This is a genomic window from Macrococcus lamae (assembly GCF_004359545.1).
GTDB lineage: Bacteria > Bacillota > Bacilli > Staphylococcales > Staphylococcaceae > Macrococcus > Macrococcus lamae.
Genome location: NZ_SCWB01000012.1, coordinates 1 through 54,659, shown reverse-complemented (window position 1 = coordinate 54,659; position 54,659 = coordinate 1). Strand labels below are relative to the sequence as shown.

The 54,659-nt window shown below is 40.5% G+C and carries 71 protein-coding genes and 1 pseudogene (1 of these 72 running past the window's edge); 52 read left to right on the top strand and 20 right to left on the bottom strand.

What is annotated here, in order from left to right; translation table 11 throughout:
* Positions 1-257, top strand: partial view of a manganese catalase gene (locus ERX29_RS07705; RefSeq protein ID WP_133444125.1) — the 3' portion only. The gene continues 583 nt to the left of window position 1, outside the view; the window shows 257 of its 840 coding nt (coding positions 584-840); the start codon falls outside the window, past its left edge; its stop codon occupies positions 255-257.
* A 32-nt stretch (positions 258-289) separates the two neighbouring features.
* Here the strand turns inward: ERX29_RS07705 and ERX29_RS07700 are convergent, their stop codons facing one another.
* A complete protein-coding gene (locus ERX29_RS07700) occupies positions 290-1,195 on the bottom strand; it encodes a DMT family transporter (RefSeq protein WP_133444124.1) in 906 nt (301 codons plus the stop codon).
* A gap of 138 nt (positions 1,196-1,333) precedes the next feature.
* Here ERX29_RS07700 and ERX29_RS07695 point away from each other — a divergent pair, with 138 nt between their 5' ends.
* From ERX29_RS07695 to ERX29_RS07680, 4 genes are all read left to right on the top strand, one after another.
* A complete protein-coding gene (locus ERX29_RS07695) occupies positions 1,334-1,783 on the top strand; it encodes a DUF4825 domain-containing protein (protein WP_133444122.1) in 450 nt (149 codons plus the stop codon).
* Positions 1,784-1,931: 148 nt separating this feature from the next.
* A complete protein-coding gene (locus ERX29_RS07690) occupies positions 1,932-2,396 on the top strand; it encodes a DUF4188 domain-containing protein (RefSeq protein ID WP_133444121.1) in 465 nt (154 codons plus the stop codon).
* A gap of 13 nt (positions 2,397-2,409) precedes the next feature.
* Positions 2,410-2,853, top strand: coding sequence for a LytTR family DNA-binding domain-containing protein (locus tag ERX29_RS07685; protein ID WP_133444120.1), 444 nt, complete (start codon positions 2,410-2,412; stop codon positions 2,851-2,853).
* Positions 2,850-3,302 (top strand): DUF3021 domain-containing protein, encoded by a 453-nt coding sequence (locus tag ERX29_RS07680; RefSeq protein ID WP_133444119.1) that lies wholly within the window; start codon positions 2,850-2,852, stop codon positions 3,300-3,302. The genes ERX29_RS07685 and ERX29_RS07680 overlap by 4 nt, the downstream gene beginning before the upstream one ends.
* A gap of 28 nt (positions 3,303-3,330) precedes the next feature.
* Here the strand turns inward: ERX29_RS07680 and ERX29_RS07675 are convergent, their stop codons facing one another.
* The 6 genes from ERX29_RS07675 to ERX29_RS07655 all read right to left on the bottom strand — a co-directional run bounded on the left by ERX29_RS07675 (position 3,331) and on the right by ERX29_RS07655 (position 5,917).
* On the bottom strand, positions 3,331-3,678 hold the full coding sequence (locus tag ERX29_RS07675; RefSeq protein ID WP_133444118.1) for a DUF4870 domain-containing protein: 348 nt from the start codon (positions 3,676-3,678) through the stop codon (positions 3,331-3,333).
* Between the two features lie 66 nt (positions 3,679-3,744).
* Entirely contained in the window at positions 3,745-4,458 is a 714-nt protein-coding gene (locus ERX29_RS11120; protein WP_207999177.1) for a DMT family transporter, read from the bottom strand.
* Positions 4,437-4,682, bottom strand: a complete 246-nt coding sequence (locus ERX29_RS11150) for a DMT family transporter (RefSeq protein ID WP_207999175.1) — start codon at positions 4,680-4,682, stop codon at positions 4,437-4,439. Before ERX29_RS11150 ends, ERX29_RS11120 begins: the two co-directional genes overlap by 22 nt.
* A gap of 26 nt (positions 4,683-4,708) precedes the next feature.
* Entirely contained in the window at positions 4,709-5,080 is a 372-nt protein-coding gene (locus ERX29_RS07665) for a VOC family protein (protein ID WP_133444117.1), read from the bottom strand.
* A 188-nt stretch (positions 5,081-5,268) separates the two neighbouring features.
* Positions 5,269-5,544 (bottom strand): helix-turn-helix domain-containing protein, encoded by a 276-nt coding sequence (locus tag ERX29_RS07660; protein ID WP_133444116.1) that lies wholly within the window; start codon positions 5,542-5,544, stop codon positions 5,269-5,271.
* Positions 5,537-5,917, bottom strand: a complete 381-nt coding sequence (locus tag ERX29_RS07655) for a type II toxin-antitoxin system RelE/ParE family toxin (protein ID WP_133444115.1) — start codon at positions 5,915-5,917, stop codon at positions 5,537-5,539. The genes ERX29_RS07660 and ERX29_RS07655 overlap by 8 nt, the downstream gene beginning before the upstream one ends.
* Positions 5,918-6,094: 177 nt before the next feature.
* Here ERX29_RS07655 and ERX29_RS07650 point away from each other — a divergent pair, with 177 nt between their 5' ends.
* Together ERX29_RS07650 and ERX29_RS07645 are read left to right on the top strand one after the other, a co-directional pair.
* Positions 6,095-6,532, top strand: a complete 438-nt coding sequence (locus ERX29_RS07650) for a VOC family protein (RefSeq protein ID WP_133444114.1) — start codon at positions 6,095-6,097, stop codon at positions 6,530-6,532.
* A gap of 12 nt (positions 6,533-6,544) precedes the next feature.
* Entirely contained in the window at positions 6,545-6,922 is a 378-nt protein-coding gene (locus tag ERX29_RS07645) for a VOC family protein (protein WP_133444113.1), read from the top strand.
* A gap of 33 nt (positions 6,923-6,955) precedes the next feature.
* On the opposite strand, the gene ERX29_RS07640 is transcribed toward ERX29_RS07645, so the two are convergent.
* A complete protein-coding gene (locus tag ERX29_RS07640) occupies positions 6,956-7,339 on the bottom strand; it encodes a VOC family protein (protein WP_133444112.1) in 384 nt (127 codons plus the stop codon).
* Between the two features lie 151 nt (positions 7,340-7,490).
* Between ERX29_RS07640 and ERX29_RS07635 the strand changes: the two genes are divergently transcribed.
* The 9 genes from ERX29_RS07635 to ERX29_RS07595 all read left to right on the top strand — a co-directional run bounded on the left by ERX29_RS07635 (position 7,491) and on the right by ERX29_RS07595 (position 14,678).
* The gene (locus ERX29_RS07635; protein ID WP_165981108.1) at positions 7,491-8,369 is read left to right on the top strand and encodes an ABC transporter ATP-binding protein; all 879 of its coding nucleotides are present in this window, start codon (positions 7,491-7,493) and stop codon (positions 8,367-8,369) included.
* The gene (locus ERX29_RS07630) at positions 8,356-9,093 is read left to right on the top strand and encodes an ABC transporter permease (RefSeq protein WP_133444110.1); all 738 of its coding nucleotides are present in this window, start codon (positions 8,356-8,358) and stop codon (positions 9,091-9,093) included. Before ERX29_RS07635 ends, ERX29_RS07630 begins: the two co-directional genes overlap by 14 nt.
* Positions 9,093-10,160 (top strand): sensor histidine kinase, encoded by a 1,068-nt coding sequence (locus ERX29_RS07625; RefSeq protein WP_133444109.1) that lies wholly within the window; start codon positions 9,093-9,095, stop codon positions 10,158-10,160. Before ERX29_RS07630 ends, ERX29_RS07625 begins: the two co-directional genes overlap by 1 nt.
* Positions 10,161-10,164: 4 nt before the next feature.
* Positions 10,165-10,764 carry a response regulator transcription factor gene (locus tag ERX29_RS07620; protein ID WP_133444108.1) on the top strand — a complete coding sequence of 200 codons (600 nt, stop codon included), beginning with the start codon at positions 10,165-10,167 and terminating at the stop codon, positions 10,762-10,764.
* 115 nt (positions 10,765-10,879) lie between these two features.
* A complete protein-coding gene (locus tag ERX29_RS07615) occupies positions 10,880-11,200 on the top strand; it encodes an ArsR/SmtB family transcription factor (protein WP_133444107.1) in 321 nt (106 codons plus the stop codon).
* A complete protein-coding gene (locus ERX29_RS07610; RefSeq protein ID WP_165981113.1) occupies positions 11,200-12,492 on the top strand; it encodes an arsenic transporter in 1,293 nt (430 codons plus the stop codon). The genes ERX29_RS07615 and ERX29_RS07610 overlap by 1 nt, the downstream gene beginning before the upstream one ends.
* Before the next feature lie 13 nt (positions 12,493-12,505).
* Positions 12,506-12,910: an arsenate reductase (thioredoxin) gene (arsC, locus tag ERX29_RS07605; RefSeq protein ID WP_133444105.1), complete on the top strand. Its 405-nt coding sequence runs from the start codon at positions 12,506-12,508 to the stop codon at positions 12,908-12,910.
* A gap of 26 nt (positions 12,911-12,936) precedes the next feature.
* The gene (locus tag ERX29_RS07600; RefSeq protein ID WP_165981107.1) at positions 12,937-13,473 is read left to right on the top strand and encodes a GNAT family N-acetyltransferase; all 537 of its coding nucleotides are present in this window, start codon (positions 12,937-12,939) and stop codon (positions 13,471-13,473) included.
* Positions 13,474-13,550: 77 nt separating this feature from the next.
* The gene (locus ERX29_RS07595) at positions 13,551-14,678 is read left to right on the top strand and encodes an MFS transporter (protein WP_133444103.1); all 1,128 of its coding nucleotides are present in this window, start codon (positions 13,551-13,553) and stop codon (positions 14,676-14,678) included.
* A gap of 44 nt (positions 14,679-14,722) precedes the next feature.
* Here the strand turns inward: ERX29_RS07595 and ERX29_RS07590 are convergent, their stop codons facing one another.
* The 3 genes from ERX29_RS07590 to ERX29_RS07580 form a co-directional block, all read right to left on the bottom strand.
* Positions 14,723-14,923: a cold-shock protein gene (locus ERX29_RS07590; protein ID WP_133444102.1), complete on the bottom strand. Its 201-nt coding sequence runs from the start codon at positions 14,921-14,923 to the stop codon at positions 14,723-14,725.
* 232 nt (positions 14,924-15,155) lie between these two features.
* Entirely contained in the window at positions 15,156-16,283 is a 1,128-nt protein-coding gene (locus tag ERX29_RS07585) for an ABC transporter permease (protein ID WP_133444101.1), read from the bottom strand.
* Positions 16,280-17,005, bottom strand: coding sequence for an ABC transporter ATP-binding protein (locus tag ERX29_RS07580; RefSeq protein ID WP_133444100.1), 726 nt, complete (start codon positions 17,003-17,005; stop codon positions 16,280-16,282). The genes ERX29_RS07585 and ERX29_RS07580 overlap by 4 nt, the downstream gene beginning before the upstream one ends.
* A gap of 135 nt (positions 17,006-17,140) precedes the next feature.
* Between ERX29_RS07580 and ERX29_RS07575 the strand changes: the two genes are divergently transcribed.
* The 7 genes from ERX29_RS07575 to ERX29_RS07550 all read left to right on the top strand — a co-directional run bounded on the left by ERX29_RS07575 (position 17,141) and on the right by ERX29_RS07550 (position 23,052).
* Positions 17,141-17,635 (top strand): GyrI-like domain-containing protein, encoded by a 495-nt coding sequence (locus ERX29_RS07575; RefSeq protein WP_133444099.1) that lies wholly within the window; start codon positions 17,141-17,143, stop codon positions 17,633-17,635.
* Positions 17,636-17,900: 265 nt separating this feature from the next.
* Entirely contained in the window at positions 17,901-18,209 is a 309-nt protein-coding gene (locus tag ERX29_RS07570) for a PadR family transcriptional regulator (protein ID WP_133444098.1), read from the top strand.
* Between the two features lie 5 nt (positions 18,210-18,214).
* On the top strand, positions 18,215-18,793 hold the full coding sequence (locus tag ERX29_RS07565; protein ID WP_165981106.1) for a DUF2812 domain-containing protein: 579 nt from the start codon (positions 18,215-18,217) through the stop codon (positions 18,791-18,793).
* A gap of 127 nt (positions 18,794-18,920) precedes the next feature.
* Positions 18,921-19,229 (top strand): metal-sensitive transcriptional regulator, encoded by a 309-nt coding sequence (locus ERX29_RS07560; RefSeq protein WP_133444096.1) that lies wholly within the window; start codon positions 18,921-18,923, stop codon positions 19,227-19,229.
* A 26-nt stretch (positions 19,230-19,255) separates the two neighbouring features.
* Positions 19,256-19,474 carry a copper chaperone CopZ gene (gene copZ / locus ERX29_RS10995; RefSeq protein WP_165981105.1) on the top strand — a complete coding sequence of 73 codons (219 nt, stop codon included), beginning with the start codon at positions 19,256-19,258 and terminating at the stop codon, positions 19,472-19,474.
* Between the two features lie 76 nt (positions 19,475-19,550).
* Complete coding sequence (locus ERX29_RS07555; RefSeq protein WP_165981104.1) at positions 19,551-21,734, top strand: heavy metal translocating P-type ATPase; 2,184 nt, start codon at positions 19,551-19,553, stop codon at positions 21,732-21,734.
* 85 nt (positions 21,735-21,819) lie between these two features.
* Complete coding sequence (locus tag ERX29_RS07550) at positions 21,820-23,052, top strand: aminopeptidase (RefSeq protein WP_133444095.1); 1,233 nt, start codon at positions 21,820-21,822, stop codon at positions 23,050-23,052.
* A 45-nt stretch (positions 23,053-23,097) separates the two neighbouring features.
* Here the strand turns inward: ERX29_RS07550 and ERX29_RS07545 are convergent, their stop codons facing one another.
* Positions 23,098-23,532, bottom strand: a complete 435-nt coding sequence (locus ERX29_RS07545; protein WP_133444094.1) for an organic hydroperoxide resistance protein — start codon at positions 23,530-23,532, stop codon at positions 23,098-23,100.
* Between the two features lie 102 nt (positions 23,533-23,634).
* On the opposite strand from ERX29_RS07545, the gene ERX29_RS07540 reads away from it, so the two are divergent.
* The 3 genes from ERX29_RS07540 (at position 23,635) to ERX29_RS07530 (ending at position 25,496) form a co-directional block, all read left to right on the top strand.
* Positions 23,635-23,973, top strand: coding sequence for a thiol-disulfide oxidoreductase DCC family protein (locus ERX29_RS07540; protein WP_133444093.1), 339 nt, complete (start codon positions 23,635-23,637; stop codon positions 23,971-23,973).
* A gap of 81 nt (positions 23,974-24,054) precedes the next feature.
* Positions 24,055-24,462, top strand: coding sequence for a hypothetical protein (locus tag ERX29_RS07535; RefSeq protein WP_133444092.1), 408 nt, complete (start codon positions 24,055-24,057; stop codon positions 24,460-24,462).
* Positions 24,463-24,554: 92 nt separating this feature from the next.
* Positions 24,555-25,496, top strand: a complete 942-nt coding sequence (locus ERX29_RS07530; protein WP_133444091.1) for a cation diffusion facilitator family transporter — start codon at positions 24,555-24,557, stop codon at positions 25,494-25,496.
* Positions 25,497-25,510: 14 nt separating this feature from the next.
* Here the strand turns inward: ERX29_RS07530 and ERX29_RS07525 are convergent, their stop codons facing one another.
* A complete protein-coding gene (locus tag ERX29_RS07525) occupies positions 25,511-26,023 on the bottom strand; it encodes a DUF402 domain-containing protein (protein ID WP_165981103.1) in 513 nt (170 codons plus the stop codon).
* Positions 26,024-26,390: 367 nt separating this feature from the next.
* On the opposite strand from ERX29_RS07525, the gene ERX29_RS07520 reads away from it, so the two are divergent.
* The 11 genes from ERX29_RS07520 to ERX29_RS07480 all read left to right on the top strand — a co-directional run bounded on the left by ERX29_RS07520 (position 26,391) and on the right by ERX29_RS07480 (position 33,345).
* Positions 26,391-26,825, top strand: coding sequence for a hypothetical protein (locus tag ERX29_RS07520; RefSeq protein WP_133444089.1), 435 nt, complete (start codon positions 26,391-26,393; stop codon positions 26,823-26,825).
* Positions 26,826-26,891: 66 nt separating this feature from the next.
* Positions 26,892-28,049 (top strand): chromate efflux transporter, encoded by a 1,158-nt coding sequence (chrA, locus tag ERX29_RS07515; RefSeq protein WP_133444088.1) that lies wholly within the window; start codon positions 26,892-26,894, stop codon positions 28,047-28,049.
* Between the two features lie 28 nt (positions 28,050-28,077).
* On the top strand, positions 28,078-28,671 hold the full coding sequence (locus tag ERX29_RS07510; RefSeq protein WP_133444087.1) for an NUDIX hydrolase: 594 nt from the start codon (positions 28,078-28,080) through the stop codon (positions 28,669-28,671).
* Positions 28,672-28,752: 81 nt separating this feature from the next.
* Complete coding sequence (locus ERX29_RS10990) at positions 28,753-29,070, top strand: hypothetical protein (protein ID WP_165981102.1); 318 nt, start codon at positions 28,753-28,755, stop codon at positions 29,068-29,070.
* A gap of 13 nt (positions 29,071-29,083) precedes the next feature.
* Complete coding sequence (locus ERX29_RS07505; RefSeq protein ID WP_165981101.1) at positions 29,084-29,623, top strand: ABC transporter permease subunit; 540 nt, start codon at positions 29,084-29,086, stop codon at positions 29,621-29,623.
* Positions 29,620-29,847, top strand: a complete 228-nt coding sequence (locus ERX29_RS10985) for a hypothetical protein (protein ID WP_165981100.1) — start codon at positions 29,620-29,622, stop codon at positions 29,845-29,847. The genes ERX29_RS07505 and ERX29_RS10985 overlap by 4 nt, the downstream gene beginning before the upstream one ends.
* A gap of 32 nt (positions 29,848-29,879) precedes the next feature.
* Positions 29,880-30,530: an ABC transporter permease subunit gene (locus ERX29_RS07500; RefSeq protein WP_165981099.1), complete on the top strand. Its 651-nt coding sequence runs from the start codon at positions 29,880-29,882 to the stop codon at positions 30,528-30,530.
* Between the two features lie 3 nt (positions 30,531-30,533).
* Entirely contained in the window at positions 30,534-31,067 is a 534-nt protein-coding gene (locus ERX29_RS07495) for a DNA-3-methyladenine glycosylase I (RefSeq protein WP_133444084.1), read from the top strand.
* Positions 31,068-31,072: 5 nt separating this feature from the next.
* Positions 31,073-32,107, top strand: coding sequence for a S66 family peptidase (locus ERX29_RS07490; RefSeq protein WP_243720007.1), 1,035 nt, complete (start codon positions 31,073-31,075; stop codon positions 32,105-32,107).
* A 23-nt stretch (positions 32,108-32,130) separates the two neighbouring features.
* The gene (locus ERX29_RS07485; protein ID WP_133444083.1) at positions 32,131-32,880 is read left to right on the top strand and encodes a class I SAM-dependent methyltransferase; all 750 of its coding nucleotides are present in this window, start codon (positions 32,131-32,133) and stop codon (positions 32,878-32,880) included.
* A gap of 66 nt (positions 32,881-32,946) precedes the next feature.
* Entirely contained in the window at positions 32,947-33,345 is a 399-nt protein-coding gene (locus ERX29_RS07480; protein ID WP_133444082.1) for an NUDIX hydrolase, read from the top strand.
* A gap of 123 nt (positions 33,346-33,468) precedes the next feature.
* Here the strand turns inward: ERX29_RS07480 and ERX29_RS07475 are convergent, their stop codons facing one another.
* Positions 33,469-34,605: an MFS transporter gene (locus tag ERX29_RS07475; protein ID WP_133444081.1), complete on the bottom strand. Its 1,137-nt coding sequence runs from the start codon at positions 34,603-34,605 to the stop codon at positions 33,469-33,471.
* A 156-nt stretch (positions 34,606-34,761) separates the two neighbouring features.
* On the opposite strand from ERX29_RS07475, the gene ERX29_RS07470 reads away from it, so the two are divergent.
* The 4 genes and pseudogenes from ERX29_RS07470 to ERX29_RS07455 all read left to right on the top strand — a co-directional run bounded on the left by ERX29_RS07470 (position 34,762) and on the right by ERX29_RS07455 (position 39,115).
* On the top strand, positions 34,762-35,400 hold the full coding sequence (locus tag ERX29_RS07470) for a tetratricopeptide repeat protein (RefSeq protein ID WP_133444080.1): 639 nt from the start codon (positions 34,762-34,764) through the stop codon (positions 35,398-35,400).
* A gap of 12 nt (positions 35,401-35,412) precedes the next feature.
* Complete coding sequence (locus ERX29_RS07465; RefSeq protein WP_165981098.1) at positions 35,413-35,946, top strand: GNAT family N-acetyltransferase; 534 nt, start codon at positions 35,413-35,415, stop codon at positions 35,944-35,946.
* A 98-nt stretch (positions 35,947-36,044) separates the two neighbouring features.
* Positions 36,045-37,523 (top strand): annotated as a pseudogene (locus ERX29_RS07460) (BCCT family transporter).
* Positions 37,524-37,768: 245 nt separating this feature from the next.
* Positions 37,769-39,115 carry a YjiH family protein gene (locus tag ERX29_RS07455; protein WP_133444078.1) on the top strand — a complete coding sequence of 449 codons (1,347 nt, stop codon included), beginning with the start codon at positions 37,769-37,771 and terminating at the stop codon, positions 39,113-39,115.
* Positions 39,116-39,193: 78 nt separating this feature from the next.
* Here the strand turns inward: ERX29_RS07455 and ERX29_RS07450 are convergent, their stop codons facing one another.
* The 4 genes from ERX29_RS07450 to rarD all read right to left on the bottom strand — a co-directional run bounded on the left by ERX29_RS07450 (position 39,194) and on the right by rarD (position 41,674).
* Positions 39,194-39,514, bottom strand: coding sequence for a heme oxygenase (locus ERX29_RS07450; protein WP_133444077.1), 321 nt, complete (start codon positions 39,512-39,514; stop codon positions 39,194-39,196).
* Positions 39,515-39,541: 27 nt separating this feature from the next.
* Positions 39,542-40,258, bottom strand: coding sequence for an SDR family NAD(P)-dependent oxidoreductase (locus ERX29_RS07445; RefSeq protein WP_133444076.1), 717 nt, complete (start codon positions 40,256-40,258; stop codon positions 39,542-39,544).
* 105 nt (positions 40,259-40,363) lie between these two features.
* A complete protein-coding gene (locus tag ERX29_RS07440; RefSeq protein ID WP_133444075.1) occupies positions 40,364-40,624 on the bottom strand; it encodes a SunI/YnzG family protein in 261 nt (86 codons plus the stop codon).
* 144 nt (positions 40,625-40,768) lie between these two features.
* On the bottom strand, positions 40,769-41,674 hold the full coding sequence (rarD, locus tag ERX29_RS07435; RefSeq protein WP_165981112.1) for an EamA family transporter RarD: 906 nt from the start codon (positions 41,672-41,674) through the stop codon (positions 40,769-40,771).
* 119 nt (positions 41,675-41,793) lie between these two features.
* On the opposite strand from rarD, the gene ERX29_RS07430 reads away from it, so the two are divergent.
* From ERX29_RS07430 to ERX29_RS07395, 8 genes are all read left to right on the top strand, one after another.
* Complete coding sequence (locus ERX29_RS07430; RefSeq protein WP_133444073.1) at positions 41,794-42,345, top strand: hypothetical protein; 552 nt, start codon at positions 41,794-41,796, stop codon at positions 42,343-42,345.
* Between the two features lie 80 nt (positions 42,346-42,425).
* Positions 42,426-42,932 (top strand): metal-dependent hydrolase, encoded by a 507-nt coding sequence (locus ERX29_RS07425; RefSeq protein ID WP_133444072.1) that lies wholly within the window; start codon positions 42,426-42,428, stop codon positions 42,930-42,932.
* Between the two features lie 65 nt (positions 42,933-42,997).
* Positions 42,998-44,185: a UTP--glucose-1-phosphate uridylyltransferase gene (locus tag ERX29_RS07420; RefSeq protein ID WP_133444071.1), complete on the top strand. Its 1,188-nt coding sequence runs from the start codon at positions 42,998-43,000 to the stop codon at positions 44,183-44,185.
* A gap of 8 nt (positions 44,186-44,193) precedes the next feature.
* Entirely contained in the window at positions 44,194-44,424 is a 231-nt protein-coding gene (locus ERX29_RS07415) for a hypothetical protein (protein WP_133444070.1), read from the top strand.
* Between the two features lie 86 nt (positions 44,425-44,510).
* On the top strand, positions 44,511-45,692 hold the full coding sequence (locus ERX29_RS07410; protein ID WP_133444069.1) for an efflux RND transporter periplasmic adaptor subunit: 1,182 nt from the start codon (positions 44,511-44,513) through the stop codon (positions 45,690-45,692).
* 140 nt (positions 45,693-45,832) lie between these two features.
* On the top strand, positions 45,833-46,564 hold the full coding sequence (locus tag ERX29_RS07405) for a MerR family transcriptional regulator (protein ID WP_133444068.1): 732 nt from the start codon (positions 45,833-45,835) through the stop codon (positions 46,562-46,564).
* An 89-nt stretch (positions 46,565-46,653) separates the two neighbouring features.
* A complete protein-coding gene (gene ypfJ / locus ERX29_RS07400; protein ID WP_133444067.1) occupies positions 46,654-47,526 on the top strand; it encodes a KPN_02809 family neutral zinc metallopeptidase in 873 nt (290 codons plus the stop codon).
* 64 nt (positions 47,527-47,590) lie between these two features.
* Positions 47,591-49,144, top strand: coding sequence for an amidohydrolase (locus ERX29_RS07395; RefSeq protein WP_133444066.1), 1,554 nt, complete (start codon positions 47,591-47,593; stop codon positions 49,142-49,144).
* A gap of 26 nt (positions 49,145-49,170) precedes the next feature.
* Here the strand turns inward: ERX29_RS07395 and galE are convergent, their stop codons facing one another.
* Entirely contained in the window at positions 49,171-50,145 is a 975-nt protein-coding gene (gene galE, locus ERX29_RS07390) for a UDP-glucose 4-epimerase GalE (RefSeq protein WP_133444065.1), read from the bottom strand.
* 183 nt (positions 50,146-50,328) lie between these two features.
* Between galE and ERX29_RS07385 the strand changes: the two genes are divergently transcribed.
* On the top strand, positions 50,329-50,802 hold the full coding sequence (locus ERX29_RS07385) for a SepA family multidrug efflux transporter (protein ID WP_133444064.1): 474 nt from the start codon (positions 50,329-50,331) through the stop codon (positions 50,800-50,802).
* A 62-nt stretch (positions 50,803-50,864) separates the two neighbouring features.
* On the opposite strand, the gene ERX29_RS07380 is transcribed toward ERX29_RS07385, so the two are convergent.
* Complete coding sequence (locus ERX29_RS07380; protein WP_133444063.1) at positions 50,865-52,325, bottom strand: alpha-amylase; 1,461 nt, start codon at positions 52,323-52,325, stop codon at positions 50,865-50,867.
* A gap of 154 nt (positions 52,326-52,479) precedes the next feature.
* On the opposite strand from ERX29_RS07380, the gene ERX29_RS07375 reads away from it, so the two are divergent.
* Together ERX29_RS07375 and ERX29_RS07370 are read left to right on the top strand one after the other, a co-directional pair.
* Positions 52,480-53,526, top strand: a complete 1,047-nt coding sequence (locus ERX29_RS07375) for an Mrp/NBP35 family ATP-binding protein (RefSeq protein WP_133444062.1) — start codon at positions 52,480-52,482, stop codon at positions 53,524-53,526.
* A gap of 13 nt (positions 53,527-53,539) precedes the next feature.
* On the top strand, positions 53,540-54,235 hold the full coding sequence (locus ERX29_RS07370) for a KinB-signaling pathway activation protein (RefSeq protein ID WP_133444061.1): 696 nt from the start codon (positions 53,540-53,542) through the stop codon (positions 54,233-54,235).
* Positions 54,236-54,659: the final 424 nt, after the last annotated feature.

The window sequence follows — 54,659 nt, the reverse complement described above, 5'->3', positions numbered from 1 at the left end:
AAGCAGCAGAAGGCAAGATTGTTCCGTCAACTTTCGATCGCTCACAGGAGCGTACAGATATTGCTTTCTCTTTATTTAATCATTCAGCAAGTTCTGAAGAAAGCAGTCTTGGCTCTTGGGCAGAAGGAACGACGCCTGCAGGAGATGGTGAGTTCAAGTATGTAGAAAAAATTCCGTTCGAAGGCGAGATTCCGAAACTCGAGAATCCACCAAAATCACTGCATAATACATTACCAGAGAAAGATCTGAAAAAATAATTAAAGTAAAAAGCTCTTCTGACAAGTAGTAGTCAGGAGAGTTTTTTACTGTTCGCTTTATTGAGTGAAGAATATATGACAATGCTGAAAATAATTAGGATACCGATGAACTGCATGATACCAAATGAAGCATTCAACCAGATTACGCTTAGTATCACAGCGGTCAGCGGCTCGAGACAGCCGAGTAATGCAACAATTTCTGCCTGGATATAGTTGACACTTTCTAAATACAGCCAGAATGCAAGCATCGTTCCGACAATGACGGAAATTGAGAGCAGGAGCAATCCACGGCCACCAAGTGCAGTAAAATTGAATGACCAGCTGAAATCAAGGATAAACATGAAGAAGCCTCCGATCAGCATCGCCCATCCGACAATCACAAGAGACGGTGCATGTTTAAAGAGATTGCCGGCATACATAATATAAAAAGCGGCAGCGGTAGCACTGAGCAGCCCCCATATGACAGCAGGAGGTGCGACTTCGAAGGATTGCCGGCTGCCGTTTGTCAGTAATAAAAAAGTACCGAACATCGAGATCGCTACAATGGTTAAATCCTGCAGACGAAACGGTTTCTTCCGGCTTATAACGTAAAATATGAGAATGACCACAGGAGATAAATATTGAAGAAGAGTTGCAACTGCTGCATTACCTGTTTGAATGGATGCCATATAAGTGTACTGGACAGCGAGCATACCAAAGACAGAGTAGACCAGCATCTGAAGTGCTGTCCATTTATTTTTGAAAGGAGCAGTGACCGGTTGTTTTCTGATCAGCGCAAGCAGCAGCAGCAACAGTCCACTGACGATGAGACGAAATTTGACATAGTCATTGACGTCCAATCCATAGTCTTTGAATAACACTTCGGCAACAGTACCACCTATCCCCCAGAATACAGTACCGCAAATAATAAGAACAATCCCTTTTAACTGGTTACTCATAACTGATCCTCCAATAATTTCATTAATTCCATCATAAATAAAATAACAGCAAATAGAAATAAAATTCTTTAGCTAATTCAATATTGATGAATATGTATTCACAAATTATAATAAAGATAACTTTGAGGAGGCGTGTCGATGAAAAAGATAGTTAGCTTATTGATAATGATAGCCATGCTATGTGCTTGTAGTAACGCAGAAGCAGGAGATGCAGATGCACTGTGGGATTTGAAAACTGCCCATACCGGTGACAATAATGCAGTGATACACATTCTCGAAGAAGCGGGAGCGAAGCAATACGGAGATTATACGATAGAACTACAGACGACAACGGAACCCTATGGACTCATCATTGATTACAAATCAGTCAATGACCAAGCATCAAAGAAAGCTTTGGAAAAAGTGAGCGGGCTGGCAGTCGGTTTAATCGACAATCTCGGTTATGTCGATGTAAAAACACCTGATAAAACCTATCATTTTACCGAAAAGAAATTGAATAAAGATTTCAATATCAATGTTAAACAGATGAGCAAGGATAAAGAAAAACTTAAACGTTTCCTTGAGAAGCAGAGTAAGGTTAATCAATAGTAAATAAGGCATGACATTTGTCGTGTCTTATTTTTATGCATTACAATCTACCACATAGTAAGTCTACATGACCGCTTAGTCCTAAAGTATATAATTACTCCCTCGTTTCTGATTTAATAAGGTTAAGAACATATTCAGGAGGGATTCGATGTCAGTACTAAACGGTAGATACACGAGCAGAAAGCAGGAAAGTGTAACAGTATTTCTCATTGGTATGAGAATTAATCGAGTGAGGGCAGTACATAGATGGCTGCCTGTTTTAACAGCCATGTACCCGATGATGCGCGAACTGGAATCTCATAAAGAACTTGGCTGCTTGTCCATGGAAAGTTTCTTTAGACTCAGGACGACATTACTTGTCCAGTACTGGGAGACGCCTGACGACTTAATGGTTTATGCAAAGGGACCCAAACATCTGAAAGCCTGGAAGACATTTCATCAGAGGTTGAAGAATAATGATGCAGTGGGTTTCTATCATGAAACATATGTCATTAAAGACGGAGCATTTGAAAATGTGTATATCAATATGCCAACGATGGGGATAGGTCAAGCTCTTGGTGTCGAGCAAATTATTAGAGGGACACAATCAGCATCTGATCGATTAAAACGATAAACGAGGTGACGTCATGAGATTAGAACTGAATATAAATCCTGAGATTAAGGAGGAAACGATTACGATTCATACGCGTGCATTGACGCCTGAACTTAGTCTGATAATCAGGCAGCTGGAGGACATGATATCAGTCAAAAAATTATACGGCAGAGACGGAGAAGACGTCTATCCGATTAATGTCAGTCACGTCACTCAGTTTATTGTGGAAAATAAAGTAGTATATGCGCTCCTCACAAATGACAGGAAATTAAGACTGGAGCAGCGATTATATCAAATTGAAGAAATGATGGATCACCGGTTTGTCAGAATTTCAAAATCAGAAATCATCAATATTGAGTTCATCGATTATCTTCATGTCAACTCCAATGGGATGATAGAAATTTTTATGAAGCAGGGAGAACATACTTATTCATCACGCCATTATTTAAAGGCGATAAAGGAGCGATTAGAAATATGAAAAGATTAATATACGGAATAGTGACAGGACAGTTTGTCGGCAACTTGATGTCTATTATATTTTCAAGCTTTGCGCCGGACGGTGAATATTACCCGATGGCACCTGATTCCTTTATGGGCAGTTATTATTATGAGCACTTTACAGAGCTTCAGGTGATGTATGTCGCATTTGTCATCTGGAGTCTGATCGGTATACTCTTTCAATATGCTGACTTGATCTTTAAACAGCGAGATTGGAGTATTACGAGGATGACGATTACACACTTCTTAACAATTATCATTTTCTTTTTTCCACTGGCGATACTTGCCGGCTGGTTCCCTCTGAAGTTTGGAGCGATTATGAGTTTTTTCATTATCTTCATTATCGTATACTTTATTATCTGGTACGTGCAAAAATTATATAATAAAAAATATGTTGATGATATCAACCATCATTTAAAAATACGTTAAAAAGCATCGGACAACGGTCCGATGCTTTTTAGTGTAAAAATCTGATGGAGAACGGTGGAAGGTAGAACTCACCATTGAACGCTTTGACTGCTCCGACAATAGTGAAGACAAAAGCAAGTATACTAATGATAGGTAATATGATTAAACCAATTAATACAAAACACAGAATACCTGCGATGAATCCCCATATGCTATATGAAATCAGGAAGTTCAGATAATCCTTACCGATGATATCGATAAACGGTGACTGTTCACGTTTCAATAACCAGATAAGCAGGGGAGCTACGACTGGCGCAAAGAAACTGGAAGCATAGATAAGCATGCCGAGCATGCGGTCCTCGGCGGAAAAGGATTCTATTTCATTATATTCATTCATTAATAGTCCTCCTGAATAACGATTAATTAACTTCATCATACTAAAAGAGACTAGCCAAGTCTAATTTTAGAAGACTTTGACAAGAATGACACCGAGAACCATCAACAAAATACCGAGCAGTTGAATGCCTGTGACAGGCGTCTGCTTAGCTCCAAGTAAACCGAAGCGGTCAATCAGGACGCTGCAGAGAATTTGTCCGAACAGACCGATTACAACAGCTAGACCAGTTCCGATGATTGGTACTAAAGCTGCCATACCAAGCACAAACATGGCACCTATAAGACCGCCTGTCATGATCCACCACGGACGACCACTGCCGAAAGCAAGCCGGATATTCGTAACATTTCTTAAGGCGAACGTAATAATTAATAATAACAGCGTCATGCCGACAATGAATGATATGAAAGCAGCGTGAATCGGTGAATGAAGAATGATGCCGAGATGACCGTTAATCGCAGACTGGGTCGCCATCAGCATGCCGGCAAAGATACCGAATAATTGATAAGGCAATTTGACGCCTGATGTTTCAACAGACGGTCGCTTGTTTCTTTTGTTTAGCATCTCTGGAAGAACGACAATGCAGATCAGACCACTGATCAGAATTAATATACCGACACCACGGAGCAACGTGAACGGTTGCTGCGGTGCATTGAATAAGCCGAACGTATCAATCAGCATGCTCGCAATAATCTGACCCATCAGCGGCAGCAGCACAGTCTGCACCCCTCCGAGTTTTGGGAACAGCAGAATATTACCGGTCAGTCCAATAACACCGAGCATACCGCCGGTCCTACCCAGACAGGGGCGGTAGAAAATAATTCTGCGTTAAATAATAAAGTGTGTTTTGTCAGCAATGTCATGACAGCGAGCAGCAAAGTACCCACGCTGAATGAAATAAAAGAAGCGACAAATGGGGACAGCACATAACTCCGAAGCCGAGAATTAACAGCAGTCTGCACCGGAACACCGATGCCTATCAGTAATGCGAATAAAAAGTAAATCAAAATCAATCTCTCCTGACGATTAAAAGTTAAAAATGCTGCTCAAACATAATAGTATTGCCGTCTGGATCTTCTATAACAAAGTGAGCGGGACCTTGACTATCATATTCAAATGATTTCACAGGTTCGATGCCATTTGCGCGCAAGTCAGACTCAATCTCACGAATATCAGGGGCATCCGCATCTTCTTTGAAATTTGAATGCCACTTCGGATTGAACGTCAACAAATGACTGTCAAACATTCCTTGGAATAACCCGATTGTACAATCTCCATTTCTAATCACACACCACTTCTGGTCGAGATTACCCATAATTTGCTTGAACCCAAGCTTGTTATAAAATTCAAGAGAAGCATAAATATCTTTGACTTCTAAACTCAATGAAAAATGACCTAAATTCATAACTCCATCTCCTTGATAAATAGATACTTTAATTAAAACATACATGGATATGGAAATGGAGATATTGCTAAAATAGGTAACATTTAATTTCTTAAAATGATAATAGACTTTGATTTAGATGGTACTTCTATGAAGAGTCTATTGAGAATACAAAATAAAAAGCTCTGTTTTCACAGAACTTAATAAATCTAGATATATTCAAACTTTAATTCTGTATCAGTAGCTTTGGCGACTTCTGCTAATAAAGATATTGTCGGATTCATTTCGCCGTTTTCAATTCTGGCAATTGTAGATTGAGGTTTATTCATCAATTGAGCGAGTTGTCTTTGAGATAAACCTTTCTTTTGTCTAAGTTTCACAAGTTGAACGGCTGTTTCTAACTTAATATCTTCTAATTGGTACATCTCTTTTAAATGAGGATTTTTTTTAATATCCTGTTTCATATAGTCATCAATTCTACTCATTATTATCCACTCCTTTTAATTTATAGGATTGTATAAACTTATTTCTTATTAATTTACCTTTATTAATTTCTTTTTGGGGAGTTTTCTGAGTCTTTTTAGTGAATCCGTGTGTGATAACATATTGATCTTTAATTAAATGAAAGTAGATTCCTCGTTGAATATTACTTCCCTGTTTACTTCTTATCTCATATAAGTTTTTATCAAGTTTTGCTACCCATTGATTTTTAATAGCTTCTTGAAGACCATATTTTTCAATTTTACTAATAAGAGTGACAAGAGCAACTCTCTGTTTGTCAGGTAAGCTATCTAACAAATCAAAAAAATATTCATTGCCTCTACTATCTTTAGCATACTGAAATTCAATTTTCTTCATAATGTATGATAGCATATACGCTATCAAATTTCATCTCCTTCAAGTAAAATAAATTATTCTTTTCAAATGGGATAGTTCATCAGACTATTTTAGTATAAATATATAATTAGTTCGTTATATTACTAATTATATATTATAATAACAGTGGTCAACATAAAACGAAATGAGGGATATTCAATGTTCAATGTCATTCCGTACTTCAATTATCAAAACACGTTACAGGCTTTAGAATTTTATGAGACGAAGTTAGGCGCGACAAATGTTCAAAAGGTGATGGGCGATAGCGAAATGTTTAAAGACATGCCAGAGGAATATAAGATGCCTGAAGAGGTAGCAAAAAATTTCGTTATGAATGCTTCTTTTACTTTATTGGATAAGACGTTTATGGCAAGTGATACTTGGGGTAACCGGGACATTAATAACGAAGGTGCGCAGGTTTGTTTTATATTTGACGGTAATGACGAGGAAGCGGTCAATCGGGTCAAAGATTTGTTCCAGAAAGCCGAACTAGCAGGTTGTAAAATTCCGATGCCGCTTGGTCCGACTGAGTGGACAAATCTTTATGGAAGTTTCACTGATCCATTTGGTGTGTCTTGGATGGCCAGTGCTGAGTAGGGAGGACTTCTGATGAAATCGTACTGGTTGAATATTCCTGTCGCAGACATTAAGCGAACGAGAGCTTTCTATAATGGCATCGGTCTGGAATTTCATCAAGGTAACTCTGATGATAATATGACAGGGCTTAAAGTAGGAAGTCAGATGCTGATGTTCTTCAACAAAAGTGTTTTAGAGTCGAGAACAGGCATGTCGTTCACTGATACTGATGATGGCAATGAATTTATTGTATCGTTTGATCTCGAAAGCAATGAAGAAGTCGATCAACTGGCAGTTAATGTGGAGCGTTCTGGTGGTGAAGTACTGGAACAGCCGCGACAGTCACACGGTTACTATGGATTTGCTTTTAAAGACCCTGACGGTCATCTGTTCAATGTTATTGTCATGTAAATTTTCAAGAGGATGCTGATGCGTCCTCTTTTTTTATGTCGTTAGTTCAATTTGGTTGCCTTCCGGATCTTTAACGCAGCTCTCGTAATATCCGTCTCCTGTGGTACGAGGTGGACTGACCAGGGTACAGCCTGACGTCACGAGTTGTTCAGTTAACTCATCGACCGCCTGCTTGCTGCCGAGGCTGACTGCCAGATGCGTCAATCCCAGGTGCCACAATCCTTCATGGTCTTCTCCCATATCAGGGCGTGTCATCAGTTCTAATCTTGCCCCTTCCTTAAATGACAGAAAGTACGTTTCAAGACCAGTCTTCGGATTATAGTATTTGTCATTTGCTGTGGCGTTAAAGTAAGTACAGTAGAAATCCTTCATCAGTTCCAGTTCACAGACATACATCGCAACATGTTCGATTTTCATAGCAGCCTCCAGAATATTTAATTATTGTCTACATTGTACTACATATTTTATCGTGCAATCACGTAATGACAAATGTCATATAACAATGGTGACAGATGTGACTGTGTTTCACGTTAGAAAAGCTGTTTAATGGACCTAAGGAGGAATGAACATGATAAAACTGAATGATGTTTCTAAAGTAATTAAAGGCAGACGAATTTTATCGGAAATTAATCTTGAAATCAATCAAGGTGATGTCGTGGCTCTGGTCGGTCCGAATGGCGCAGGTAAATCAACGTTAATTGATCTGCTGCTGGACAATAAGAAAGTGTCTTCCGGGACGATTGAAGGACAGGAACTGATTAGAAATCATAACCAAACGGGAGTCCTTTACCAGCAAAGTTATTTCACGCCGCATATGCAGACCTATCAGATTATTGAACTGTTCAGAAACTTATATTCAGAACCTTTATCCATTGAAGCAATTAAATCGATGACTTTATTTGATGAGACACTGATGAAGACAGAGGCGGATAAATTATCCGGTGGTCAGAAGCGTATATTGGATGTGGCACTGACATTGATGGGGGATCCTGACTTTATTATCCTGGACGAGGCGACGACCGGGATGGATACGTCGACACGGAAGCGGTTCTACGAGCTGATTCAGCAGTTGAAGTCTGAAGGAAAGACGATTCTCTTTACTTCACATTATATTGAGGAAGTTGAATCACTGGCAGACAGAATCGTACTGCTCCATAAAGGAGAAGTTATTAGAGACAGCACTCCAAGAGCTATCCGCAGTGAAAATATGACAAAGCAAGTCATGCTGCCTGTACACTTCGAATATTTACTGGATGAACTTCGTCCATTCAGTCGTCATATTAAAGTGGATAAACAATATATGACCATCGAAACGTTGCATATTGATCAGCTGATCAATGTGCTGCAGCATCATCAAGTGTCACTTCAAAACATTGAAATCAGCAATGAATCACTGCTGGACAGTATATTTAAAGCCGTAGAGGAGGATTCTCATGAAACAGTTTAAAGCGATGATGAAATACGAGATGATTGATGTGACGAAACGAAAAAGTATTTTCTTTTTCTCTATCCTGCTGCCGGTGATTTTCTTCATTATTTTCTCTTCAATGATGGATATGCCGACAGAGAAGATGCAGAAGTTTTATGTCAGAGACTATATGCTGTCAATGACGACATTCAGTTTAACGAGTTTCGCCTTGTTCACATTTCCTGTTGAAATGATCAATGACAAGAAAGAAGGCTGGAGCCGTGCACTATTCAGAACACCTTTGAATCCACTCATCTATTATTTATGCAAAGTGATTAAAATCATGATCATGTATATGATCTCTATTCTTATCGTATTTTTAGTCGGCAAGTTCTACAAAGGAGTAGACATGACAGTCTCAGAATGGATTATCAGCTATGTCGCACTGTTATTCGGTGGGACGATCTTCCTGACACTTGGTTTACTGCTTGCTCATTTTAAAGATGCGCAGAAAGTATCCATCGTTGCGAACCTTCTTTATCTCGGACTCGCAATGCTCGGTGGTCTGTGGTTTCCGGTTGTTACATTTCCGGCATGGTTGAAACCGATCGCTTATGCCATGCCGACCTATAACTTTAAAAACATCGCTGCAGGTCAGTTTGCTGGTCACTATCCGTACCATTCCATTATTATATTATTACTCTATGGTCTGGCGTTCGTTATGTTAACATTAGTGATAAGAAAACGAACGGAAGTGATTTAATGAATCAACGGTTAGGCGTCCATCTTGCAAATTATGTTTCTGCATTGATTTTCCTGATATATCCTATATCACAAGCTCTTCATCCGACTTATCTTATTGATGGAATCGCAGACTGGACGGCTATCGGATTGTATGTTTTATGTGCGTATTTCTTTCTTGAAAGAAAGAAAAAGTACCAGCTGGCAATGTGGATTTTGTTGATTCTATCGATCAGCTACTTTGTTTATTTCATCGACCCGGGATGCATTTTATTTTATTTCTTTCCGGTTAGTATACTTTCATACAATTTAAATCAGAAAATTATCTCTAAATATGGAGTATTGTTAATCGGCTCATTTATTTTAAACTTTCTGATTATTAAGTTGAATCATCTGACGGTCGGTTATACCTTGCTCCCTTTTATAGTACTGGCTGGTGTGATGCTGCTCTCGAATGACTTTTTTGCGAAACAGAACCGTCTTCAGCAGGAGTTGAATGATAAGGACAGAGAACTTGCAGTGATGGCAGGACAGCTTGAGCGAAACCGGATCTCAGAAGATCTGCATGACTCTCTCGGTCAGTTATTCAGCACGCTGTCCGTTAAATCAGAGCTTGCAGAGAAGTTAGTCGACTATGATGCAGCAATGGCAAAAGTAGAAATAAAGGAAATTAATGACCTTGTAAAGTCATCATTATTTTCCGTCAGATCAATTGTTGATAACATACAGCAGACCACTGTTGCAGAAGAGCTGAAGCAGTCTCAAGCATTACTGAGTGATGCCGGGATTGAGTTTGACTATCACCTCGCATCTATCGATATTAAAGAAGAACGGATGAATGAACTAGTGATGCTGATCCGTGAGCTGACCAACAATGTTATTAAACATAGTAAAGCTGCACATGTTTATTGTGAACTGGCTGAGCAGGACCATTTAATATCGCTTGTCTATAGAGACGATGGTGTTGGATTATCTCATTCATCGATGGCATTAAAGAGTATCAGCCGGAGAGTTCAGCAACTTTACGGCGTTGTTAAGTATAATGACATGGAACCGGGACTTGAAGTTTATATAGAGATGGAGAAGTGATTCTATGAAACTATTATTAGCAGAAGACCAGAGTATGCTGCGTGAAGCGATGGTCAAACTGCTGACGATCAGCGGTAAATTTAAGAGTGTCACCGGAGTGGCGGATGGTCAGGCAGCACTGGATACTTTGGACCAGACATATGATATTGTAGTGCTGGATATTGAGATGCCGAAAGTAACAGGTCTTGACGTACTTCAAGCGATTAAGCATCAACAGCTGCCTTGTAAAGTAGTGATTGTCACGACATTTAAGCGTCCAGGCTACTTTGAGAAGGCATTGAACTTAAACGTAGATGCCTATGTCCTGAAGGAACGTTCAGTTGATGAGCTGATAGAAACCATCGAAAAAGTGATGGCAGGCGGGAAGGAATATAGTCCTGAACTTCTGCCGATGATGCTCACTAAAAACCCTCTGACTGATAAAGAGCAGGAAATTCTACAATTGATCGGTGAAGGGTTATCAAGCAAGGAAATCAGCAGCCAGTTATTTTTAAGCGACGGGACAGTCAGAAATTATACATCTCTTATTATTGAAAAGCTTGGCGCAGAGAACCGGATCAATGCCTGGCGGATGGCAGTGGATTTAGGATTCATTAACAATTAACTATATCTTATGCGGTAAATGACAGACTGCATAAGATAATTTTTTATTTTATATATAGACAGTCATCTATATTTAGTTTATTATATAGACAAATATCTATATAAGGAGCATCACTATGAATTACGAACAAATGGCAGCTTTATTCAAAGTGCTGTCAGACAGAAACAGGCTTGAAATCATCGATTTATTATCATGCGGACCGCTTTGTGCGTGTGATATTCTTGAACATTTCAAAGTTACGCAGCCGACCTTATCTCATCATATGAAGCAGTTGAAGGAAGCAGATCTTGTGACGTCATGGAAAGAGGGTACGAAAGTGATGTATTCGCTGAACAAAGAGAAGACGCCTGCTGTGCTGCAGTTCACTGAGCAATTATTCAATGAAAGTGAACGCTGCGTTTGCGCCGAAATTAACAGTGAAGGGTGCTGTGGATGATGACGTGGATTGCTGTAATGATATTTTTGCTTACCTTAACACTTGTCATCTGGCAGCCTAAAAACTTATCGATTGGCTATTCAGCAATCGGAGGAGCGATTCTTGCACTGCTGTTCGGTGTCGTTGATTTTAATGATGTCCGAGATGTCACCGGCATTGTCTGGAATGCGACATTCACTTTCATCGCTGTCATCTTGATCTCATTGATTCTTGACGAGATCGGCTTCTTTGAATGGGCGGCCCTGCACATGACACGTCTCGCCCGAGGGAATTCACTGCTCATGTTCATCTATGTCTGTCTGCTCGGCGCAGTCGTTGCTGCATTTTTCGCAAACGACGGTGCGGCATTGATTCTGACACCGATTGTTCTGGCGATGGTCCGTCATTTGAAGTTTGACGAGAAGATGGTTTTTCCGTTTATCATTGCCTCAGGATTTATCGCAGATACAACAAGCCTTCCACTCATTGTTAGTAATTTAGTGAATATCGTATCAGCAGATTATTTTGATATCGGCTTCCTGGAATACGCAAAGCATATGTTTCTTCCTAATATTTTCAGTCTGATCGCAAGTATTATTGTACTGTGGCTGTACTTCGGTAAACGAGTACCGAAACACTATGATCCGTCGAAGTTAAAGACACCAGAATCAGCGATCAAAGACAAGAAGTTATTTAAATTATCATGGGTTGTACTCGCTTTATTATTGCTCGGTTATTTAGTCAGTGACATGATACATGTACCGGTTTCACTGATTGCCGGACTGATTGCTCTTGTATTTATGTTAATCGCACGTCGCAGTAAAGCTGTGGAAACAGCAAAAGTCATTAAAGGTGCACCGTGGGCCATCGTCTTCTTCTCAATCGGTATGTATGTTGTCATATACGGTCTGAAGAATGTAGGGTTAACTCACGTCCTTGCATCAGTGATCAACCAGGTTACTGATACGGGCTTATTCGGTACTGTGATGGGTATGGGATTTCTGTCAGCAGTGTTATCTTCCATCATGAACAATATGCCGACAGTACTTATTGACTCTATTGCAATCCATCAATCGCAGGCAACAGGATTACTAAAAGAAGCGCTAGTATACGCCAACGTCATCGGCTGTGACCTTGGACCAAAAATCACGCCTATCGGTTCCCTCGCAACATTGCTCTGGCTTCATGTGCTGCGCGGTAAAGGTGTCAAGATTTCATGGGGGACTTACTTTAAAACGGGTATTGTCATTACGATTCCTGTGCTATTTATGACATTAGTCGGTCTTTACTTATCGATGTTGATATTTAATTAAGAGGAGAATGGTTATGAAAAACAATCAAAAAACGATATACTTTCTTTGTACAGGTAACTCTTGCCGCAGTCAGATTGCAGAAGGATTTGGTAAAAAATATTTACCTGAATGGAATGTACTCTCAGCAGGTATAGAAACACACGGAGTTAATCCGAAAGCAATTGAGGCGATGAAAGAAGTCGGTATCGATATATCGCAGCAGACATCTGATAAGATTGATGCGGAAGTATTAAATAGTGCAGATTTGGTCGTAACGTTATGCGACCACGCGAAAGATGTCTGTCCGGTGACACCGTCCCATGTCAGAACAGAGCACTGGGGCTTTGAGGATCCGGCAGGGCAGGACTGGTCAGTATTCCAGCGCGTCAGGGATGAAATTGGAGAACGCATTAAGCGATTCAGCGAAACAGGAGAATAAGCATTATGACTTAAATGAGGTGTTCCATGAAAATCAGAAGAGCATTACTTCATGATAAAGAACAATTACAACATTTATTCAGAACAGTTATTGATGATACTTTCCGGTTGAATAACTTGAGTGATGAAGAAGACAAAGCAGCAGAATATCAGACTAAAATTCACTATCTGCAGTCAGATTTTGACACGGAAGGTCAGGAAAAGAAGTTTTTTGTAGCAGAACTTGACGAGCGTATTATCGGCTGCATTACTTACGGCAAAGCAAATCAGATGATCAACGAAATAACACACGATGCTTTGAAAGAAACATTCGAGATCGGAACGTTATATGTACATCCTGATTATCAAGGAAATAGAATAGGAAGCCGGCTGATTGACCATGTCCGTGAAGACATGAAGCAGAACGGAATCACTCATTATTGCCTGGATTGCGGGTACAAGACAGCTCAAGTCAAATGGTGCAGGAAATTTGGGGAACCGACCTATAATGCTCAAGATTACTGGGGAAAAAATGATGATCATTTAATATGGGTCAGAGTAATAGATGAGACTTACCTAAAATAAATCTGTCATTAATTGACAGGTTTATTTTTTATAGAACGGGTAAATACGCTACGACAAATTTTTCAGGAGTCTATGCTATGAAACAGGAAAAACAGATTGTCTTCACAGGTATTATCTTTATCGCTATGGCGTATGGCATCTCAAGATTCAGCTATGGTCTGCTGCTGCCTTATTTTAACGAGCCGTTGCAAATGACTAATCAAATTTCAGGGATGGTGTCTTCGATTTCTTATTTGACCTACTGTCTCGGAATCATTTCTGTCTACACTATATTTAAGCAGTTTCAACCGAGAAATGATCTGTTGATTTCAGGGGGACTGACAATAGCGGGGTTGATGATGCTGATGCTGTCCACTCATTATTTACTGTTTGGGGCAGGAGTCATCGTTCTTGGATACTCAGCAGGTGTAGCTACAGCACCGTTCGGCTATATCATCAAAGAGAAAATTACTTACGGTTATCAGGACAGAAGTAACGCCTGGATCAATACAGGAATTGGTCTAGGTCTAATCATTATAGGAATCATTGTCTTTTTATTTAAAGGTTACTGGCGCTACAGTTATTTGACGTTCATTCTATTGAGTTTATTCATCGTGCTCGTCAACTATAAGAAGCTTCCTTATGTAGAAATGAGTCATCTTAATTACAAGCTGGATCTCCATCACATTTTCTACGGCAGAAAACTGATTTTATCAACTATTTTGCTAGGAATCGGTACAGCAGCGTACTGGACTTATTTCCAGTCTTATATTTTTAAGACGGACTATAAGGAATGGACCAGTCTGTTCTGGGTTGTTCTCGGAATCGGTGGCTTGCTCGGCGGCTTTGCGGGAAGAGCACTTGAACGATTCGGAATGACTAAGATCCATATTTTTACGGGGCTGTTACTCGCTATTGCGAATATATCGCTTATACTAAGCGAAAATGTCTTGTTATTGGCTATATCAACTTTATTATTCGGATTGGTCTATGTCTTTAGTATGGGAGTGTATGCATTTTGGAGTGCGCGCCTTTACGTTGAATTTCCATCAATGGGAATCATAGTGACATTTGTTTCACTGGCAGCAGGACAGTTTCTCGGAACGTTCTTTTCCGGTTTTATTTTGGAATCACTGGGTTTTCAATTGCTGTTTATTATTTATGGTCTGTTAAGTCTTGTCACTATATTCTTTAGGCCGCTCGCAGATGAACTGGAAGATATTTAGACAAAAAAAGGACTCCTCAATTGAGGAGTCCTTGAATGTTAAAATTATAATTTAACGATGTTAGCTGCTTGAGGACCACGTTGGCCTTCTTCGATGTTGAATTCAACAGCTTGTCCTTCTTCTAATGTTTTGTAGCCGTCGCCTTCGATAGCGCTGAAGTGAGCGAATACGTCGTCTCCGCCTTCAACTGAAATGAAACCGAAACCTTTTTCTGCGTTAAACCATTTAACTGTACCTTGTGTCATGTGTAATGACCTCCAAATAATTATTACTAAATCTGAATTTCTCAAAAAGAAAAATTCACACGTTACAAAAGTATTAACAAACCACGTTACTTTTGTACCATGTGAATGCGTTGCCTTTTAAACGTTCGATTTAATTAACCTTAGTATATAACATCATTTCAACTTTGTCCAGTAATCTATACAGTTATTTTATAAAAAATATGTCAATTTGAAATAAATCCAGAGTAGACGCTTAAATTCTGCGGTATTTCTTAAGGGCAAAAACATTGAGCGTAATGAATATTAACGTGAATAGAGCAAGCACGACGAGATCTATAGTGACTGAACTAAGTGACCAGTGTTTGTACATCACTTTCTTCAAGGCATCACCCGCGTAGTAAAGCGGCATGAATCTTGCCAGTACCTGCAACCATCCGGCCATTGTTTCAAGCGGAAACAAACCGGACAGAAAAACTTGAGGCACGATAACAAGCGGGATGAATTGAATCATCTGAAATTCTGATCTTGCAAAGGCTGATAGCAGCAGACCGAGTGATAAGGCGGTAAGTGCGATGAACAGATTGATGATGATGACTTTCCATATGGATGCAGGATCTGCGATGCCGAGTACAAATACAGCAAATAGAACGATAACGATGGTCTGTAGGATTGCAAGGAGACTGTAGCCGATGACGTAACCGAATGTCACCTCAAGCCTTTTTACTGGAGTCATCAACATACGTTCTAAAGTACCAGAAGTGCGTTCTTTCAAGAAACCGATTCCGGAAATCAGGAACACAAAGAAAAAAACAAAAAATCCAATGAGAACTGGTGAAAATGTGTCAAAGGCAGATGTATCTTTACTCCCGTATATATAGTCAGTTTTGACATTCGTATTCTTAGGATCGTTCAATGTGATGTTCTTCGTAGGACTGAAAGGGATTTTATCCAGTGTTTCTGCTAAATCCTTTATTTTTGCTTTCATATCATCAACGAGTGTACTCTGAGTTTTCTGTTGATATGCTTGGTTCACTGTGAGGCGGATGCGGCTGGCAATAGCTGGGTCATCATTCAACAGACTGACTGTCACATGGTCACCCTTTTTTATAACCAAGCCGTCAAGTTTGTGATCTTCCATAAATTTTCTATTGTCAGCAGGATTCTTACTATATACAGTCACTTTGAAATCATTGTCTTCAAATTGATGTACTATTGAAGGTTCAACATGGATAGCGCCGATAGCAGGATTTCTCGCATCACCGTCAAAGACGACATGCATGAGTGTCAGAATAACAAGTGGGGCTAAAAAAAGAAGTGCAAGCGTGCGTTTGTCACGCATTTTTTCAAGCATAATTCGCTTTACAATACCCATCGTTCTCATCGTGACACCTGCTTTCCTGCATTGATAAAGACGTCATCGAAAGAATATGCATTATATCGCTGCTTCAGTTGATGAGGTGTTCCTTCTGCCAGAATGCTGCCATCATTAATCATTGCGATATAATCACATCGCTCTACTTCGTCCATGACATGGGTTGTAATAATGATTGTTTTTCCTTGCGCTTTTAATTTCGCCAGTTCTTCCCATATCGTTTTCCGGAGTGCGGGATCAATCCCGACAGTAGGTTCATCCAGTATCAGAATGTCAGGATCGTGCAGCAATGCTGTTGCAAGTGAAAGTCTGCGTTTCATGCCGCCTGAATAATGACTGACCTTTTTGTGCAAGTCATTCTGCAGTCCAACCAGATTTGAAGTATAGCTGATTCTTTCTTTAGCAGTAGTTCTTTTAAGAGAATATAAAGAGGTATAGAACTCGAGATTCTCGCGGCCGGTTAATTCTGGATAAAGAGCATCAGATTGAGCCATAAAGCCGATAGACTGCAGCAGTGTGATATCAGGAACGGCTTTATCAAGCACATAAATACTGCCTTTTGACGGAGTTTCCATCCCTGCAATCATTCTGACAAGCGTCGTCTTACCAGCGCCTGACGGACCAATAAAACCATAAATCTTTCCCGCTTCCATATCAAAATTGACATCAGTTAGCACTTGGAAATTACCAAATGATTTAGAGACGTTATTAATGATGATCTGTTCCGTCATAAAGCACCTCCGTGAGTTATTACATTATTTCACTTCATTATATCAGAGTCTGCTTGATTTTAGATTAATCGCATGGATTTAGAATATCATGTACAATGAAAGCGTAATCTAATTTGATGTAAGGGGGTGGCTGCGATGGAAGTGCGGATTGAAAAGAAAGATGCATTTAATATTGTCGGTGTGACTAAACGAGTACCTATCCGATTTGAAGGGTTAAATGCAGAAATCATAGAACTTGCCAAGAGCATCACTGCATCACAATATAAGACGATGAATGAATTAAATGATTTATATCCTAAGCAAGTGGTCAATGCCTCTTATGACTTTGATGATACAAGGTTCGAAGGAAAAGGTGAGCTGACACATATGATCGGGTTTATGACAGCAGAGAAAGTTTCGTCAGATGAATTGAAACAACTGAGTGTCCCGGCTGGAACATGGGCTGTATTTCCTAGTACCGGACCATTTCCGCAAACGCTGCAGGATACATGGGGAATGATTTATGCGGAGTGGCTCCCTTCATCGGATTACAAAGTAATTGATGGACCCGAAATTTCGTTTACTAAAATGCATGATGCAGATGAAAGTAAATACAGTGAAATTTGGCTGCCAGTGCAGAAACGTCAATAGTTTTGGTCCACATTTCAGTTTGTGGGCCAAAACTGATGGAAAATTGAGCCATATTTCAATTTGTGGCTCAAAACTAATCCGAAATTGAGCCATATTTCGGTTTATGACTCAAAACTAACGATAAAATGAAATACTCATTAGTTTCCAGATGAAAACTAATGAGTATTTTTTATATTCAGTTGAACTGAATACAATATCATGTTATCATATTACTAAGCTCAACTGAATAGTAAGACTGAGTAGTACAAATAAAAGAGGTGTTGTTATGAAGCATAAATTATTACCTTTATCTGAAACGATGCATTACATTTTGCTCGTCTTAAGACAACCGAAACATGGTTATGCCATCATGCAGGAAGTTCAGGACTTAAGCAAAAATGCTGTTATTTTAGCTCCGGGCACACTATATGGTGCTATTGATAACTTGGCTAAACATAAGTGGATCAAGCAAGTAGATGTGATTGACCGACGGAAAATTTATCAGATTACACAGGAAGGGTTAGATGTACTGGATCATGAAGAGAAGCGGCTTCAACATATATTAAAGATATATGAAATGGGGGATGTGCAATGAGGATCATGAAATTATTTTTAGACCCGATGAAAGAAGAACAGTGGATTAACAGTATACTTCGACAAGGTTACCGGCTAGATAAAAAATCTGCCTTGTGCTATTACACATTTACTGAAACAAATGATGCTTATATCGTTCGAACCGATTACCAGGATTATTTAACAGTCAAAGATTACACAGAGTATAAGTTGATCCACCATGACTTAGGATGGGATTTAATTAGGGGCAATCGAATCGAAGGTCTGCATATTTGGGAGAAACTCATTGATGGCAATGACGAATTAAATTCAGATGACCAATCAAAATTGAGCTATTTTAAACGAATGATGAACTATACAAGCGCAATGATATTCATATTTCTCTTTATATTGGTTTTTAATTATCCAAAACTGAATGAGTTGTTTCTGACGCCAGGACTTTGGGAAATGAAAGGTTCATTATTCTGGAAAGCATTTCTGTTCGAACTGCCATTTGTTTTACTGAGACAGTCATTTTTCATTGTCATTGCTATAGATGCCTATGTTTTCTTTAGAAGTTATAACCGTTATAAGAAGTTTAAAGATGAGATTGTGAACAATTCATAAGTTATAGAATATGAGCCACATTTCAGTTTGTGGCTCAAAACTCGCATTAAATTTCGCATCTCATAAGGAAACTAACTGTTTGACAAATATACCTCATGGGGGTATTATGAAGAAGTAATAGGAGGTGATGCAGTTGACAGATCATTGTGATACAGAAAGAAAAAGTCATCATCCGGAGCATGTGAAAAAAGATATGGTCAACCGGTTGAACAGAGTGGAAGGTCAGATTCGGGGAATTAAAGGGATGATTGAGAAGGATGTCTATTGTGATGATATTATCACTCAATTATCTGCAACCCAGTCAGCACTGAACAGTGTGGCGAAGATTCTACTAGAAGGACATTTGAAAGGCTGTGTCGTTGACCGATTGAATGACGGCGATGACGTTGTGCTGGACGAATTACTTGTAACGATGCAGAAACTCATGAGAAAATAATTAAAATATATGAAGGAGCGAATAATATGGCTAATCAAACATTAAATGTAAGAGGCATGACATGTAATCACTGTAAAGAAGCAGTAGAAAAAAGTGTAGGTGCTGTTGATGGAGTCAATGACGTATCAGTTAACCTTGAGAGTGGTGAAGTTGCTGTAGGATTTGATGATACAAAAGCAGCGGTGGAAGATATTAAAGATGCTATCGAAGACCAAGGTTATGAAGTCATTCCGACAAATGAATAACAGATAGGTGCGACATTCTCGCACTTTCTTTTTTAAATAAAATATACCCCTATGAGGTATAAAAGGTGATGATTAGATGATGGACAAAACAGAACTTGAAATTACAGGGATGACCTGTGCGGCCTGTTCAAGTCGAATTGAGAAAGTCCTTAACAAAATGGACGGAATTGACACAGCGAGCGTCAACCTTGCACTTGAACACGCGACAGTTTCTTATCATCCTGACCAGACAGATGTTCAGAAGATTATTGAACGAATTGAAAAATTAGGCTACGGAGCATTTCAGGAAGTGGATCACGAGCAGACTGAAGATATCAGAGAACAGCAGTCACGCAGACAAATGATTAAGTTCATTGCCGCTGTAGTCCTATCATTGCCGCTCTTATGGACGATGGTCGGGCATTTTAGTCTGACGTCATTTTTACCGATGCCTGCCATTCTCATGAATCCATGGTTTCAGCTGCTGCTCGCCACTCCTGTTCAGTTCATCATAGGTTGGCAGTTTTATACAGGTGCATACAAGGCACTTAAAAATGGCAGCGCAAATATGGATGTACTCGTCGTGCTCGGTACGTCAGCCGCATATTTTTACAGCGTCTATCAGATGATGACTGCTCATCATGCACATCTGTACTTTGAAACAAGTGCAGTATTAATTACGCTCATATTGCTCGGGAAATTATTAGAAGCGAGAGCCAAAGGTAGATCATCCAGTGCTATTAAAACATTGATGGGTATGCAGGCAAAGACGGCAGTTGTGATTCGTAACGATGAAGAAATGACAATTCCGTTAGAAGAGGTCATCACAGACGATATTGTATTGATAAAACCAGGCTCGAAGATTCCTGTGGACGGTGTGATGATAGAAGGATCCGCTGCAGTCGATGAATCGATGCTGACGGGTGAAAGTCTACCAGTTGATAAACATATGGGTGATGTGCTTTACGGTGCGACCATTAACAAAAACGGCTTTATTAAAATGCGTGCTACAAAAGTTGGAAAAGATACGGCACTTGCTCAGATTATTAAAGTCGTTTCGGATGCTCAAGGCTCAAAAGCGCCTATTCAGCGTCTTGCTGATAAGATTTCAAGTGTATTTGTTCCTATTGTCATCGCAATCGCTTTGCTCGCAGGACTGATGTGGTATTTCATCGTTCAGCCTGGAAACTTTGCCCAGGCACTTGAAATTACAATCAGTGTTCTTGTCATTGCCTGTCCATGTGCACTAGGACTTGCGACTCCGACGTCTATCATGGCAGGTTCCGGACGTGCTGCTGAAGCAGGTGTTCTATTCAAGGGCGGGGAATATCTGGAACAGACCGGTAATGTGACGACTGTTGTTATCGATAAGACCGGAACTGTGACTCATGGTCAGCCGGTTCTGACTGATATCATCAGCGAACGATTGCCGGAAGAAGAACTACTCAAACTTGCAGCTTCTGCTGAAAGACAGTCGGAACATCCGCTTGCTGAAGCAATTGTCAACGCGGCTGCAGACAGGGGACTAACTCTTACACAGCCTGAACAATTTGAAGCATTGCCCGGGTATGGTATTAAAGCTATCATTAATAACCAGCAAGTGCTTATCGGCACTAAGCGTCTATTGGAATCAGTTGAGATACATGATACTGCTCTTAGTCAGATGAACATGCTGGAATCAGACGGCAAGACAGCTATGCTGATCGCTGTCAATCAGCAGTTTGCAGGTATCATTGCAGTAGCAGATACCGTCAAGGATACATCAAAAGAAGCCGTGCAACGTTTGAAATCACTCGGCATTGAAGTGATCATGCTGACCGGTGATAACGAAAGAACAGCACAAGCAATTGGCAGACAGATCAGTATTGACCGAGTTATTGCTGAAGTGCTGCCGGGAGATAAAGCTGAAGTCATAAAAAAACTGCAGGCAGAAGGTCAGACCGTGGCCATGGTCGGAGATGGAATTAACGATGCTCCGGCGCTTGCGACAGCGCATATTGGCATGGCTATCGGTACAGGGACGGATGTCGCCATGGAAACAGCGGATATCACATTGATACGAGGTGACCTGAACAGTATTGCTGATGCATTGATCATGAGCCGGAAGACGATGCGGAATATTAAGCAGAATTTATTCTGGGCATTCGGTTATAACGTCATTGGTATACCGATTGCAGCACTGGGCTTGCTGGCGCCATGGGTAGCTGGAGCGGCCATGGCATTCAGTTCAGTGTCAGTCGTATTGAATGCTTTAAGATTACAGCGGATGAAAATCAAGTAAACTATCAGCTGACCCTCGCATATTCATTTACAAATTAATTCGGTTTCCGATATAATATAAATTAACAAAATGATGAGGTGATGAGATGAACCAATTTAAAGAGCAAATCAACAAGTATGCTGAAGTCATAGCAAAAGTCGGACTGAATGTGCAACCCGGTGAAACGATTGTAGTATTGTCTGATATTCGAGCGATTGAACTAGTTCGCGCGTTCACAACAGCAAGTTATGAACTAGGTGCGAAGAAAGTAATTGTGGAATTGTCAGATAGTAATATACAGCAGGATCACATGAAATACCAGAACATTGAGACGATTGAAGACCTGCCGCCGCACATCAAAGTAAAAAATGACTATTACTTAAAAGAAAAAGTATCAATGCTGTTTATTCATGCTGTATCTCCTGAAAACCTGAAAGATGCCGACCCGGAAAAAATTGCAGCTCTGACTCGCGCTGGTCGCGAAGTAGCTAAGGAATTAAGTGATTCTCGTATGCGTCACGATCAGCCATGGTGCATCGTCGGCTATCCTGGTCCAGAATGGGCGAAACTTGTCTTTCCGGAGTTATCAGAAGAAGAGGCTGTTACTAAACTAATGGAAAATATACTGAAAACAGTACGTGTGGATCAGGAAGACCCTGTTGCTGCCTGGGACGCCCATGGTAAATTCTTGAAGTCACGTGCGAAGTGGTTAAGTGACTTTAATTTTGACCGGTTGAAGTATACAGCCCCAGGAACAGACCTTGAAATTGGTCTGATTGATGGTTCACAGTTTGCGGGTGGCGGTCACAAAAGCCGCGGAAATCTTGAAGTTAAAGTTAACATGCCGACGGAAGAGGTTTTCACGTCTCCGGATTATCGCCGGGTGAACGGGGTCGTCAGCAATACATTGCCTCTTAGCTACGGCGGTCAGATTATCGATAACTTTAAATTGACGTTTAAAGACGGTGTGGTCACTGACTTTGAAGCAGAGAAAGGTTATGACGTGCTTAAGGAGCTGCTTGACTCTGATGAAGGCTCAAGAAGACTTGGAGAAGCGGCATTAGTACCTGTAGATTCACCGATTTCGAATTCAGGCATTCTTTACTTTAATACATTATTCGATGAAAATGCCTCATGTCACGTAGCGTTAGGCCAAGCTTATCCAGGACCAGTGCCTGGAGCGAATGAGATGTCTGCTGAAGAACGCGATGCAGTCGGTCTGAATAGTTCGCTGACACACGTTGACTTCATGATCGGCAGCAAGGAACTTGATATCGATGGTATCACTCGAGACGGCAAAGTAGTGCCGGTGTTCCGTCAAGGGAACTGGGTAGAATAGCAATAAAAAATCCGGCTGGAATGTCATTTTCCAGCCGGATTGTTTTTAAGCTTGTGTGCCTGTTGCTGATAAGTTCACGTTCACATTGCCATTTAGTGCTTTAGAGTAAGGGCAGTGTTTATGTGCAATCTTAATGAATTTCTCTGCATCTGCCTGAGACAATCCTTTAATGTCAGCTGCTAAATCTACATCAAGTTTAAAGCTGTTTTTATCATCTGGATCTTCGATTAAACGGACAGTTGCTTTAACTTGACTGGACTCATACTCTTTATGTGCAGCTTTCAATACGAGTTCAAGTGCACTGTTGAAACATGTACTGTAACCTGCTGCAAATAACTGCTCAGGATTTGTTTCAGTTGTTGCTGTTCCGCCCATTTCTTTCGGCTTATCTACTTTGACCTTTAAGTTGCCGTCTTCTGTATAGGCTTCGCCGTCGCGTCCACCTGTATTGATGGCCGTCGTTTCATAAATAGTTTTCATGGTTATCGCTCCTTTAGTTTGTAACTACAATAATCATTCCACTGCACAAAATTTTAAAACATGACATGCTTATGAGATAATGGATTAACAGAGGTGATCCAAATGAATGTAGTGATATATGACGGAGACTGCGGATTCTGTCAGTACTGGATCCGCTGGCTGCTTAAATTAGATAGAAATGAAGAGCTGATGTTTGCTGATCAGTATTCCAACTTCTTTCAGAAACTTCCTGTGCAGCGAACAGATAGTATCATGTTTGTTGAAAATCATAAAATTTATTTTGAGTCACAGGCGATAATTGAAATTCTGTCAGTAACTGGCTACCGGAAACTTGCAGCTACTGGACGACTCATTCCAGGTATAGTAAGGGATGGAGTGTACAGAATGATTGCGAAATATCGGCATCACCTGGCACCGAAATCATGTAAAATGATGCCCTGATGCTTATAAGAAACGATTTATTGGGTAAAGAATAAAATATTAAATAAACAATACATACATCTAAAAGTGAGGGAATAATCCATGGAAAAGTGGTTGAGATTAGGATTTGGAATTGGAGCAGGTTTTTATATTGCTAAAGATGCGATGCAGTATGTCAGAAAGATTGAAAGTCGTGATCAAGTGACTGAGAAACTGAACCAGCTACAAAAATACAGCGGACTTGCAACAGTATTTCTGACAACAACAACAGCTCTTGTGAAAAATCAATCTGATAAAAAGGGCAGTAAAGAAATTAATGAAGTAGTGGATGAACCGTTGATGATTGATGGTAAGGAACCGAAAGAATCAATCAGTGATTCAGTCAAGTCCATTCTCGATACAGGCATTGTCTCTGCCTTTGTAACTGACCAGCAGAAAGTCGACCGTATTAAAGATGTAGTGGACGAAGCTTCAAAAGTAGAAAAATTTCTGCGCGGCTGGTTGAAATAATATAGGCTAACAAATGTTGAGTGAACCATGAGGATGATACTCATGGTTTAATTTTTTTGCCGGCATTTAATAAACATAAAGGGAGTGACACTATGGCAGGAGAACATAACCATAATCATGCACATACAGCAAATAAAAAAGTACTACTTCTCAGTTTTGTCGTCATTACTGTCTATATGATTATCGAAGCGTTTGGCGGTTGGATGACCAATAGTCTTGCGCTGCTCTCAGACGCGGGACATATGCTTTCAGACTCCATATCGCTTGGCGTCGGACTGCTGGCACTTATATTTGGCGCAAAGTCAGCCAATTATACGAAGACTTACGGCTACAAACGATTTGAAATTCTTGCTGCTGTCTTTAACGGTGTGACTTTAATACTTATTGCCGGATACATATTCTATGAGGCGATCGGCCGCTTCCAGCATCCACCGGAAGTTGCCTCGAGCGGCATGCTCATTATCGCGAGCATCGGTCTGCTCATCAATATTCTTGTCGCATGGCTGTTGATGCGTGGTGATACACATGAGAACTTAAACGTCAGAGCAGCCTTCCTGCATGTGATAGGTGACTTGCTCGGGTCAGTTGGAGCGATTATTGCTGCACTGCTGATCATGTTCTTTGACCTTGGTATTGCTGACCCGATTGCGAGTGTCATTGTAGCAGTGTTAGTGCTAGTCAGCGGCTACCGGGTGACACAGGAATCTGTCCACATCTTAATGGAAGGTACACCGGCGAACGTCAATGTCAATGAGGTCATCAGCACAATACAATCGGTTGAAGGGGTTGAAGGACTTCATGACCTTCATGTCTGGAGTATTACGAGCGGACAGAATGCACTGAGCTGTCATATAACTGTGGATGGGCAGATGACTATTCAACAAAGTACATTCATTCAGGAACGGATCGCACATGAACTGGAACATCAAAATATCAATCACGTGACCGTGCAGATTGAGAGCAATACAACGCAGCACGATGCATCCATCATATGTACGCATAAAGAAGAAGTAGCACACAATCACTCTCATTAAAAAAAGCACCTTATTTAATCAATAAGGTGCTTCACTGTATCAAATTGTTTGACGCCGAACGGGAAAACGCCGTTCGTGATATTGTTTTTCAGTTCCTGTAAAGAGACAACAGCGAAATTTGTCAGTTGAATCGGATAATGATATTTCTTGCTGTTGGTCATATACATTTCGTGGTTTTTTAAAAACCATAAGCCTTCACTTGTCTTGACGTAATCCATATCAATATCTATATAAGTAATACTATCACTCTCACTTCTGCAGGGCGTAGAAATATTACAGAACATACTGATCGGTTTCATTTCATCATCAACACAGATTGAAACTGTATAACCGTGATATTTAGAGAAGAAGTGCAGACTGGCATACTCTGTTATATAAATCTTATTATTGATGAAATGCTTGAGTTCATTTAACTTCGGACAGTAGACCAGCCAGTAGTGAGGCGTTTCTTCAAGGAGTTTTCCTTCGTATTCTATATGAGGAATTTTAGGGTATTTATACGACTTAATAGAGACAGTGTCTTTCATGACATCCCTCCTTCTGAAATCAATAATAAATTGCATGCAACTTTATATTGTAAGCGTTTAATTTCTATAACCCATTTACTTATTGTATAAGATAATGTAGAAGTTCGCACATATTTTCAAGAAAAAATTTAATCTGATGAGCATTTCTTGACGGAATCATGTCTATTCCGATAGAGCGATATGTGAGAAAGGATGACGTTATGTTTAAAAGAAAATATATACTGCCAGGAATTTTTCTTGCGATTTGTTTATTATTATTGGATTTTTTTAATGAAAACACTCGCGATGTATGGACAATACTGCCATATGCGATTCTACCATTTTTCTATGCATTCTTATCATGGCTTTTACATTCCGAACCTTATCAATGGAAGAAGAACAAGAAATGAAGCAACTTATATACGCTGTTCTATGTGCTGCTGGTTTGCTGGCAATGACTGTGCTCTGGGATTTATTATTTGGGACAAAGTTAACGCTATTATTGTTGAACGTCGATTTTATCATTGATTATAGCAGAAGAAGACCATCGTTCCTTGAAGAAACGGCTTATCATATCATTATTGGTATCGTTATCTTCTATTCACTCAGCATCATTTACCGGAAATATCATCAGTTATATAAGCCGACGCTGATCATCTGTCTGCTTCTGACTTGCAGTCTTTATTATCTTCTGACATTGATTGCTGTAAGACCATTCTTTTTCCATACTATAATAGGGGTGACAGGGTGGTTAGTAACTCATATAATCTACTTTATTGCCATTAATACTTTAATTAAACGTAACTACACAATATCTCAATAGTATTGTAATATTGCGGACTCTTGAAACATAGTATGATGATAGTAATGATTGTTTTAGGAGGAAAGTATGAATCGTCTCTTAGAAATCTTTATAGTGGCATTGAAGCTTGGACTAACATCATTCGGGGGACCGACTGCGCATCTTGGGTATTTCAGAAATGAATATGTCGAACGGCGACATTGGCTCAGTGACAAAATGTATCAGGACTTAGTGGCACTCTGTCAGTTTCTGCCTGGACCGGCCAGCAGTCAGGTAGGGATGGCGATCGGCATGACGCGTGGCGGTATTTTCGGTGGAATTCTTGCTTTTCTTGGATTTACACTGCCTTCGGTTATTATGCTTATAGCAATCGTCTATGCAGTTGATGCATTCTCTATATCACTTGACTGGATTCAAGGGTTAAAACTTGTCGCGGTCGCAGTTGTATTGCATGCATTAATCGGTATGGGTAAGACGAGTATGACAACGACAGCCGCTGTTATTATAGCTGTTGCTGCATTTGCAGTGAGTCTGCTTCTGCCGACTGCAGTCACTCAAATTGCTATTATTATTGTCTCGGGTCTGGTCGGAATCGCACTGTTTAACGCATCAGGAGACGATCAGACGGACAGCTTCACTGTTCCTGTTTCTAAGACGACAGGACTGATCAGCCTGATCTTGCTCGCAGCTATACTTCTTCTGCTGCCTATTCTGACTGGAGTCATCAAAAATGACTGGCTCGAGATGTTTGATAAGTTTTACCGCTCCGGTCTCCTTGTATTCGGCGGCGGACATGTTGTGCTGCCGCTTCTGGAACGTGAATTTGTTCCGGGAATGATAAAAGCAGACGACTTTATCGCTGGCTACGGATTCGCCCAGGCAGTACCTGGTCCGTTATTTACATTTGCATTGTATTTAGGGACAGTGATGAAAGGGATGGCAGGGGGATTATTCTCAATGTTTGCGATTTTCCTGCCTGCCTTCCTGCTTGTTCTCGGCTGTCTGCCGTTCTGGGAGCAGCTTAGAAAGAATACACTGATACGCCAAGCATTAAAAGGAATCAATGCTGGCGTTCTCGGCATACTTGCTGCCGCATGGGTTAATCCAATTATGATGCATACAATCAAATCACCGCTGGATATCTTATTCGCAGCTTTATTATTTATTATGCTGCATTATTTCAAAGTAGCGCCATGGATTATTGTAGTAGCTGGTACAGCGATTGGAATATTAGTTTATAGGTAAAGGATAATATTTTTAAGGAGGTCAAAGGATGACAGAACAATTAACAATCGTTGACAGTAACCGTCAGTATAAAGGCGTGATGGACCGTGAGGAGGTTCACCGGACAGGTGAATGGCATGAAACATTCCAGTGTCTGTTCTATGATGAGAACTTCGTTTACTTCCAGCGCCGATCTGAAGACAAGAAGGATTTTCCGGATATGCTGGATATCTCAGTAGGCGGTCATTTATCAAGCGAGGAACAGATAGAAGATGGTTGCCGTGAAATCACAGAAGAGCTCGGCATTACGCCGGATACTCACCGACTGAAGTTCATTGAAATCGTGCAGGCAGAAATTGAAATTGATGGATTAGAGCATTATATCGACCGTGAGTTCGCTCATATTCACACATATCATGTGACAGACGAGGAACTGCAACATATTAATTTTCAGGACAATGAAGTGTCTGACTTGATCAGTTTCGAGAAACATCTGTTGATTCAGCTATTCAACATGGAACTGGATGAGCTGGAAGGAATGAGCGTGATGAGCGGCGAGGAAGCGATGTACCGAATGGAAGACTTTGTCCCTCACGCAGCAGAATATTATCAAAAGTTAGCTAAAATCATAGAAGCGGTGTAAACCGCTTTTAATGGTTTTTTTTCCATTTAATTTATAATTAACTGAATGTTCAGTTTATAATATAATGGAAGAGGGGCTGTTATGATGAGAGATATTTTTAAAGGAATGATTCGTTTAGTTGTTGTCTTTATTTCTTTTTTTGTTGTAGCGACGTTTACGCAAATTTTTACTGCAGATGGGCTGAGCTTCAAGCATTATGTGAATGGAATTAATCACTTGTTTTCAAATCTTGCTCATATTCAGGATTTTCGTTTTAAGATTTCTGGCGGATTTATAGAAAGAGATTTATTTCCTTTCATTTTTCAGCCTTGGTTAAATACCGTTAAATACAATGGCTATTTTTATTCTTTCTCTGATAATAGCAATAAGCTCCAGCTTTCTATCAATTGGTGTTGCTAAACGCTTTAAATGGGTGAATCGTCTCTTTTCCAGAATCGTGAAAATACTCGGCTATCTTCCGGACATTTTCATTATGCCGCTCGTTATTTTAGTCGTGATTCTGATTTATCAGTATAGTGGCATACTCATTCTTGATGTTGCATCTACTGCGGACAAAGATGTTATTCTGCTGCCTGCCCTGTTGTTATCAATTGTACCGTTTGTTCAGTTTTATAAAATTCTTGATCAGACCATTGAAGAAGAGCTGGATGAAAGCTATGTCATGATGGCAAGAGGAAAAGGATTATCTGAAACAGAAATTTTAGTTAAGTATGTTATGCCTAATATCGCTTCTGTCTACTTCATTAACTTCAGACAAGTTGTATGGATGACATTGTCCAGTCTGTTTGTCATGGAAATTTTGTTCTTTATTTTTGGAGCCACTTCTTTTCTCTATACTTATCATCAGCCGGAAATTCTGTTGACTGTTTTAGTATTGATGTTTATTCCACTCTATATCATGTTTATCGGTCTTAAATTTATAATTGAACGGTTGACGGGTGTTTCTGTATGAAACATTCTGCTAAATTAATAATATCCCTTACTCTAATTGTAGTTCCATTGATGATCAGCGTTGTTTACTTTGATTTATTGAATAGGAAAGTGCCGCAGACATTTTATTTAAAAGACGGTAAAGGCGAAATTATAGCCGGAAGTCCTATCCCGCCTGGCGCTGATATTTGGTTCGGAACAGATGCGGATGGCTATCATATTTTTTTCGAAGCACGTCCGGTCTAAGGATTACGCTGATATTTGTGGTAGGTATTGCTGTGCTTTCATTTTTACTGGCAGCAGTAATAGGTGCATGGCTCAGTTTTAGAAAAGGTCACTTTGATTTTTTAATAGATGCCTTTTTGACCTCTTATTACTTTATTCCCCAGGCAATCATTGCGTATATATTACTGCAGCCGGTTATTATGGAGACACCGGACGGTTTTCTTTACGGAACTCATGTGCGAGTCGTTTATTCAACGATAGTACTGGTGCTTGTGCTTCTGCCGACCACACTAATTGTGATAAGAGATGAGATACGACAGATTTTAAGACGCGATTTCATTGAGTCAGCAGTTGTGTTAGGAGCCGGTAAATTAAGAATACTGTTTCAGCATGTGATGCCAAATATTAAATCACGGTTAATGATAGTGTTCACAAGATTAATCTATCAGTCTCTGATGGTCATGGCTCATATTACATTTTTAGCGATTTTCTTTGCGGGAACAGATGTCTGTTTTGGAGCAGGATGTCCTTCACCGCCGACAAAACCAGCAATAAGAGAATTATCATCTTTGCTAGGCTATCATATGAGAGAGTTGTATTCATCGTGGTGGACCTTTATAGTACCACTTAGTTTTGTTGTTTTATTACTAATTGCATTCCAGCTGCTGAGCGAGGCACTGGAGAATAATAAAGAATTGAGGTAAGTTATGAAACGTTTTACATGGGCGGATTCTCATCCGTTAATGAAGGAATACTATGATACCGAGTGGGGAAAGCCGGTTCATGACGATAGGTTGTTATTTGAGCTGCTGATTCTGGAAGGATTTCAGGCGGGTCTGTCATGGTTAACAGTGCTGAAGAAAAGAAAAACGATGGAAACTGCATTTAATGGGTTTGATGTTGCTGAAATAGTGAAATATGATGATAACACAATCAATACGATTCTAGAGATGCCTGATATGATCAAACACCGGGCAAAGATTGAAAGTGTCGTGACCAATGCATCTGCATTTCAGGACGTGCAGAGAGAATTCGGTTCTTTTTCTGGCTATCTGTGGTCTTATGTAAGCGATGAACCACTTGTCCGTTATTATGAGCTGGAAGCGGATGTTCCTACTAAAGATGAATTATCTGAGAGAGTCAGCAAAGACTTAAAGAAACGTGGCTTTAAATTTGTAGGTCCGGTCGTTACATATTCGTATTTAGGAGCAGTCGGCATTATCCAGGATCGATTACGATAAAAAGGATGATGACTTTGAAATATCCAGAAATGACACCTGACTATGTCATCGGTGTGACACCTGTATCTAATGGGATTTACCGGGAAACAGAAGATTTATTCAAAGAGACGTTTAAACGGATGGAAGAACGCGGCTTTAAGATTAAGAAGAAGGATGAAATATGGGGGCAGGAGAATGCTCGTGCGTGTTCCGGAGAAGAACGTGCTCAAGATCTGATGGAAATGATGAACGATGAAGAAGTGGATATCATCATGCCTCCATGGGGAGGGCATTTAGCAGTCGAGATGCTCGAGCATCTGGATTTCAGTAAACTGACACCTAAATGGATCACCGGTTACTCAGATATCTCAACAGTGATGCTGCCGATTACGTTGAAAACTGGTATAGCGACAGCTCATATGGCGAACATCGTAGATCTTCGCGGTGAAGAGATGGACGACGTGACGGGCAGATGGTTTGAAGTATTGAATACTCGAGCGGGTGAAACTGTCCGGCAAGTCTCTTCAGAACTCTATCAGGAAGAATGGGACCATGAGCATCCGACATCAATCGTCTTTAAGTTATCGGAACAGACAGAATGGAAAGGTTTTGACGCTGAAGGCGAAAGAGTATCCGGTATGCACATGGAAGGCAGGATGCTTGGAGGCTGCATCGATTGTATCCGCCATCTTATCGGTACGGAATACGGTGATATCAAGCAGTTCAGAAAACAGCACACAGACGGCGAATCCATTCTCTGGTATATTGATGACAGCGAACTGGATACTGTTGATTTTAAGCGGTCACTTGTACAGATGCAGTATGCCGGGTGGTTTAATAACTGTGCAGGAATTATATTCAGCCGTGTCGGTAAACCGAAAATGAAAGAAAGCTATCAGTATAAGGATGTCTACCGTGAAATGGCGACAGCGCTTAATGTGCCGGTATTGTATGATGTTGACTTTGGACATAAACCGCCTCAGATGACGATTATTAATGGGGCTTATGGTATGATAGATATGGAAAAAGGTAAGGGGCAACTGATGCAGCAATTCATTTAGCTTTATGCAAGGGGGGAACAGATATGGATAACACCGAGCTGTTTACAAGCAAAGCAGAAATATATGAACTTGGCAGACCATCTTATCCAGATGCATTGCTGGCGTTTATGAAGGATCAGTTTATGATGACAGAAGAGACCATCGTCGCTGACATCGGTGCTGGAACAGGGAAATTCACTGAAAAACTGCTGGACCTTGGATGTCAGGTATTTGCTATTGAGCCGAACCATGCTATGGCGAATGAATTAAGAGATGGATTAATGTGCAGTCAGCTTTCTATCAGCGAACGACCGGCGGAGCATAGCGAGCTGGAAGATAACAGTGTTGACATGATTACAGCAGCTCAGTCGTTTCACTGGTTTGATACATCTAAGTTTAAGAAAGAATGTCAACGTATTCTAGCGGGCAACGGTCCGGTCTGTCTTATATGGAACTCACGAATTGAAGATGCACCCATCAATCAACAGACACATTCAGTATTTGAAGAACACTGTCCGGGCTTTAAAAGTTTTATCGTTGGAGATGACAAGACGGAAGAAAAAATCAATGATTTTTTTGATGGGAATTTCGAATTATTTGAACTCGATTATCCGCTTGACTATACATTGAAGAAATTTGTCGGTAGATGTGTTTCTGCGAGCTATTCCTTAGATCCATCTCACGAAGACTATCCGGCATTTGAACAGGCATTGACCGAGATGTTCAACAACTTTGCAGAAGATGGCAAAGTCCAGGTGCCGAACATCACGCGCTGTTATTACGGCTATATCTAATCTGATAAAAATACACACTTCAGCGTGAAGTGTGTATTTTTATAGATGTTTTTAAAGGAGACGACTATGAAAGAGTTCAAAGGAGCGGCAGGTATTTGTATAAAAGAAAATAAAATATTAATGGTACTTCAAGGAACGCCGGATGAAGAAAAACTTTGGACTGTTCCTTCAGGAGGACTGGAAGAAGGAGAACAGTATGAACAATGCTGCATAAGAGAAGTTTATGAAGAAACGGGCTTTACTGTAAAAATCGTTCAGTTTCTTTCAACTAAAGAGACGACTATTAAAGATTTCAAAGTAACTGTTCAATACTTCTTGGTTGAAATAACTGGTGGAAGTTTAACCTTGCATGACCCTGATGAACTAATACATGAAATTGCCTGGATAGATTCAGAGAGACTTAAAGAAATAAAATTGTCATTTGAAGAAGATAGGGAACTGCTTCTAACATATTTAACGGACTAAAAGATCTGGGAAAGTCTAAAGTAATTGAAGTCCAGCAAAACATGGACCGTATTCATCAAAGGCGGCCCAGAAAAACAAGAAACTTAGACATTCCACCAAAACGTGGACCGTATTTACAACTTGTCACCGTTTAATTGTCATTGCAATCAGCAGACAGACAATTCCTAATCCAGCCGCAATATATGTACTGAATGATGGAGCAAAGTATTCGACGAGTATGCCGCCGATCAATGCACCGAATCCGATGCCTGCATTTAATGCTGACATATTCCATGCCATGATCTGGCTCGTGTCGCCTTCGACTTGATTGATGATTCCCATTTGAATGGCAGGGTTTGTTCCCCACTCTGATAAGTTCCATATAAGAATAACGAATAGCAGCAGTAAATAAACAGGCAGTGTCAAGTTAAGCAGTAAAACCGATAGAACGAATACTGATATACTGATTAAGAGCCATGTGCGGCTGCCGAGTCTGTCGGTCATGGCACCGCCAAGGCTTGTACCGGTCATGCTACCGATACCGGCAACGAACAGTGCGATGGATACTTCTGATAAATGATAGCCGCCGTTAATCATGATGGGGCTGATATATGTGAAGACGGCAGAATTTGCAGCTAGTATTAGAAAGGTAATTGAAATATATTTCGCTGCTTCTTTCGGATGAAGAAGTCTTGATTTTGTTTCTCCTGCTGGTTCATCAGCAGCGGGTGTTATTTGATTAGGCAGCTGGAACATCAGTAGTACCGCAGCTATTAGACTGACACCGACAATCATCCAGAACGTCGCACGCCAGCCGAACATCTCACCGATTTTAGTTCCGATCGGTACGCCGAACACATTAGCACCGCTGAATCCGATATAGACGAGGCCAAGCATTTTACCGCGGACTTCCGGTTTGCTTAAGACGACCGTCAATGCCAGTAATTTCACGACAATGAGTGCGGCTGCAGCAGAGGCGATAATGCGGCCTATGACAATGACTATAAATGTCGGCCCTGCTGCATTGATGGCATTACCGGTCATAAAGACACCCATCGTTATCAGCAGCACCCATTTCGGATTATATTTTTCGGTCAGCTTGACGAGGAGAGGGCCGGATAATGCAAAGGTGAAGGCATAAATCGTCACCAGCTGTCCTGCGAGGGCTTCTGAAATATGTAAGTCATCACTGACAAGTGTCAGAATACCGGCAATCATCAGTTCTACCATTCCAACAACAAAAATACTGAGTATAAATGTAAATAATTTAGTATAAGACATAAGAATCCTTTCCGCTTAGTTGTATGATGATTATAACAAATGTAGCGGGAAGAACAATCATACACAAATTATTGTTAAACTTATCACTTATAATAGACTTTCAATTTTTCTCGGTTTAAACTTTACTTAACAACTAATTAACGGGGTGGACACCAAATGGATATCAATGAAAGAATCGACCAGGCATTTGAAGCGTTTCATGAAGGAGACGAACGGGAAGCGGAACGTTTATTCGCTTTACTGAAAAATGACGTTTCTCCAGAAGATAAAGATTACAATCAATATTTAAATGCATTAGGTTATTTCTATACATTAAAACTCAACTTAGACAAAGCACGAGAAGTTTACCAGCAGCTGCTTGACAAAGCTGATACTGCTGAAGACAAATACGCTGCAATTCATGAGCTGGGTATTGTTTCACGGATGGATAGTGAGTTTGAAGCAGCAAGAGATTACTTCGCTCAGGAAGAAGAAATCATCAGTTCAGATTTCCCTGACGACAACTTACTGAAATCCATTAACCGCTATGAGCTGGGTTATGTGTATATGCAGGAAGGAAACTATCCTGAAGCAATCGATATTCTTAATGAAGCACTTAAACTTGCTGATCTTGCCGGGGATGCACTTGGAATCGGTTCAATTCACCGGGCGCTTGGAGAACTGAACGCGGCACAGGATAAACGAGACGCTGCGAAGGAACATTTCACTTCAGCGAAAAAGAACTTCAGAATTGCTGGCGAAGATATCAGTGTGCAGGAAATTGAGATGCTTGAGTCTATCATCTTTGAAGATTAATCGTATTTTTATATGACGAAGGGATTGATGGTGATGATTAAGGAATTGACAGTACCTGAACTGCCGGAATATGTAGAAGAAATTGCTGCACTCCATCTAGCAAGTTTTGATGACAAGCGGACGATGCGTCAACTGTGTGATGATCTGTTGAAATACAGTGAAATCCAAGGATTCAGATGTTTAGTCAGCGTGCGCGGAAATGCTGTGAATGGGTTTCTCTTTGGCTATACGAGTAGTCCGGAGCAGTTTTACCGCGGTCTGATTGATCAGTTCATTTCTGTTGAAAATCAGGAAATTCTGAATGGATCATTTGAAGTTGTTTCATTAGCAGTTAAGCAGGGGGACAGGCAGAATGGTATCGGTACAAAGTTACTGCAGGCACTGACAGCTGAACCAGGACGCTATTATTTGACATCAGATGTTCATGATGTACGAGCTAATGCTTTCTATTATAAGAATGACTGGCAGTTGATAACGAGTAATCTTAATCTCCATCCAAACATTGCTCCTAAAAATCTATACTATAAACAAACAGCTCATGTGTAATGAAGACAGGTCAATAATCCTGTCTTTTTTTTGAATACTTCTGTAGATATAGGGAAATAAGTAGTTTGTCTATATAAAAATCTTACAGGAGGTCACACATGAGAAAATTCTCTCCAGTCTTTTATGTTTCAGCACTCATTTGTGCGCTATTTGTTATATGGGGACTGATTTTCCCGAAAAACATGCAGACTGTGACAGCACAGCTGACGACTTGGATTTCAGATAGTTTCGGCTGGTATTACTTGATCGTTGTCGCAGTAATGCTTGTTTTCTGTATTTACATACTGTTTTCCCCGTTCGGTGATATTAAGTTAGGTGAACCGGACGAAGCGGCAGAGTTCTCGCTGCCGTCATGGTTTGCGATGTTATTCAGTGCAGGTATGGGGATGGGACTCGTCTTCTGGACGACGTCCGAACCGATCAGCCACGCTTTTAAATCTGCACCAGAATCTAAAGAAGGCTCTAAAGCGGCAATCAGCGAAGCCATGCAGTATTCATTCTTTCACTGGGGCATTCATGCCTGGGCAGTTTATGGTGTTGTTGCTTTAGCGCTTGCTTACTTCAGCTTCTATAAAGGGTATCCAGGTCTGATCAGTGCGACACTTGTTCCATTGTTCGGTGAAAAACGCATGGCAGGACCACTCGGTAAGCTCATTGATATACTCGCGATTATTGCTACTGTTATGGGAGTCGCGGCAACTCTTGGCTTTGGTGCGGCACAGATCAATGAAGGATTAAAATATTTATTTAATGTACCGAGTAATTTCATGGTCCAGGTCATTATACTGATTGTATCGACCGTACTCTTTACATGGTCTGCCTGGTCAGGGATAGATAAAGGAATTAAAATGTTAAGCAATATCAACATGGGGCTTGGATTTATTCTGTTACTGCTTTTATTTATTGTAGGACCGAGCTTGTATATTCTTAATATGTTCACAGATACATTAGGACGTTACATCGCAAACTTTCTGGATATGACATTACGTACTGAAGCGATGAGTACTGAAAAACGTGCATGGATCAACGGCTGGACAATATTCTACTGAGCGTGGTGGATTGCCTGGGCTCCATTCGTGGGTATTTTTATTGCTCGTGTATCACGAGGACGGACCATCAAAGAATTTATCTGGGGTGTATTAGTTGTCCCTGCTCTTGTTTGTTTTATCTTCTTTGCTGTATTCGGTTCATCCGCTTTAGATCTGCAGCAGAAAGGGATTATCGACTTATCTAAATTCCCACTGGAGACAACGACATTTGCCATGCTGCAGCATTATCCGCTAGGAAGTATACTTAGCTTCATCACATTATTTGTCATAGCGTTATTCTTTATCACATCAGCGGATTCTGCAACATTTGTTCTAGGTATGCTAAGTGATAAAGGCTCAATACATCCACCGGCCATTGTCAAAGTGACATGGGGATTGCTGCTTTCTATTATCGCGGGGATCGTCATGTATTCCGGTGGAACGCAAGGTCTTCAAAATATTTTAATTATTGCTGCACTACCTTTTTCATTCGTTATTATATTTATGATGATTTCTTTGCTCAAGGCACTAAGAAAAGAGCACTTGTAATACCATTAGTTAAAATATTATATAGTAAACCGTTTGGAATTTTTAAATCCATCCGGTTTCTTTTTTATTTTTATTGTAAACGGTTTCATAGTTCTGTATAATCATTCATGGTCAGTGTATGAACTACACTTCAAGTGATAAATAATATTTAATTAAATTAATGAATATTAATACTTAATTATGCTATCATAATTTACGTGAATGTATTTTTATTACTTAGAGTGAATATTTTTTTGGAGGAATTTATGAACAGCTATACAGAAAGTCAACGTAAAAAAGGAATGTGGAAATTCATCATTGCATCGCTTATTGGTATATTTCTCTTCCTGACACCGCTCCATGTTGACGGAGAGACAAGTTTACCGGTTGCAGTTCTTGCAGGCAAGTTCAAAGAATTAATCGGAAGCTTTATGCCGACGTTAATTTATATCATTATTATAGCTTCAATTTTACTGACGTTTTATTTCTCATTAACTCGATCGACTAAAACACCTTTTATCAAAAACTTGTTCGAAGTAAACTGGGTGTGGCTGCTCATTCGACTGCTTGGTGGTATCTTCGCGACAATCGTTTATTTCAATTTAAACGTGCCATGGATCAATACCGAAAATACGGGTGGACTGATTTATGACGGTTTACTGCCTACTTTAATTACGGTTTTTTTCTTTGCAGGAATATTCCTGCCGTTATTGATGGATTATGGTCTATTTGAATTTATCGGTCCGATGTTCTCACGTATAATGAGACCGCTGTTTACACTTCCTGGTCGGTCCGCTGTTGAAAATCTGGCATCATTTGTCGGGGATGGTACAGTAGGAGTGATGATGGCATCTAAGCAGTATGACGAAGGATTTTATACAAGACGTGAAGCGACAGTTATAGCGACAAGTTTCTCTGTTGTATCAATCACATTCGCTATCGTCGTTGCTAAAGAAGTAGATTTAATGAACCACTTCTTCTACTTCTATTTCACTGTCATTGTTTCCTGCCTGGTCGCAGCTATGATCACTCCGAGAATATGGCCGCTTAGACAGATTGCAGATTCTTATTCGAACGGTTCAACAAAACGCTTGAGTGAAGAGACACCTGATACACACAACGTTATTTCCTATGGTTTTGAAAATGCAGTTGAACGAGGAATTAAAGGTCCGGATGCAAAAGGACTGCTTATGCTTGGAACACGTACAGTAATGGATATGTGGTTTGCAGTGCTGCCTGTTGTTATGTGTATCGGGACAATCGCAACTATCATTGCAGAATATACAAACTTCTTCACATGGGTTGGTGCACCGTTTGTACCGATCTTAGAGTTGATGCACGTACCGGAAGCAGTCGCTGCTTCAGAAACAATTCTGATCGGATTTGCTGATATGTTTCTGCCGGCTATTCTGATCGTTGATGTAAAAAGTGAATTGACAAGGTTTGTTGTTGCAGCACTAAGTATCTCGCAGCTGATCTATTTATCAGAAGTAGGCGGTGTCATACTCGGTTCTAAAATTCCTGTCAGTCTGCCGAAACTGTTCGCAATTTTTATGATCAGAACTATTATTATTCTGCCAATCATCGTATTGATGGCTCATATTATATTTTAATTGAACTGAATAACAATAAAAACGTGGTCTTCAAATGGTATTTGAAGGCCACGTTCCATATATAATAATCAATCTCTATTATTTCTCAAGCTTTGTTTCTAGTTTAGCGATGACAAGCTCTGAGCCAAGCATCGGTGATTCCCCTTTGTCTCCGCCGCCTGCTGGTCTGCTGTGGGCTTGCTTGAATGCGTCTGATGTTTTCCATGCTTCGAAGTCTTCTAATGTTTCCCAGTACGTATTGACGTGAAGCTCGTCGAATTCTTCATTTCCCTGAACAGACCATGTTTCAATCTTGATAAAACCTGTTAATTCCTGAATAGCGCCACCTTTTGTGAACATAGGTGCCATCTTCTCGGCAAAGCCGGATTTCATTTTAATGCGGTTAGTCACTATAAACATTTGAAGTCCTCCTGATTTTTACATGCTTTATTTCTGCTGCGGGTTGGTTGCCCATATTTGATTGGTTTTCACGAACACTCTGCGATTCAGCTGCAGTTGACTGACGATGACATCTGCGATATCTTCTGCGTGAATCATTGTATCTGGATCAAGTGAAGTCTCGCCAATTAAATCAGTCAGTACGGCAGAAGGATTGATGGTAAACGTGCGGATGTTGTGCTTTCTCATTTCTTTCATGACACCTTCAGTCAAACCTGCCAGTGCAAACTTCGTCGCTGAATAAGCCGCTGTCTGTTCAGATGAATTCACTGCTGACATTGAAGCGATATTAACGATATCACCTGTTTTCTGCTCAATCATGTGAGGCAGAACTTGCTGCATCATGTGATAAGGTCCCATAACATTCGTCTCAAGCAGTTCACGGAACATCTCTTCGGTCGTATCTAAAAACAATTCATGATCCATAACGCCGGCGTTGTTAATCAGTATATCTATCTGACCGAACGTTTCCAGTGTATGGTCAACAGCTGCTTTAATATCATCTTTATTCTTCATATCGGCAACGATTGCGGCCGCGTCAACATCGTACTTGTCGATAGCTGATAGTGTTTCCTGTAATGACTTAAAGTTGCGTCCTGTAATCGCGACATTGACGCCTTTACTTGCGAGTTTCAAAGCAAGAGCACGGCCAATCCCACGAGACCCACCTGTAATTAATGCTGATTTACCTGTTAAATCTTCCATGTCCAACCTCCTTTTGATAGTTCTATCGTATCAGAGACCTTATAATAAACACTAATCATATGGATAAAGTGCAACAAAAAAACCATCCATGAAGGATGGCACATATTATTTATTTAATTCGTTAAAAATCTTTTTGTCATTATGAGTGTAGATGATGTAATGTTTGTCTTTCGTGTCTAAAAGAATGCGATTTGTTTTGCCGAAAGTAGAACCGATTCTCACAACGTTAGCTTCGTCTTCGTTTGTACTCGCGTAAATATTAGTGTCTTCTTTAACGCTGACGATATCTTCATTAGGGATGACGATGTCTGCTACACGCCATTTAATGTTGATTTCCTTATCGTTCTTAGTTACTCTCATTGCCATTGCTAAACACATCCTTATCGTTTTTATAGCTTAAATATACTGCATTTTGTACCCGCTTACAATTGAAGTGGTACTATTAAATGAAATTAACCGTTTTTTAATTGTTTTGAATGCATTTGAAGTATTTTGGTAGAAATCCTATAGTCATGAGGTGAGTTTTCTTCGTTGTATTCTATACTGCTGATATTTTGTATAGCTATAAATAATAAGACCGGCCCAGATAAAGGCAAATGTAATTAAGTTGTCAGTGCTGAATTCTTCATTATATAAGAACACGCCCTGGATGAACATTAAGGTCGGTGCAATATACTGAAGAAATCCGATAAGTGACAATGGAATTCTAGTGGCTCCTGCAGTAAATAGTATAAGAGGAATCGCTGTTAATATTCCTGAAAACAGCAGGATGCCGCTGTCAATGTTGTAACCGAAGTTGCTCATGTCGATTGACTTTAAATACCACAGTCCGATGAGTGCCAGTGGTAAAGTAGCAAGGCACTCAAGAAGTATAGTGAATATCGCGTCCATATGAACATTCTTCTTGATTAATCCGTATAATGCGAACGATATAGCAAGAAGCAGAGATATATAAGGGACTTCGCCGATAGACAATGTCATATAGAGGACCCCGATGGCGGCTAAAATAATAGCAGTCCATTCCATTTTTGAAAAGCGTTCTTTCATAAAAATCATACCGAGCAGGATGCTCATCAATGGATTGATGTAGTAACCGAGACTTGCCTGCAGCACATGATGGTTCGCAACTGCCCAGATGAAGAGTCCCCAGTTGAAGGCAATGACAATGCCTGCAACGAACAGACTGACCGCTTCCTTTTTGTTCTTCAGTAACTGTATGGTCTGTTCTTTAAAGACACGCGTTTTTCCGAGAATAATAATCAATATAACCATAAAGACAAATGACCAGATAATGCGGTGAGCGAGGATTTCGTAGGCATTGATATCATCAATCAGACGCCAGTAGAAAGGAAGAATGCCCCATAGAAAGTAACTGTTTGCCGCAAAAATAATTCCTTTTTGTTGTTCAGACATGATCTGCCTCCTTACGTATTGCTATTATCATAACAGAAATAATACGGTATACTATAAATAAATTCACATTTTCACGATAATCAGTATAATGAATAGATACAGTATAAGTTAGGAGAGAAACGATGAAACAACTTATAGTGCTGGTGTTATGTCTCACTGTCTTTTTGGCGGCATGCAGCAACGAACCGAAAACTGAGAGTAAGAAATCTTCGTCACCTAAAGTAGAGGTCAAAGTCAATAAAGCAGATGAAGCAAAGAAAAAAATCGAAGCAGCTAAAGAACGCGGGCGCAAAAAATCAGATAAGACAATTGAAGAAGACAAGTTTGATACAGAAAAATATAATCAGGCAAGACTTTGTCTGACAGATACAAGTATGGCAGGAACTAAAGATTGTACACGTATCGAGAATTCAGAAGAATATTCAAGAGCCTGGAACAATTTGACGAATGAAGGCTACATCTGCCAGAGCGGTCATTGTGCTCAAGTACAAAAGTCAGAAGAACCTTCAACAGAAGCGGTGACAGTAGAACCAGCCACGGAAGCACCAGCAACAGAAGCGCCATCAACAGAGGCGGTGACAGAACAGCCACCGGTTGAAGAAGCATCGACTGAATCACCTATTGATCCAAGCGGTCTATCGACAGAGGCGCCGATACCAGACGTCGCCCCTTAATCATTAATACCAGCATATAAGAATCTACTCTTTAGTAATAAGAAGTAGATTTTTTTATTGCTGGAGAATAGGAGCATGCTATGACAGGAAAAACTCATGCTGCGTTCGGCATATTGCTCGGCACAGCGTATGCATTGAATACAACACATGATATCGGAACGAGTGCAGTGATCATCGGAACTACAGGCGTATTCAGTATTCTGCCGGATATCTGTCATTCGGGAAGTAAGGTCGGTAAGGAATTTAAACTGTTGAGCAGATTGATCAATTTCTTTTTCGGTCATCGCACAATCACGCATTCCTTATTATTTATGGCAGTTATAGCCGTCGTTATGACATTGATCAACATCGATTTTACTTACATTATTTGTGCGATGATTGGTATAGCGAGCCATATACTGCTTGATATGATGACCCCACGCGGTGTAGCTTTGTTCTTTCCGATCGATTTTAAGATCACTACACCGATTACTTTCAAAACAGGAGGAGTCCTCGATTTATCTCTTGCAACAACTTTTTCTGTTCTGACTGCTTATTTAATCTATACTGAAATGTTTCATCGGACAGTAGACTGGATACATTTATAATGCACAAATGATATAATCCACTTATAATAGAAAAGAAATTATTGACGTAACTAAAAGGAGATTCTATGGCTAACATTCAGGACTTACCAAAATATAATCATCATCTTATAACAGAGATGATGACCATGATGTCTGAAAATGAGAAAAATAATCTTGAGCAGCAGCTGGGTACGCTTGATCTGGACGAGATAAAAGCACTGTACGAGGAGGTTTATGTCAATCGTCATGTCGAAGTGCCGGCTGGTGAAGTGACAGATGTGGTCACTGAAGTAAAAGATGAGATGACAGCCGAACGCGTGCAGGAACTTGAAACTCTTGGTCTTGAGGCGATTCAGGCAGGAAAGTTTGCGGCACTGTTAATGGCTGGCGGACAAGGGACGCGTCTCGCTCATAAAGGTCCTAAAGGAACTTTTTCATTCGATGGCATGAGTCTTTTTGAAATGCAGGCAAGTCAGCTGAAGACGTTAAACAATCAGCTGAATATTACCATTCAATGGTTTATCATGACGAGTGATATTAATCATGATGAAACAGTCGATTTTTTCACAAATAATCTCTATTTTGGTTATCCGGAGTCAGCAGTCACATTTTTTAAACAGCCCAATATCGTTGCGCTCTCTCCATCAGGGGAGCTGCTGCTAAACGAAGGCAGTACATTGCTGACAGCACCGAATGGCAACGGCGGTGTATTCGAGGCAATGGCTGCGACAGGTATATACGATGCAATGACGGAGCATGGAATTACACATGTCTATTTAAATAATATCGACAATGTACTTGTGAAAGTACTGGATCCCGTGCTATGCGGCCTAGCAGTAGAGTCTGGTTCAGACGTGACGACAAAAACCATTGCACCGCTTGAAGGAGAAAGTGTCGGGCGAGTGATTATGGCAAATGGAAAAAAACGAGTAATGGAGTATACTGAGCTGCCGGAAGGTATGGAAAATACTTTTAACAACGCCAACATCGGTATTCATATTTTCCGTCTTGATTTTCTCAGAGAAGCATCGCTTAAGCAGCTTCCTTATCATTTAGCCATTAAAAATCTTGCCCAGCTCGATGATGACTTTGAAGTTGTTAAGAAAGAGACGCTGAAATTTGAAAAGTTCTACTTTGATATTTTCCAGCATGCTGAGACATTTAGTACATTGCAGGTTGAACGTGCAGCTGAGTTCAGCCCGCTGAAGAATAAAGAAGGTAAAGACAGTATCGAGACAGCGCGTCAGGCACTAAAAGATAACGGCGTATTGTAGGTGACGACATGTATCCATATATCGGAATGAGCGTTATTGCACTGATCAATTTTTATTTCGCCTACTATTATATAATAGGCGGAGGACGCGGCGCACTGACATGGATGGGCTTTGTATCATTACTGGTAGGACTGCTGTTCCTGCTGCTGTTAAATCGCTATCATCGGTCAGTGAAGCGTCAGAATATGAAAGAGTTCAATGCACACATCAAGTCAGATGACGATAGACTCATCAAGTAATTTACAAAGATTTTATATGTTCTTAACATCAGCGTATTTCTTTATTGATAAACTGATATAAAAATAATTATGTAGAGGGCTATGTCATGAAAAAGAACTGGTTCTGGCCGGTGGTATTGATCATTGTAATACTTGGACTCATTGTCATCAGTGGTATTTACATGGCACTCCGGACAATTAATGCGAATAATACATTGGATATAGATGAGCGTATGAAGAATCATGTCATCACTGTCGACGGAACAGCCAGACAGAAACTTGGATTTTATTATTTAACAGGCTCGCTGAAAGAACCTGTGCTGATGCATGTGCAGACTGGAGACACAGTCCAAAAAGATGATCCGTTGTTCACCTATGTCGATCAGAAGCTGAACAATGAAGAAACGGAAATCGAATTGCAGCTCGATAATAAGCGGGTTGAAAAAGAGCAGGTAGAAGGTCAGATTGCAGCTTATGAAGACAGACGGCTGGATGCAGACTTTGAAGAAACAGCAACTATTGATGCGCAGTTGAACTGGCTGGATTCTGAACTGACAAAGGCTGACAATAATATCAGCATTCTTGAAGAGAAACAGAAGAAGATAGTCAAGAAGATTGATGAACTGACAGTTAAAGCAGGTGCAGACGGGGAAGTGCTGGCAGTCGATGATGAGCAGGTCCAGGCATTTACGAGTGATAGACAAGATCAGCCTGTCGTGACGCTTAGTGTTGACACGCTCCATATTGATGGAGCAGCTAACCGCTACGAAATGCAGTTCCTGGAACCGAACTTAAAATTAAAAGCTGTCAGTCCTGAAGTTGATGATCACATATATAAAGGTCAGCTGGAGTCAATCAGCAAAACACCGATCGAACATCTGGAGACAGGAAAACTGACAGAAACGGCTCACGATGAATCAGTAGAACCAGTGACTGAAGAACCGACGACAGAAGAGCCGGAAGACAAGCCGATAAGTAATACGAAGTTCCAGTACACAGGATTTCTGAGCAAATCAACAAATCTTGTCGATGGTGACGAGATGAATGTTAAAATTTATCCATCATTTAAAGATCATATCTGGCTGCCTGAACGCTTCGTCAAAAAGGAAGTCGTGACAAAGGATAAAGGAAAAAAACTGACGGTACCAATTACTAAGTACTATGTCCAGAAAGTTTACGGAGAAGAGACGAATAAAGAACTCGTCACTATAAAAAAACATGTGGGTGGTCAGTATCTTGTGACGAAGGGCCTGTCATCCATCGATAAAATATCAGCGTTTGATCGTTAAGTATGACTGCTGATATAATATTAAAATAAAACGCTCTGGATATTCCGCCTAGGAATCACCGGGCGTTTTACGTTATTTTTCACAAAATATATTGACCTTAACGCGAGGTCACCCTTTATAGTAATGGTGGAGGTGATGAGATGTGGATTAATGAAGTAAGTGAACTGACAGGCCTGACGAAGAGAACATTACGGTATTACGATACTCTCGGGCTGGTTAGCCCTGAAGCAGATGAGTCGGGATATCGGAATTACAGTGACGAAGATTTGGAGCGTTTATATCGTGTCATGCTGTATAAAGGACTCGGTCTCTCGCTTGAAAGAATTAAAGAATCACTCGATGAGGAACTGTCGTTAGAACTGCTTCAAGGACAGCTGCAACATCTTGAAAAGGAAAGAAACAGAGTGGATGAGCAGATTAATCTGCTTAAAGCCGCTATTATCAGTAAGGAGGAAAAACATATGACTAATCGAAAATTTGAACAGTTTAAACAACAGCAAATCGATTTTAATGAACAGCATTATGGAGAGGAAATCCGCAATCAGTATGGAGAGTCAGCTGTCGAGGCAGCGAATGCAAAGTTTAATGGGCTGACTGAAGATGAATATAACGACGCATCAGCGATTGACGCACAGCTGAAAAAATTGCTGACTGAAGCAGTTCATACGAAAGCATTGCCGTCGGATAAAATTGGAGCGGACATTGCAGAACTTCATAAAGCTTGGCTTAATTATTACTGGCCGAAGTATAACCGTGAGATGCATCTCGGGTTGATGATGACGTACGAAGCCGACACACGATTTAAAGATTATTATAATGTGACTACCGGCGCCGCAGATTATTTAATAGAAGCCATCAAGTGCCATATTTAATTTTTCTATGAAATAATGATAAATTTTATTCTATAATGGGTATTAGACAATAAGTTATTAATTAACAGCTTATTTTAGGAGGACACATTATGGAATGGCAAGGTAGGCAGGGAAGCTCTAATGTAGAAAATGTCGGAGGCGGCGGTGGTCGCGGACTCGCAGTCGGTGGTGGCGGTGTCGGTTGTCTCGGGATTGTTGTTGCTATTATCTATATGCTGATGGGTGGAGACCTATCTGATATTTTAGGAGGCGGTCAGCCGGATCAGCAGCAGACACAGCAGCAGACTCAGACTGATGAATCAGGACAGTCTGCTCCTACTGAACGTGAACAGTTCGCTAGTGTTGTACTGAAAGACACTGAAACAGTATGGCATAAACTGTTCCAGGAAGAAGGACTGACTTACGAAGAACCTAAGATGGTGCTATTCTCTAATGGTGTCAATACCGGCTGTGGTAATGCAAGCTCATCAATGGGACCATTCTATTGTCCGGCAGATGAGAAACTCTATATCGATTTAACGTTTATGGATGAACTTGATCAGCGTTTCCAGGCGCCTGGTGACTTTGCGATGGCATATGTTATCGCTCATGAAGTTGGGCACCACGTTCAGAATCAGTTAGGGACCGCTTCTAAGGTTAATCGCCTGCGTCAGCAGTTAAGCGAGAAAGATTATAACAAATATTCTGTAGCGATGGAGCTTCAAGCTGATTATTATGCTGGTGTGTATGCTCATTATGAACAGGAAATGGGCGTTACTGAAGAAGGCGATATTGAAGAAGCGATTAAAGCTGCCCATGCTGTCGGTGATGATACGCTGCAAGAGCAGTCAATGGGGCGCGTTAATACAGATACATTTACTCATGGTTCTAGTGAACAGCGTATGAAGTGGTTCAAGCAAGGTTATGAATCAGGAGATATACGCGGCGGTAACACATTTGAAGCATTAGGTCTTCAATTATAGGCATGAGTTTCATTTAAAGATATACTAGCGATAGTATATCTTTTTTATTTTAGGGGGAAATAAAATGAAAATTTATCATAATGGATTGATCTATACAATGGAAGCAGAAGAGAAGACTGCTGCTGCAGTTGGAGTAGAAGAAAACCGGATTGTTCAAATATTTGAACGTATACCTGAAATTGAGGGAGCGGACTATATCGATCTTAATGGCGGAGTGATGCTGCCGGGTTTTATTGACACACATATTCATCTCGTCGGAACGGGAATCGCTCTTGGGGGAATCGATTTCAGGGATGACCGGACTATCGATGAAGTTAAAGATAAGATCAGGAAGGCAGCAGAGGAACTGCCGCCTGATAGCTGGCTCATCTGTGAGGGTTATGATGACAATCAGCTGAACTACAAGCTGACGCGGCAGGAACTGGACGCATTGACATCCCACAAAGTTCTGGTGAAGCGAATTTGCCGCCATGCAGCAATTGTCAATAGTGCAGCACTGGATTCGCTTAATATCAGAGAAAACGTAGAAGATATGGAAGGCGGCCGTTTTGAACGTGAAGCGGGTATACTGAATGGCTGGGTCCATGATAATGCTATGGAACTGTTTGTTGATGCGAGCGTTCATGAAACTGAAGAATCACTGTGTCAACATATGGAACGTGCAGCAGATGCCATGCATGCCGCAGGACTCACCGCGATTCATACAGAAGATCTCGGGTATTATCATGATTTCCGCAATGTCTTTAATGCTTATAAGAAGACATTCGGTAAAGGAAAGAAGCAGCTGAGACTGAACCTGCTTCGTCATACTTCTATTTTTGAAGAGCTGATTGCCGAAGGTTATACTTACGATACTTGGATAAAAGCCGATTCCATGAAATTCTATGCAGACGGGGCGCTCGGCGGAAGAACTGCATTATTCCGCGCACCTTATCATGATGCACCTGAAACATCTGGTCTCGCTATTTATACACAAGAAGAGTTGGAAGCGGAAGTCAGAAAAGCACGCGCTTATGGTGAAACAGTAGCGGTTCACATGATCGGTGACCGCGCCTGTGAGATGGTGCTTGACGCGATCGAAAAATATCCGCCGATAAATGGACGTGACCGTTTGATTCATGTCAGTTTTCTTGGAGAAGACTTGGTGAAACGGATGGCACAGCTGCCGGTTATATGCGATGTGCAGCCATCGTTTCTGACTTCTGACTTCCCTTGGGCGATTGACCGTGTCGGGAATGAACGGATTGAATATGCCTATGCCTGGAAGACGCTGCTGAATCATGGAATTGTAATCGGAGGAGGCTCAGATGCGCCGATTGAAACGTTCAACCCACTCGTTGGAATTGATGCTGCAGTGAACCGCCGGCCATTCAATGATGACACTCAGTATACTGTGCATGAGTCGCTAAGCGTATTTGAGGCTATCAAATTATATACTGTACTTGCAGCAGATGTCGCTGAACGTCCTGATAACGGGCTCATCAAAGAAGGATATCTCGCAGACTTTACCATACTGGAAGACGACCCGTTTACAGTCGTTCCGCTGAAGATCCATCAAATAGAAGTATCCATGACTGTTGTAGACGGAGACGTCATCTACGAAAAAGAGAGAAAATAAAAAAACTGTCCGGATGGACAGTTTGATTAAAATTGTTTACGCCAGTGAAAGTCTGATTGAATAATTTCTTCAAGTGAATGTTCCGGAACCCAGTCCAGTCTTTCGCGGGCTTTCCCGGCATTGGCCAGCACGAAATCAGGGTCTCCACTGCGTCTCTCAGAAATTTTCACATTCAACGGAATGCCGGTGATGCGTTCGGCGGTATCTGCCACTTGTTTGACAGAATAACCTTGCTCTGTTCCTAAATTAAACACGGTAGACTGACCACCGTTAAATAAGTAATCCATGCCTAACTGATGGGCGCGGGCAAGGTCACATACATGTATGTAATCGCGGATGCACGTACCGTCTGCTGTCTGATAGTCATCACCGAAAATCTCAAATACTGGTCTTTTACCGAGCAGCGTCAAGTTAATGGAGGGGACAAGGTGAGTCGGATTTTCCGTACGTAGACCATTTGACGCATCCATTTCAGCACCAGCAACATTGAAGTAGCGGAAAATCACGTAGTTCATCTGATAGCGTTCGCTTACCCAGTGAATCATCTGTTCACCGATATGTTTTGAAGCTGCATATGGATTTGTTGGTGCTACCTGAGTTGTTTCTACTGCTTTGATATTGAAACAGTTATTGCCGTAGATAGAAGCAGTTGAAGAAAACATGAACTTTTTGATTCCTTTTTCTGCAACAACTTTAAGTACTTCATTCAACCCCGAAACATTATGATGGAAATATTTCAAGGGCTCTTTCACACTTTCACTAACAACGATTTTACCTGCACAGTGCAGAACTGCTTCCACCTGTTCCTGATCAAGAACATTGCCGAACGCTTGGTTATCACGGACATCTAACTGGTAGAACACTGCACGTTTATCAACTGCGGATGCATGTCCTGTCGACAAGTCATCAGCCACTATCACCTTATAGCCAGCATCTAATAATCGTTTAACAGTATGTGAACCGATATACCCGGCTCCACCTGTCACTAAAATAGTGTGCATAATGTTTCTCCTCTAAATGTATAATTAAAAATATTATAACATGAAAAAATTGTATTTTTTAGTTATTTTTCTAGTCAATAAAGTTTTACTTATTTAGTTAAATCATGTTATCTATTAGTAATTCGGAGGATTTCTAATCGTGTTATAATAATAATTCTAAAGGATTCAGGAAGAAGGGATAGAGTGAAAGGCTTTAAAGTCAGTGGCAGGACGCTTGTAACACTGCTGATTATTGCATCTATTGTGCTGCTGTCAGGCATTACATTCATACTGATGGTCGCATTCGGTTTATTTGGCTTGAGTCGCATTTTAATCTATTTAAAACTCGCTGAATTCAATTATAATCAGAGCTTTATGGATAATTTATTTTACTATGGGTCCTATATTATTTCAGGCTATTTTCTGCTTGTTTTCATAGAATTTGTATTCGATGAGCTGAAAAAAAAATACCCGGACCATTCTTTTTTCCATGGTTTCAAGTTTCATATATTTATTGTCTTGATCAGTACATCTGTATTTTATTTGTTTGTCCATCTTAATTATGAATATATTAACATCAATTACTTTGTCATATTATTCGTGATAAGCGTACTCTATGCACTGACTGAATTATTCTATCCCGACAGTGAGAACTTGAATCAGAACAATGATGATTAAAAAAGGACATTTCTGTAATTGCACTTAAGCACAATTACAGAAATGTCCGTATGTTTTAATAATTAATCTTCTTTCTGACAATAGACAGAAACACTGCCAGGGTTCACTTTGAATACACCGTTGCCTTCTTCATCAATGATTACTTCTTCGTCACGTGTATTGGTATAGTCAATCCATACTTGGCCTTGACGTTCTTTGCCGACGAACATCTGTTTTTCGGCATCTTCTGTCCCGCTGTTGATGATAACGGCACAGCCGGATTGATCAACTTCTTTTGCCCCTCGTCTTACCCAGCCGATTACATTTTCATGGTCAAAATAGTCATCCTGCAAACCGAATGCTTTCTTTTTGCGTATATATAATAATGGATCAATAGCCATCTGCTTACTATCGACAGGCTGGTCGCCTGAAATTCCGTAATAATCTCCGTAAAATACTACAGGGAAACCATCATAACGTAATAAAATAAGAGCATAAGCACTTTGTTTGAACCAGTCTTTGACAAACGATTCCAGAGCTTCTCCTGGCTGAGAATCATGGTTATCGACAAATGTCACTGCATTCAATGGATTTTCCTTGACGAGCGTATTGTCAAAAATTGTTCTTAAGTCATAGGCAGCCCCGGCTTCTGATGCTTCTTTAAGATTATAATGCAGTGCGACATCGAACAAATCCAATGAATAATCAGCATCTACAAGAAAACTTTCATTCGTCTGCACGTCTGCTCTCCAAAATTCACCCACGAAGTAAAAGTTATTATCTGTATGTTCATGCATCGCCTGAACGAAGTCACGGACGAAATAACTTTCAATATGTTTGATAGCGTCAAGACGCATACCGTCAATTCCGAGTTCATCAATCAGCCATTTTCCCCAGGAGATCATTTCATTGCGGACATCCGGATGTTTATAGTCGATATTACTGAACATCAAATAGTCAAAGTTTCCTTTTTCATCGTCAACATTTTCATTCCAGCCTTTATTTTCACCGAGAATCCGGTAAACACCTGTATTGCCGGTCGCATGATCATAATCTGTACCGTTAAAGTGCGTGTAGTTCCAGATGAAGTCGCTGTATTTGCCTTGGCGCCCTGGAAATGTGAATTTCGTAAACCCTTCAATATCAAATGGTTCAGAGATGACTTCTGTTCTATTCTCACCATCTACTTCAACAACCTGGAACATTTCTGTTTCGTCAGCTCCAGCTTTATGGTTCATTACAATATCCACGTAAACTTTAATATCATTATCGTGACATGCTTTAATCGCTTCTTTTAAATCTTCTTTCGTGCCATATTTAGTGCGCACGCTGCCTTTTTGATCAAACTCACCGATGTCAAAGTGATCATAAACACTGTAACCCGGGTTCTGATTATTATCTGCTTTAGTAACAGGGGGAATCCATACAGCATCAATTCCTCGTTCTTTAAGCGTTGCGGCATCTTCCTTCAATCGTTTCCAATGATTGCCGTCCCCATTTGTGTGCCATTCGAAATACTGCATGATTGTATGATTTAAGATCATTGTTGTCCTCCTGAAGTGCTTAGTAGTCTATTAATAGCCTTTATTATACTCTTTCAATCCTAAAGTAGTTAAAAAATTGTCAAACAATTGATTTATACAAAGCAGCGGTTTTTTGTTATTCTAATAGTAATGAATAATTAAAGGGGCGTTTAATGTGTTAACTATAGAAGCTGCTACAAAACTTCTCGGCGAAATCGCTGATCCGATTCTCAATGTTCCACTGAAGGAGACGGGCGGTGTTAAAGAAGTATCTATAAAAGAAGAAAAAGAGCATGTCAGCGTTAAAATCGCAATCGCTAAGCTTGGCGGCCAGCCACAGCTCGATCTTCAGACAAAGATTGTTGAATTATTGAAAGCAAATGGTGCACGAACAGTGGGTCTTAGATTTGATCAGCTGGATGATGCAGCACTTGAACAGTACCGTGGGCAGACAGGTTCAGAGATTGAACGTCGTCTTCAGGATACAGAGTTCATTTCTATCGCTTCAGGTAAAGGCGGTGTCGGTAAATCAACCGTCTCGGTTAACCTTGCTGTTGCACTTGCCAGACTTGGTAAGAAGGTCGGACTTGTTGACGCGGACATTTATGGTTTCAGTGTACCTGACATGATGGGGATTACAGAACGTCCAGGAATAAAAGGAGAATCGATAATACCGGTCGAACGTTTCGGAGTGAAAGTTATCTCGATGGCGTTCTTTGTAGAAGAAAATACACCAGTCATCTGGCGTGGACCGATGCTCGGTAAAATGATCAATAATTTCTTCCAGGAAGTAGAGTGGGGAGAGCTGGATTATATTCTGCTTGATCTACCGCCTGGCACAGGTGATGTAGCGCTTGATGTTCATGAGATGCTGCCGAAGAGTAAAGAAATTGTTGTGACGACGCCGCATCCAACTGCTGCATTCGTCGCAGCTCGTGCAGGAGCGATGGCGCTGCATACTAAGCACGATATTTTAGGTGTAGTGGAGAACATGTCCTATTTTGAAAGCCGTGAGACAGGGAATAGAGAGTACGTCTTCGGAAGCGGGGGCGGGGAGAAACTCGCACAGGAACTGAATACAGAATTAATCGGTCAGCTGCCCCTTGCTCAGCCGGACTGGGACGAAAACGATTTTGCGCCGTCTGTGTATGCAGCAGATCATCCACTTGGCGTTATCTATAGAAATATGGCTGCCAAGATCATAGAGAAAACAGAGAAGTAAGAGAGGCACAGTTGTGACAATTCGAAATTTAGGTAAGTTTTACGGAACGACTTTACTCATCGGTCTGATATCAACGCTGCTCGTCAGTCTGATATTCGGCTATGACCGTCTGACGGTTTATCTTGTTAAAGGGCAGATCGGTGAGTTTTTAGCAGCATTTATCTGGTTTATAGGATATGGTCTATTGATTGCTTCAATCAGCCAGCTGGCATATTTCAGCTATTTATTTATCCATCAGCTGGGTATGGGAATCTTTCGTTCAGCATGGAATCCGATTCAGGCAGTTATCACTGTATTTGCATTATTTGATCTTGTCTACTTCCGTTTTCTTAGATTCGGTAGACAGCAAGGTGATATTCAGCAGTTCATCTGGATTCCGATTCTTATATTAATTGCAGCGATCCTTGTCAGCTACTTCAAAGTAAAGATGACAAAGACCAATGTTGTTATTCCAGCAATGTTCTTCATGATTGTAATGACAACAGTAGAACTAATTCCTTTCCTGCGAGTAGAAGATACAACGTGGCTATACTGTACAATTTTCCCGCTTTTACTTTGTAACGCCTATCAGCTGCTTATACTGCCGAAATATAATGAGGCATCGCAGCAGGAACGCTATGCGCGCAAAGTAGCAAAAGGCGAAATTGTACCGGAAAAGAAAGCTGCCGTGAAAAATACAAGAGTAGTTGCAAAGAAGAAGAAAAGATGACTCTATAAAATATCAGCTTGAGAACTTTAAGTTCTCGGGCTTTTATTTTGAGATAAACATCATTTTGAAAAAGCTGAAAAAAATTGATTTAAAGTGTTGACTTTAATATCTCACCTTGATAAGATATAAAAGTCGCTGAAAACGACATAGACATTGAAACACGAGTGATTAAGAAGTTGCTTGAAAGTGTAAAATTAATACTTGTATAAGTGGATGAAACACTATATAGTATATAAGGTAGTCTTAATTCTTGCAGAGAGATAAAAGTTCTGCTAAAATGAATTTTGAACCCCAAAATGAACATTGAAAACTGAATCGCAATATGTCAACGTTAATTCCAAAGCATGACAGCAATCTCTGATTGCTAGTCAGACTTGCGAAGCTGCTTTTGCAGCTTTGTACAGTCAAACGAGTGATTGCCATA

What these genes read in the sequence shown, in the direction of transcription:
- ERX29_RS07430 (WP_133444073.1), top strand. Translation starts at nt 41,794, where the DNA reads ATGAAACAACTTATAGTGCTGGTGTTATGTCTCACTGTCTTTTTGGCG.
- ERX29_RS07425 (WP_133444072.1), top strand. Translation starts at nt 42,426, where the DNA reads ATGACAGGAAAAACTCATGCTGCGTTCGGCATATTGCTCGGCACAGCG.
- ERX29_RS07615 (WP_133444107.1), top strand. Translation starts at nt 10,880, where the DNA reads ATGAATTACGAACAAATGGCAGCTTTATTCAAAGTGCTGTCAGACAGA.
- ERX29_RS07695 (WP_133444122.1), top strand. Translation starts at nt 1,334, where the DNA reads ATGAAAAAGATAGTTAGCTTATTGATAATGATAGCCATGCTATGTGCT.
- ERX29_RS07440 (WP_133444075.1), bottom strand. Translation starts at nt 40,624, where the DNA reads ATGGCAATGAGAGTAACTAAGAACGATAAGGAAATCAACATTAAATGG.
- copZ (WP_165981105.1), top strand. Translation starts at nt 19,256, where the DNA reads ATGGCTAATCAAACATTAAATGTAAGAGGCATGACATGTAATCACTGT.
- ERX29_RS07700 (WP_133444124.1), bottom strand. Translation starts at nt 1,195, where the DNA reads ATGAGTAACCAGTTAAAAGGGATTGTTCTTATTATTTGCGGTACTGTA.
- ERX29_RS07545 (WP_133444094.1), bottom strand. Translation starts at nt 23,532, where the DNA reads ATGAAAACTATTTATGAAACGACGGCCATCAATACAGGTGGACGCGAC.
- ERX29_RS07660 (WP_133444116.1), bottom strand. Translation starts at nt 5,544, where the DNA reads ATGAGTAGAATTGATGACTATATGAAACAGGATATTAAAAAAAATCCT.
- ERX29_RS07630 (WP_133444110.1), top strand. Translation starts at nt 8,356, where the DNA reads ATGAAACAGTTTAAAGCGATGATGAAATACGAGATGATTGATGTGACG.
- ERX29_RS07600 (WP_165981107.1), top strand. Translation starts at nt 12,937, where the DNA reads ATGAAAATCAGAAGAGCATTACTTCATGATAAAGAACAATTACAACAT.
- ERX29_RS07530 (WP_133444091.1), top strand. Translation starts at nt 24,555, where the DNA reads ATGGCAGGAGAACATAACCATAATCATGCACATACAGCAAATAAAAAA.
- ERX29_RS07445 (WP_133444076.1), bottom strand. Translation starts at nt 40,258, where the DNA reads ATGGAAGATTTAACAGGTAAATCAGCATTAATTACAGGTGGGTCTCGT.
- ERX29_RS07675 (WP_133444118.1), bottom strand. Translation starts at nt 3,678, where the DNA reads ATGAATGAATATAATGAAATAGAATCCTTTTCCGCCGAGGACCGCATG.
- ERX29_RS07665 (WP_133444117.1), bottom strand. Translation starts at nt 5,080, where the DNA reads ATGAATTTAGGTCATTTTTCATTGAGTTTAGAAGTCAAAGATATTTAT.
- ERX29_RS07655 (WP_133444115.1), bottom strand. Translation starts at nt 5,917, where the DNA reads ATGAAGAAAATTGAATTTCAGTATGCTAAAGATAGTAGAGGCAATGAA.
- ERX29_RS07495 (WP_133444084.1), top strand. Translation starts at nt 30,534, where the DNA reads ATGAAACGTTTTACATGGGCGGATTCTCATCCGTTAATGAAGGAATAC.
- ERX29_RS07450 (WP_133444077.1), bottom strand. Translation starts at nt 39,514, where the DNA reads ATGTTTATAGTGACTAACCGCATTAAAATGAAATCCGGCTTTGCCGAG.
- ERX29_RS07590 (WP_133444102.1), bottom strand. Translation starts at nt 14,923, where the DNA reads ATGACACAAGGTACAGTTAAATGGTTTAACGCAGAAAAAGGTTTCGGT.
- ERX29_RS07580 (WP_133444100.1), bottom strand. Translation starts at nt 17,005, where the DNA reads ATGACGGAACAGATCATCATTAATAACGTCTCTAAATCATTTGGTAAT.
- ERX29_RS07640 (WP_133444112.1), bottom strand. Translation starts at nt 7,339, where the DNA reads ATGAAAATCGAACATGTTGCGATGTATGTCTGTGAACTGGAACTGATG.
- ERX29_RS10990 (WP_165981102.1), top strand. Translation starts at nt 28,753, where the DNA reads ATGATGAGAGATATTTTTAAAGGAATGATTCGTTTAGTTGTTGTCTTT.
- ERX29_RS07680 (WP_133444119.1), top strand. Translation starts at nt 2,850, where the DNA reads ATGAAAAGATTAATATACGGAATAGTGACAGGACAGTTTGTCGGCAAC.
- ERX29_RS07620 (WP_133444108.1), top strand. Translation starts at nt 10,165, where the DNA reads ATGAAACTATTATTAGCAGAAGACCAGAGTATGCTGCGTGAAGCGATG.
- ERX29_RS07625 (WP_133444109.1), top strand. Translation starts at nt 9,093, where the DNA reads ATGAATCAACGGTTAGGCGTCCATCTTGCAAATTATGTTTCTGCATTG.
- ERX29_RS07405 (WP_133444068.1), top strand. Translation starts at nt 45,833, where the DNA reads ATGTGGATTAATGAAGTAAGTGAACTGACAGGCCTGACGAAGAGAACA.
- ERX29_RS07420 (WP_133444071.1), top strand. Translation starts at nt 42,998, where the DNA reads ATGGCTAACATTCAGGACTTACCAAAATATAATCATCATCTTATAACA.
- ERX29_RS07455 (WP_133444078.1), top strand. Translation starts at nt 37,769, where the DNA reads ATGAACAGCTATACAGAAAGTCAACGTAAAAAAGGAATGTGGAAATTC.
- ERX29_RS07380 (WP_133444063.1), bottom strand. Translation starts at nt 52,325, where the DNA reads ATGATCTTAAATCATACAATCATGCAGTATTTCGAATGGCACACAAAT.
- ERX29_RS07475 (WP_133444081.1), bottom strand. Translation starts at nt 34,605, where the DNA reads ATGTCTTATACTAAATTATTTACATTTATACTCAGTATTTTTGTTGTT.
- ERX29_RS07575 (WP_133444099.1), top strand. Translation starts at nt 17,141, where the DNA reads ATGGAAGTGCGGATTGAAAAGAAAGATGCATTTAATATTGTCGGTGTG.
- ERX29_RS07635 (WP_165981108.1), top strand. Translation starts at nt 7,491, where the DNA reads ATGATAAAACTGAATGATGTTTCTAAAGTAATTAAAGGCAGACGAATT.
- ERX29_RS07525 (WP_165981103.1), bottom strand. Translation starts at nt 26,023, where the DNA reads ATGAAAGACACTGTCTCTATTAAGTCGTATAAATACCCTAAAATTCCT.
- ERX29_RS07485 (WP_133444083.1), top strand. Translation starts at nt 32,131, where the DNA reads ATGGATAACACCGAGCTGTTTACAAGCAAAGCAGAAATATATGAACTT.
- ERX29_RS10985 (WP_165981100.1), top strand. Translation starts at nt 29,620, where the DNA reads ATGAAACATTCTGCTAAATTAATAATATCCCTTACTCTAATTGTAGTT.
- ERX29_RS07645 (WP_133444113.1), top strand. Translation starts at nt 6,545, where the DNA reads ATGAAATCGTACTGGTTGAATATTCCTGTCGCAGACATTAAGCGAACG.
- ERX29_RS07465 (WP_165981098.1), top strand. Translation starts at nt 35,413, where the DNA reads ATGACGAAGGGATTGATGGTGATGATTAAGGAATTGACAGTACCTGAA.
- ERX29_RS07535 (WP_133444092.1), top strand. Translation starts at nt 24,055, where the DNA reads ATGGAAAAGTGGTTGAGATTAGGATTTGGAATTGGAGCAGGTTTTTAT.
- ERX29_RS07415 (WP_133444070.1), top strand. Translation starts at nt 44,194, where the DNA reads ATGTATCCATATATCGGAATGAGCGTTATTGCACTGATCAATTTTTAT.
- ERX29_RS07550 (WP_133444095.1), top strand. Translation starts at nt 21,820, where the DNA reads ATGAACCAATTTAAAGAGCAAATCAACAAGTATGCTGAAGTCATAGCA.
- ERX29_RS07610 (WP_165981113.1), top strand. Translation starts at nt 11,200, where the DNA reads ATGACGTGGATTGCTGTAATGATATTTTTGCTTACCTTAACACTTGTC.
- ERX29_RS07520 (WP_133444089.1), top strand. Translation starts at nt 26,391, where the DNA reads ATGGAAGAAGAACAAGAAATGAAGCAACTTATATACGCTGTTCTATGT.
- ERX29_RS07570 (WP_133444098.1), top strand. Translation starts at nt 17,901, where the DNA reads ATGAAGCATAAATTATTACCTTTATCTGAAACGATGCATTACATTTTG.
- chrA (WP_133444088.1), top strand. Translation starts at nt 26,892, where the DNA reads ATGAATCGTCTCTTAGAAATCTTTATAGTGGCATTGAAGCTTGGACTA.
- ERX29_RS07595 (WP_133444103.1), top strand. Translation starts at nt 13,551, where the DNA reads ATGAAACAGGAAAAACAGATTGTCTTCACAGGTATTATCTTTATCGCT.
- ERX29_RS07480 (WP_133444082.1), top strand. Translation starts at nt 32,947, where the DNA reads ATGAAAGAGTTCAAAGGAGCGGCAGGTATTTGTATAAAAGAAAATAAA.
- ERX29_RS07565 (WP_165981106.1), top strand. Translation starts at nt 18,215, where the DNA reads ATGAAATTATTTTTAGACCCGATGAAAGAAGAACAGTGGATTAACAGT.
- ERX29_RS11120 (WP_207999177.1), bottom strand. Translation starts at nt 4,458, where the DNA reads ATGCTCGGTGTTATTGGACTGACCGGTAATATTCTGCTGTTCCCAAAA.
- ERX29_RS07690 (WP_133444121.1), top strand. Translation starts at nt 1,932, where the DNA reads ATGTCAGTACTAAACGGTAGATACACGAGCAGAAAGCAGGAAAGTGTA.
- ERX29_RS07585 (WP_133444101.1), bottom strand. Translation starts at nt 16,283, where the DNA reads ATGAGAACGATGGGTATTGTAAAGCGAATTATGCTTGAAAAAATGCGT.
- ERX29_RS07560 (WP_133444096.1), top strand. Translation starts at nt 18,921, where the DNA reads ATGCAGTTGACAGATCATTGTGATACAGAAAGAAAAAGTCATCATCCG.
- ERX29_RS07540 (WP_133444093.1), top strand. Translation starts at nt 23,635, where the DNA reads ATGAATGTAGTGATATATGACGGAGACTGCGGATTCTGTCAGTACTGG.
- arsC (WP_133444105.1), top strand. Translation starts at nt 12,506, where the DNA reads ATGAAAAACAATCAAAAAACGATATACTTTCTTTGTACAGGTAACTCT.
- ERX29_RS07555 (WP_165981104.1), top strand. Translation starts at nt 19,551, where the DNA reads ATGATGGACAAAACAGAACTTGAAATTACAGGGATGACCTGTGCGGCC.
- galE (WP_133444065.1), bottom strand. Translation starts at nt 50,145, where the DNA reads ATGCACACTATTTTAGTGACAGGTGGAGCCGGGTATATCGGTTCACAT.
- ypfJ (WP_133444067.1), top strand. Translation starts at nt 46,654, where the DNA reads ATGGAATGGCAAGGTAGGCAGGGAAGCTCTAATGTAGAAAATGTCGGA.
- ERX29_RS07685 (WP_133444120.1), top strand. Translation starts at nt 2,410, where the DNA reads ATGAGATTAGAACTGAATATAAATCCTGAGATTAAGGAGGAAACGATT.
- ERX29_RS07395 (WP_133444066.1), top strand. Translation starts at nt 47,591, where the DNA reads ATGAAAATTTATCATAATGGATTGATCTATACAATGGAAGCAGAAGAG.
- ERX29_RS07650 (WP_133444114.1), top strand. Translation starts at nt 6,095, where the DNA reads ATGTTCAATGTCATTCCGTACTTCAATTATCAAAACACGTTACAGGCT.
- ERX29_RS07410 (WP_133444069.1), top strand. Translation starts at nt 44,511, where the DNA reads ATGAAAAAGAACTGGTTCTGGCCGGTGGTATTGATCATTGTAATACTT.
- ERX29_RS07470 (WP_133444080.1), top strand. Translation starts at nt 34,762, where the DNA reads ATGGATATCAATGAAAGAATCGACCAGGCATTTGAAGCGTTTCATGAA.
- ERX29_RS07490 (WP_243720007.1), top strand. Translation starts at nt 31,073, where the DNA reads ATGATGACTTTGAAATATCCAGAAATGACACCTGACTATGTCATCGGT.
- ERX29_RS07510 (WP_133444087.1), top strand. Translation starts at nt 28,078, where the DNA reads ATGACAGAACAATTAACAATCGTTGACAGTAACCGTCAGTATAAAGGC.